General features: G+C 69.0%; 48 protein-coding genes (1 of these 48 only partly in view). 32 read left to right on the top strand and 16 right to left on the bottom strand.

Annotation, left to right across the window (positions count from 1 at the left end; genetic code table 11):
* From BM070_RS02295 to BM070_RS02225, 15 genes are all read left to right on the top strand, one after another.
* Positions 1-260, top strand: the 3' portion of a protein-coding gene (locus BM070_RS02295; protein ID WP_007849129.1) for a NuoB/complex I 20 kDa subunit family protein. It extends 220 nt beyond the left edge of the window; only the last 260 of its 480 coding nucleotides appear in the window; its start codon lies beyond the left edge, outside the window; it ends in the stop codon at positions 258-260.
* A 10-nt stretch (positions 261-270) separates the two neighbouring features.
* Positions 271-879, top strand: coding sequence for an NADH-quinone oxidoreductase subunit C (locus BM070_RS02290; protein ID WP_092937315.1), 609 nt, complete (start codon positions 271-273; stop codon positions 877-879).
* Between the two features lie 26 nt (positions 880-905).
* Positions 906-2,159: an NADH-quinone oxidoreductase subunit D gene (locus BM070_RS02285; protein ID WP_092937162.1), complete on the top strand. Its 1,254-nt coding sequence runs from the start codon at positions 906-908 to the stop codon at positions 2,157-2,159.
* Positions 2,156-2,671, top strand: coding sequence for an NADH-quinone oxidoreductase subunit NuoE (nuoE, locus tag BM070_RS02280; RefSeq protein ID WP_092937160.1), 516 nt, complete (start codon positions 2,156-2,158; stop codon positions 2,669-2,671). The genes BM070_RS02285 and nuoE overlap by 4 nt, the downstream gene beginning before the upstream one ends.
* Positions 2,668-4,023, top strand: coding sequence for an NADH-quinone oxidoreductase subunit NuoF (gene nuoF, locus BM070_RS02275; protein WP_092937158.1), 1,356 nt, complete (start codon positions 2,668-2,670; stop codon positions 4,021-4,023). The genes nuoE and nuoF overlap by 4 nt, the downstream gene beginning before the upstream one ends.
* 14 nt (positions 4,024-4,037) lie before the next feature.
* Positions 4,038-6,182 (top strand): NADH-quinone oxidoreductase subunit NuoG, encoded by a 2,145-nt coding sequence (gene nuoG, locus BM070_RS02270; RefSeq protein WP_092937156.1) that lies wholly within the window; start codon positions 4,038-4,040, stop codon positions 6,180-6,182.
* On the top strand, positions 6,179-7,255 hold the full coding sequence (nuoH, locus tag BM070_RS02265) for an NADH-quinone oxidoreductase subunit NuoH (protein ID WP_092937154.1): 1,077 nt from the start codon (positions 6,179-6,181) through the stop codon (positions 7,253-7,255). Before nuoG ends, nuoH begins: the two co-directional genes overlap by 4 nt.
* 12 nt (positions 7,256-7,267) lie before the next feature.
* Entirely contained in the window at positions 7,268-7,783 is a 516-nt protein-coding gene (gene nuoI, locus BM070_RS02260; protein ID WP_092937152.1) for an NADH-quinone oxidoreductase subunit NuoI, read from the top strand.
* Between the two features lie 43 nt (positions 7,784-7,826).
* Positions 7,827-8,495 (top strand): NADH-quinone oxidoreductase subunit J, encoded by a 669-nt coding sequence (locus tag BM070_RS02255; RefSeq protein ID WP_092937150.1) that lies wholly within the window; start codon positions 7,827-7,829, stop codon positions 8,493-8,495.
* A complete protein-coding gene (gene nuoK / locus BM070_RS02250) occupies positions 8,492-8,800 on the top strand; it encodes an NADH-quinone oxidoreductase subunit NuoK (RefSeq protein WP_092937148.1) in 309 nt (102 codons plus the stop codon). Before BM070_RS02255 ends, nuoK begins: the two co-directional genes overlap by 4 nt.
* Before the next feature lie 31 nt (positions 8,801-8,831).
* Positions 8,832-10,871 (top strand): NADH-quinone oxidoreductase subunit L, encoded by a 2,040-nt coding sequence (nuoL, locus tag BM070_RS02245; protein WP_175518392.1) that lies wholly within the window; start codon positions 8,832-8,834, stop codon positions 10,869-10,871.
* 13 nt (positions 10,872-10,884) lie between these two features.
* A complete protein-coding gene (locus BM070_RS02240) occupies positions 10,885-12,360 on the top strand; it encodes an NADH-quinone oxidoreductase subunit M (RefSeq protein WP_092937144.1) in 1,476 nt (491 codons plus the stop codon).
* A 32-nt stretch (positions 12,361-12,392) separates the two neighbouring features.
* Complete coding sequence (nuoN, locus tag BM070_RS02235; protein ID WP_092937142.1) at positions 12,393-13,886, top strand: NADH-quinone oxidoreductase subunit NuoN; 1,494 nt, start codon at positions 12,393-12,395, stop codon at positions 13,884-13,886.
* Positions 13,887-14,160: 274 nt separating this feature from the next.
* Positions 14,161-14,472 carry a DUF2818 family protein gene (locus BM070_RS02230; RefSeq protein WP_092937140.1) on the top strand — a complete coding sequence of 104 codons (312 nt, stop codon included), beginning with the start codon at positions 14,161-14,163 and terminating at the stop codon, positions 14,470-14,472.
* Positions 14,473-14,579: 107 nt separating this feature from the next.
* Complete coding sequence (locus BM070_RS02225) at positions 14,580-15,107, top strand: DUF1178 family protein (RefSeq protein WP_092937138.1); 528 nt, start codon at positions 14,580-14,582, stop codon at positions 15,105-15,107.
* Positions 15,108-15,111: 4 nt separating this feature from the next.
* Here the strand turns inward: BM070_RS02225 and BM070_RS02220 are convergent, their stop codons facing one another.
* A complete protein-coding gene (locus BM070_RS02220) occupies positions 15,112-16,995 on the bottom strand; it encodes an ABC transporter transmembrane domain-containing protein (protein ID WP_092937136.1) in 1,884 nt (627 codons plus the stop codon).
* 188 nt (positions 16,996-17,183) lie between these two features.
* On the bottom strand, positions 17,184-17,555 hold the full coding sequence (locus tag BM070_RS02215) for a hypothetical protein (RefSeq protein ID WP_092937134.1): 372 nt from the start codon (positions 17,553-17,555) through the stop codon (positions 17,184-17,186).
* Positions 17,556-17,801: 246 nt separating this feature from the next.
* On the opposite strand from BM070_RS02215, the gene BM070_RS02210 reads away from it, so the two are divergent.
* A complete protein-coding gene (locus BM070_RS02210) occupies positions 17,802-18,983 on the top strand; it encodes a glycerophosphodiester phosphodiesterase (protein ID WP_092937132.1) in 1,182 nt (393 codons plus the stop codon).
* Positions 18,984-19,046: 63 nt separating this feature from the next.
* Here the strand turns inward: BM070_RS02210 and mutL are convergent, their stop codons facing one another.
* Positions 19,047-21,080: a DNA mismatch repair endonuclease MutL gene (gene mutL / locus BM070_RS02205; protein ID WP_092937130.1), complete on the bottom strand. Its 2,034-nt coding sequence runs from the start codon at positions 21,078-21,080 to the stop codon at positions 19,047-19,049.
* Positions 21,081-21,127: 47 nt separating this feature from the next.
* Entirely contained in the window at positions 21,128-22,954 is a 1,827-nt protein-coding gene (locus BM070_RS02200; protein ID WP_245785068.1) for an EAL domain-containing protein, read from the bottom strand.
* A 213-nt stretch (positions 22,955-23,167) separates the two neighbouring features.
* Between BM070_RS02200 and BM070_RS02195 the strand changes: the two genes are divergently transcribed.
* Positions 23,168-24,544, top strand: coding sequence for a glycerate kinase type-2 family protein (locus BM070_RS02195; protein WP_092937126.1), 1,377 nt, complete (start codon positions 23,168-23,170; stop codon positions 24,542-24,544).
* A 115-nt stretch (positions 24,545-24,659) separates the two neighbouring features.
* Here BM070_RS02195 and BM070_RS02190 read toward each other — a convergent pair whose 3' ends face one another.
* Entirely contained in the window at positions 24,660-25,688 is a 1,029-nt protein-coding gene (locus BM070_RS02190) for a porin (RefSeq protein WP_092937124.1), read from the bottom strand.
* Between the two features lie 275 nt (positions 25,689-25,963).
* On the opposite strand from BM070_RS02190, the gene BM070_RS02185 reads away from it, so the two are divergent.
* Positions 25,964-26,587, top strand: a complete 624-nt coding sequence (locus BM070_RS02185; RefSeq protein WP_092937123.1) for a Crp/Fnr family transcriptional regulator — start codon at positions 25,964-25,966, stop codon at positions 26,585-26,587.
* Between the two features lie 220 nt (positions 26,588-26,807).
* Entirely contained in the window at positions 26,808-28,997 is a 2,190-nt protein-coding gene (locus BM070_RS02180; protein ID WP_092937121.1) for a sensor domain-containing diguanylate cyclase, read from the top strand.
* A 30-nt stretch (positions 28,998-29,027) separates the two neighbouring features.
* On the opposite strand, the gene xdhB is transcribed toward BM070_RS02180, so the two are convergent.
* Both xdhB and xdhA read right to left on the bottom strand, forming a co-directional pair.
* Entirely contained in the window at positions 29,028-31,433 is a 2,406-nt protein-coding gene (gene xdhB / locus BM070_RS02175) for a xanthine dehydrogenase molybdopterin binding subunit (RefSeq protein WP_092937119.1), read from the bottom strand.
* Positions 31,430-33,013, bottom strand: a complete 1,584-nt coding sequence (xdhA, locus tag BM070_RS02170) for a xanthine dehydrogenase small subunit (protein WP_092937117.1) — start codon at positions 33,011-33,013, stop codon at positions 31,430-31,432. The genes xdhB and xdhA overlap by 4 nt, the downstream gene beginning before the upstream one ends.
* Positions 33,014-33,289: 276 nt before the next feature.
* Here xdhA and BM070_RS02165 point away from each other — a divergent pair, with 276 nt between their 5' ends.
* The 7 genes from BM070_RS02165 to BM070_RS02135 all read left to right on the top strand — a co-directional run bounded on the left by BM070_RS02165 (position 33,290) and on the right by BM070_RS02135 (position 41,310).
* A complete protein-coding gene (locus tag BM070_RS02165; protein ID WP_092937115.1) occupies positions 33,290-34,222 on the top strand; it encodes a LysR family transcriptional regulator in 933 nt (310 codons plus the stop codon).
* An 82-nt stretch (positions 34,223-34,304) separates the two neighbouring features.
* Entirely contained in the window at positions 34,305-35,915 is a 1,611-nt protein-coding gene (locus BM070_RS02160; RefSeq protein ID WP_092937113.1) for an ABC transporter ATP-binding protein, read from the top strand.
* Positions 35,908-36,999: an ABC transporter permease gene (locus BM070_RS02155; RefSeq protein WP_092937111.1), complete on the top strand. Its 1,092-nt coding sequence runs from the start codon at positions 35,908-35,910 to the stop codon at positions 36,997-36,999. The genes BM070_RS02160 and BM070_RS02155 overlap by 8 nt, the downstream gene beginning before the upstream one ends.
* Positions 36,999-37,919 carry an ABC transporter permease gene (locus tag BM070_RS02150; protein ID WP_092937109.1) on the top strand — a complete coding sequence of 307 codons (921 nt, stop codon included), beginning with the start codon at positions 36,999-37,001 and terminating at the stop codon, positions 37,917-37,919. The genes BM070_RS02155 and BM070_RS02150 overlap by 1 nt, the downstream gene beginning before the upstream one ends.
* A gap of 64 nt (positions 37,920-37,983) precedes the next feature.
* Complete coding sequence (locus BM070_RS02145; RefSeq protein WP_092937107.1) at positions 37,984-39,150, top strand: BMP family ABC transporter substrate-binding protein; 1,167 nt, start codon at positions 37,984-37,986, stop codon at positions 39,148-39,150.
* Positions 39,151-39,262: 112 nt separating this feature from the next.
* Entirely contained in the window at positions 39,263-40,258 is a 996-nt protein-coding gene (locus BM070_RS02140; protein WP_092937105.1) for an aromatic ring-hydroxylating dioxygenase subunit alpha, read from the top strand.
* The gene (locus BM070_RS02135; protein WP_092937313.1) at positions 40,255-41,310 is read left to right on the top strand and encodes an adenosine deaminase; all 1,056 of its coding nucleotides are present in this window, start codon (positions 40,255-40,257) and stop codon (positions 41,308-41,310) included. The genes BM070_RS02140 and BM070_RS02135 overlap by 4 nt, the downstream gene beginning before the upstream one ends.
* An 83-nt stretch (positions 41,311-41,393) precedes the next feature.
* Here the strand turns inward: BM070_RS02135 and BM070_RS02130 are convergent, their stop codons facing one another.
* The 5 genes from BM070_RS02130 to BM070_RS02110 form a co-directional block, all read right to left on the bottom strand.
* Positions 41,394-42,551: a glyoxalase superfamily protein gene (locus BM070_RS02130; protein WP_092937104.1), complete on the bottom strand. Its 1,158-nt coding sequence runs from the start codon at positions 42,549-42,551 to the stop codon at positions 41,394-41,396.
* A gap of 354 nt (positions 42,552-42,905) precedes the next feature.
* Complete coding sequence (gene kynA, locus BM070_RS02125) at positions 42,906-43,820, bottom strand: tryptophan 2,3-dioxygenase (protein ID WP_092937102.1); 915 nt, start codon at positions 43,818-43,820, stop codon at positions 42,906-42,908.
* Positions 43,821-43,822: 2 nt separating this feature from the next.
* Positions 43,823-45,112 (bottom strand): kynureninase, encoded by a 1,290-nt coding sequence (gene kynU / locus BM070_RS02120; RefSeq protein ID WP_092937100.1) that lies wholly within the window; start codon positions 45,110-45,112, stop codon positions 43,823-43,825.
* Positions 45,113-45,211: 99 nt separating this feature from the next.
* Positions 45,212-45,868: an arylformamidase gene (kynB, locus tag BM070_RS02115; protein ID WP_092937098.1), complete on the bottom strand. Its 657-nt coding sequence runs from the start codon at positions 45,866-45,868 to the stop codon at positions 45,212-45,214.
* Positions 45,865-47,268 carry an amino acid permease gene (locus tag BM070_RS02110; RefSeq protein WP_092937096.1) on the bottom strand — a complete coding sequence of 468 codons (1,404 nt, stop codon included), beginning with the start codon at positions 47,266-47,268 and terminating at the stop codon, positions 45,865-45,867. Before BM070_RS02110 ends, kynB begins: the two co-directional genes overlap by 4 nt.
* Before the next feature lie 150 nt (positions 47,269-47,418).
* Here BM070_RS02110 and BM070_RS02105 point away from each other — a divergent pair, with 150 nt between their 5' ends.
* On the top strand, positions 47,419-47,901 hold the full coding sequence (locus BM070_RS02105; RefSeq protein ID WP_092937094.1) for an Lrp/AsnC family transcriptional regulator: 483 nt from the start codon (positions 47,419-47,421) through the stop codon (positions 47,899-47,901).
* A gap of 21 nt (positions 47,902-47,922) precedes the next feature.
* Here BM070_RS02105 and BM070_RS02100 read toward each other — a convergent pair whose 3' ends face one another.
* The gene (locus tag BM070_RS02100) at positions 47,923-48,249 is read right to left on the bottom strand and encodes a YkgJ family cysteine cluster protein (RefSeq protein ID WP_092937092.1); all 327 of its coding nucleotides are present in this window, start codon (positions 48,247-48,249) and stop codon (positions 47,923-47,925) included.
* Positions 48,250-48,388: 139 nt separating this feature from the next.
* Here BM070_RS02100 and BM070_RS02095 point away from each other — a divergent pair, with 139 nt between their 5' ends.
* The 3 genes from BM070_RS02095 to BM070_RS02085 are packed head-to-tail and all read left to right on the top strand — an operon-like array spanning position 48,389 to position 50,897.
* Positions 48,389-48,727 (top strand): FeoA family protein, encoded by a 339-nt coding sequence (locus BM070_RS02095; protein ID WP_092937090.1) that lies wholly within the window; start codon positions 48,389-48,391, stop codon positions 48,725-48,727.
* Positions 48,724-50,646: a ferrous iron transporter B gene (feoB, locus tag BM070_RS02090; RefSeq protein WP_092937088.1), complete on the top strand. Its 1,923-nt coding sequence runs from the start codon at positions 48,724-48,726 to the stop codon at positions 50,644-50,646. The genes BM070_RS02095 and feoB overlap by 4 nt, the downstream gene beginning before the upstream one ends.
* A gap of 5 nt (positions 50,647-50,651) precedes the next feature.
* Complete coding sequence (locus BM070_RS02085; protein ID WP_092937086.1) at positions 50,652-50,897, top strand: hypothetical protein; 246 nt, start codon at positions 50,652-50,654, stop codon at positions 50,895-50,897.
* A 62-nt stretch (positions 50,898-50,959) separates the two neighbouring features.
* On the opposite strand, the gene BM070_RS02080 is transcribed toward BM070_RS02085, so the two are convergent.
* Genes BM070_RS02080 through BM070_RS02070 form a run of 3 tightly spaced genes read right to left on the bottom strand, consistent with a single transcriptional unit; the run spans position 50,960 to position 53,785 of the window.
* Entirely contained in the window at positions 50,960-51,613 is a 654-nt protein-coding gene (locus tag BM070_RS02080) for a hypothetical protein (protein ID WP_245785067.1), read from the bottom strand.
* Between the two features lie 46 nt (positions 51,614-51,659).
* Positions 51,660-52,574: an ornithine carbamoyltransferase gene (argF, locus tag BM070_RS02075; RefSeq protein WP_092937311.1), complete on the bottom strand. Its 915-nt coding sequence runs from the start codon at positions 52,572-52,574 to the stop codon at positions 51,660-51,662.
* An 11-nt stretch (positions 52,575-52,585) separates the two neighbouring features.
* Complete coding sequence (locus tag BM070_RS02070) at positions 52,586-53,785, bottom strand: aspartate aminotransferase family protein (RefSeq protein ID WP_092937084.1); 1,200 nt, start codon at positions 53,783-53,785, stop codon at positions 52,586-52,588.
* A 250-nt stretch (positions 53,786-54,035) separates the two neighbouring features.
* Between BM070_RS02070 and BM070_RS02065 the strand changes: the two genes are divergently transcribed.
* A complete protein-coding gene (locus tag BM070_RS02065; protein ID WP_092937082.1) occupies positions 54,036-54,383 on the top strand; it encodes a DUF3579 domain-containing protein in 348 nt (115 codons plus the stop codon).
* Positions 54,384-54,648: 265 nt separating this feature from the next.
* Positions 54,649-55,659, top strand: coding sequence for a YcjF family protein (locus BM070_RS02060; protein WP_092937309.1), 1,011 nt, complete (start codon positions 54,649-54,651; stop codon positions 55,657-55,659).
* The last annotated feature ends 633 nt before the right edge of the window (positions 55,660-56,292 follow it).

The raw sequence follows: 56,292 nt of genomic DNA, 5'->3' as shown, positions 1-56,292 counted from the left end.
CGCTGTGCAACAAGATGGCTCCCGCGCTGCGCAAGGTCTATGACCAGATGTCCGAGCCCCGCTGGGTGCTCTCCATGGGCTCGTGCGCCAACGGCGGTGGCTACTACCACTACAGCTATTCGGTCGTGCGGGGTTGCGACCGTATCGTGCCCGTCGATGTCTATGTGCCGGGCTGCCCCCCGACGGCCGAAGCCCTGATCTACGGCATCATCCAGCTGCAGCAGAAGATCCGCCGCACCAATACCATCGCTCGCGTCTGAAGGGTTGATGATGACTGCTATTGCCATTCGCCCCGAAGCACTTCGGGATGTGATCGCTGCTGCCCTGGGCGACAAGGTCCGCTCGCTGACCATCGCGCTGGAAGAGGTGACGGTGCTGGTCTCGGCATCCGACTACCTCGCTGCCATGCAGATCCTGCGCGACGCCCCCGGTTGCCGCTTCGAGCAGCTGGTCGATCTGTGCGGCGTGGACTACTCGGCCTACCGTGAAGTCGGCGTCGAGGGCTCGCGCTACTGCGTGGTCTCGCACCTGCTGTCCGTGAGCCTGAACCAGCGCGTGCGCGTCAAGGTGTTCTGCCCGGACGACGACCTGCCGGTCGTGCCCTCGGTGGCCGAACTCTGGAACTCCGCCAACTGGTACGAGCGCGAGGCGTTCGACCTGTACGGCATCGTGTTCGACGGCCACAACGACCTGCGCCGCATCCTGACCGACTACGGCTTCATCGGCCACCCGTTCCGCAAGGACTTCCCGCTGTCGGGCCATGTCGAGATGCGCTACGACGCCGAGCAGCGGCGCGTGGTGTACGAGCCAGTGACGATCGAGCCGCGCGAGGTGACCCCGCGCATCATCCGCGAAGACAATTACGGAGGCCTGCATTGAGGCGCTGCGGCGCCCGGTGATCCATCATGGCTGAAATCAAGAACTATTCCCTGAACTTCGGGCCCCAGCATCCGGCCGCCCACGGCGTGCTGCGTCTGGTGCTGGAGCTCGACGGCGAAGTCGTCCAACGCGCCGACCCCCACATCGGCCTGCTGCACCGCGCGACGGAAAAGCTCGCCGAGCACAAGACCTTCATCCAGTCGCTGCCCTACATGGACCGGCTGGACTACGTCTCGATGATGTGCAACGAGCACGCCTACTGCCTGGCCATCGAGAAGCTGCTGGGCATCGACGTGCCCCTGCGTGCGCAGTACATCCGCGTGATGTTCTCCGAGATCACGCGCCTGCTGAACCACCTGATGTGGCTGGGCTCGCACGGCAACGACTGCGGCAGCTCCACCATCCTGATCTATACCTTCCGCGAGCGCGAAGACCTGTTCGACATGTACGAAGCCGTGTCCGGCGCGCGCATGCATGCGGCGTACTTCCGTCCGGGCGGCGTGTACCGCGACCTGCCGGACAGCATGCCGCAGTACAAGGTGAACAAGATCCGCAACGCCAAGGCCATCGAGGCGCTGAACCAGAACCGCAGCGGTTCCCTGCTGGACTTCATCGACGACTTCACGCAGCGCTTCCCCAAGTGCGTGGACGAGTACGAAACCCTGCTGACCGACAACCGCATCTGGAAGCAGCGCACGGTCGGCATCGGCGTGGTGACGCCCGAGCGTGCCCTGAACCTGGGCATGACGGGCCCGATGATCCGCGGCTCCGGCATCGCCTGGGACCTGCGCAAGAAGCAGCCCTACGACGCCTACGACCGTGTCGATTTCGACATCCCCGTCGGCAAGACCGGCGACTGCTACGACCGCTATCTGGTGCGTGTGCAGGAAATGCGCGAGTCCAACCGCATCATCAAGCAGTGCGTGGACTGGCTCAAGGCCAACCCGGGCCCGGTCATCACCGACAACCACAAGGTGGCGCCGCCCTCGCGCGAATCCATGAAGTCCAACATGGAAGAGCTGATCCACCACTTCAAGCTCTTCACCGAAGGTTTCCGCGTGCCCGAAGGCGAGGCCTATGCCGCCGTCGAGCACCCCAAGGGCGAGTTCGGCATCTACCTGGTGAGCGATGGCGCCAACAAGCCCTACCGCCTGAAGATCCGCGCTCCTGGCTTCGCCCATCTGGCGACGCTCGACGAGATGGCCCGCGGGCACATGATTGCCGACGCCGTGGCCATCATCGGCACCATGGATATCGTGTTCGGAGAGATTGACCGATGATTACCGATGCGACCAAGGCGCGCTTTGCGCGCGAAGTGGCGAAGTACCCCGCCGAGCAGAAGCAGTCCGCCGTGATGGCCTGTCTGTCCATCGTCCAGCAGGAGCAGGGCTGGGTCAGCGCCGACAGCGAAGCCGTCATCGCCGAATACCTCGGCATGCCGCAGATCGCCGTGCACGAAGTCACGACGTTCTACAACATGTACAACCAGCAGCCTACGGGCAAGTACAAGCTGAACGTCTGCACGAACCTGCCTTGCCAGCTGCGCGACGGCCAGAAGGCCCTGCACCACCTGGAAAAGAAGCTCGGCATCTCCATGGGCGAGACCACGGCCGACGGCTTGTTCACGCTGCAGCAGTGCGAATGCCTGGGCGCCTGCGCCGACGCGCCGGTGATGCTGGTCAACGACCGCACCATGTGCAGCTTCATGGACAACGAAAAGCTCGACCAGCTCGTGGACGGCCTGCGCCAGGCCGAAGGCCCCGCTCCTGGCCGTGTGGGGGAAAGCGCATGACGACGCCAGCACAGATCCTCTCGCAGTTCCAGGCCACGGGCGTCCAGACCTGCTTCCACGACCGCCACATCGAGCCGCAGATCTATGCGGGCCTCGACGGCACGAACTGGAGCATCAAGGACTACGAAGCGCGCGGCGGCTACCAGGCCCTGCGCAAGCTGCTGGGCACCGACGGCGGCGAGCCGATGACGCAGGACCAGGTCATCGCCACCGTCAAGGAATCCGGCCTGCGCGGCCGCGGCGGCGCGGGCTTCCCGACCGGCCTGAAGTGGAGCTTCATGCCCCGCTCGTTCCCGGGCCAGAAGTACCTCGTCTGCAATTCCGACGAAGGCGAGCCGGGCACCTGCAAGGACCGCGACATCCTGCAGTTCAACCCGCATATCGTCATCGAAGGCATGATCATCGCGGCCTACGCGATGGGCATCACGGTGGGCTACAACTACATCCACGGCGAGATCTTCCAGACCTACGAACGCTTCGAGGAAGCGCTGGAAGAGGCACGCGCCGCGGGCTATCTGGGCGACAACATCCTGGGCAGCAGCTTCAGCTTCCAGCTGCATGCGGCCCACGGCTTCGGCGCCTACATCTGCGGCGAAGAGACCGCGCTGCTGGAATCGCTCGAAGGCAAGAAGGGCCAGCCGCGCTTCAAGCCGCCGTTCCCGGCCAGCTTCGGCCTCTACGGCAAGCCCACCACGATCAACAACACCGAGACCTTCGCCGCGGTGCCCTGGATCATCCGCAACGGCGGCGCGGCCTACCTGGCCTGCGGCAAGCCGAACAACGGCGGCACCAAGATCTTCTCGGTGTCCGGCGACGTGGAAAAGCCCGGCAACTACGAAGTGCCCATGGGTACGCCCTTTGCCAAGCTCCTGGAGCTGGCCGGTGGCGTGCGCAAGGGCCGCCAGCTCAAGGCCGTGATCCCCGGCGGCTCGTCCGCCCCGGTGCTGCCCGCTTCCATCATCATGGAATGCACGATGGACTACGACTCCATCGCCAAGGCCGGCTCCATGCTGGGTTCCGGCGCCGTGATCGTCATGGACGATTCCCGCAGCATGGTCGAGAGCCTGCTGCGCCTGTCGTACTTCTACTCGCACGAGTCGTGCGGGCAGTGCACGCCCTGCCGCGAAGGCACGGGCTGGATGTGGCGGGTGATCGACCGCATCCAGCACAACGCCGGCCGCGAAGGCGATCTGGATCTGCTGAACTCGGTGGCCGACAACATCCAGGGCCGCACGATCTGCGCCCTGGGCGACGCAGCGGCCATGCCGGTGCGCGCCATGATCAAGCACTTCCGACCTGAATTCGAAGCGCTGATCCGCCAACAGACCCCCCAGGCGCCTGCCTCTGCCTGACCTCGAGAACGCATATGGTTGAAATCGAACTGGACGGGCGGAAGGTTGAAGTCGCCGAAGGCAGCATGGTCATGCATGCAGCCGAGAAGGCGGGCACCTACATTCCCCATTTTTGCTACCACAAGAAGCTTTCCATCGCCGCCAACTGCCGCATGTGCCTGGTGGACGTGGAAAAGGCACCCAAGCCCATGCCCGCCTGCGCCACGCCGGTCACGCAGGGCATGATCGTGCGCACCAAGAGCGACAAGGCCATCAAGGCCCAGCAGTCGGTCATGGAATTCCTGCTCATCAACCACCCGCTGGATTGCCCCATCTGCGACCAGGGCGGCGAGTGCCAGCTGCAGGATCTGGCCGTGGGCTACGGCGGTTCCTCCTCGCGCTATGCCGAGGAAAAGCGCGTCGTGTTCCACAAGGACGTCGGCCCGCTGATCTCCATGGAAGAGATGAGCCGCTGCATCCACTGCACCCGCTGCGTGCGCTTCGGCCAGGAAGTGGCCGGCGTGATGGAGCTGGGCATGATCCATCGCGGCGAGCATTCCGAGATCACCACCGTGGTGGGCGATACCGTGGACTCCGAGCTGTCGGGCAACATGATCGACATCTGCCCGGTCGGTGCGCTGACCAGCAAGCCCTTCCGCTACAGCGCCCGGACCTGGGAGCTGTCGCGCCGCAAGTCGGTGAGCCCGCACGATTCGACGGGTGCGAACCTGATCGTGCAGGTCAAGAACCACCGCGTGATGCGCGTGGTGCCGCTCGAGAACGAAGACGTCAACGAGTGCTGGATCGCCGACCGCGACCGCTTCTCCTACGAAGCCCTCAACGGCGACGACCGCCTGACCCGCCCCATGCTCAAGCAGGGCGGCCAGTGGCGTGAAGTCGATTGGCAGACGGCTCTCGAATACGTCGCCAACGGCCTGCAGGGCGTGAAGAACCAGCACGGCGCCAACGCCATCGGCGCCCTGGTCAGCCCGCACAGCACGCTGGAAGAGCTGTATCTGGCCGGCGCCCTGGTGCGTGGCCTGGGCAGCGACAACATCGACTACCGCCTGCGCAATGCGCAGTTCCCCGCTGCCGAAGGCGTTCGCTGGCTGGGCACCTCGATCGCATCGCTGTCTTCGCTGCAGTCGGTGCTGGTCGTGGGCTCCAACCTCCGCAAGGACCACCCGCTGTTCGCGCAGCGCATCCGCCAGGCCGCACGCCGCGGCTGCACGGTGACCGCGATCAACGCACGTGAATACGACTGGGCCATGCCCGTCGCGCAGACGCTGCTGGCTCCGGCCTCCGGCTGGCTGGCCGCACTGGCCGAAGTCGCCGCAGCCCTGGCCCAGGAAAAGGGCGTTGCCGCTCCCCAAGTCGTGGCGCAAGTGGGCGATGCCGCCCAGGCCGTGGCCCGTGCGCTGCTGTCCGGCGAACAGAAGGCCGTGCTGCTGGGCAACGGTGCCGCGCACCATGCCCAGGCCTCCAGCCTGCTGGCGCTGGCGCAGTGGATCGCCGAACAGACCGGCGCGACCGTCGGCTACCTGACCGAAGCCGCCAACACCGTGGGCGCGCAGTTCGTCGGCGCACAGCCGCAGTCGAACGGCCTGAACGCGGCGCAGATGCTGTCGGGCGGCGTCAAGGCGGCCCTGCTGCTGAACACCGAGCCGGAGCACGACTCCGCCCTGGGTGCCGACGCTGCCAAGGCCCTGGCCGGCATGGACATGGTGGTGACGCTGAGCCCGTTCAAGACCAACCTGGAATTCAGCGACGTGCTGCTGCCGATCGCTCCGTTCTCGGAAACCTCGGGCACCTTCGCCAATGCCGAAGGCCGGCTGCAGAGCTTCCATGCCGTGGTCAAGCCTCTGGGCGAGGCCCGTCCCGCCTGGAAGGTGCTGCGCGTGCTGGGCAACCTGCTCAGCGTGCCGGGCATCGGTTTCGAGACCTCGCAGGAGGTGCTGGCCCACGCCACGGGCGTGGCGCCGAGCGCTGCCGCGCTGGAGCAGATCCCTGCCGAGCGCTTGAGCAACCGCACGGCCGCTTCGGCCGCCGCGCCGGCGGGTGCCGCCGTGGGCGAGCCCGTGGTGGCGAGCATCTACCAACTGGACGGCCTGGTTCGCCGTGCCACGTCGCTGCAATTGACGGCCGACGCACGTCTGGCCGCTGAAGGAGCCGCAGCATGATCGACGCGATGTACAACGGCGGGCTGAACCTGTTCGCCGCCTCCTGGTGGACCGCCGCCGTGTGGCCCGTGCTCTGGAACCTCATCAAGATCGTCGCCATCGTGGCGCCGCTGATGGGTGCCGTCGCCTACCTCACGCTGTGGGAACGCAAGCTGCTGGGCTTCATGCAGGTCCGCCACGGCCCCAACCGCGTGGGCCCCTTCGGCCTGCTGCAGCCGCTGGCCGACGGCCTGAAGCTGCTGACCAAGGAAATCATCCAGCCCGCAGCCGCGAGCAAGGGTCTCTTCGTGCTGGGCCCGGTCATGGCGATCATGCCGGCGCTGGCCGCCTGGGTGGCGATTCCCTTCGGCCCCGAGACGGTTCTGGCCAACGTCAACGCCGGCCTGCTGCTGATCATGGCGATCACCTCGATCGAGGTGTACGGCGTGATCATCGCCGGCTGGGCATCGAACTCGAAGTACGCCTTCCTGGGCGCGCTGCGCGCCTCGGCCCAGATGGTGAGCTACGAAATCGCGATGGGCTTCTGCTTCCTGGTCGTCATCATGGTGTCCGGCAGCATGAACCTGACCGACGTCGTGACCAGCCAGGGGCAGGGCACGATGGCCGGCATGGGCCTGAGCTTCCTGTCCTGGAACTGGCTGCCGCTGCTGCCGATCTTCGTCGTCTATCTGATCTCCGGCGTGGCCGAAACCAACCGCCACCCCTTCGACGTGGTCGAAGGCGAAGCGGAAATCGTGGCCGGCCACATGGTCGAGTACTCGGGCATGGGCTTCGCGATCTTCTTCCTGGCCGAATACGCCAGCATGTGGCTGGTCTCGATCCTGGCCGTGCTGATGTTCCTGGGCGGCTGGCTGCCCCCGGTGGACGCGCTGGGCTTCATTCCGGGCTGGATCTGGCTGGGCATCAAGACGTTCCTGGTGGTCTCCATGTTCATCTGGATTCGCGCGACCTTCCCCCGCTTCCGCTATGACCAGATCATGCGTCTGGGCTGGAAGATCTTCATTCCGGTCACCCTGGTGTGGCTGCTCATCGTGGGCGCATGGCTGCATTCGCCCTGGAACATCTGGAAATAAGCGGGGACAACCATGACTGCTGTTGCTGCTGCTGCATCACCGTTTTCGGTGAAGGATTTTTTCAAGAGCTTCATGCTGGTGGAGCTCCTCAAGGGGATGGCTCTCACGGGCCGCTACGCCTTCCGCCGCAAGGTGACGGTGCAGTTCCCGGAAGAGAAGACGCCGCTGTCGCCGCGCTTTCGCGGCCTGCATGCGCTGCGCCGCTATGAGAACGGCGAAGAGCGCTGCATCGCCTGCAAGCTCTGCGAGGCCGTGTGCCCGGCGCTGGCGATCACCATCGAGTCCGATGTGCGTGCCGACGGCTCCCGCCGCACCACCCGCTACGACATCGACCTGACCAAGTGCATCTTCTGCGGCTTCTGCGAAGAAAGCTGCCCGGTCGATTCCATCGTGGAAACCCAGATCCTGGAATACCACGGCGAGAAGCGCGGCGACCTGTATTTCACCAAGGAAATGCTGCTTGCCGTGGGCGACCGCTACGAACCAGAGATTGCCGCAGCGAAGGCCGCGGACGCCAAGTACCGCTGACCCGCGGTACCGCCCCTGCCGACACTTACCAAAGATCTGATTCATGGACGCCAAGACTGGTTTCTTCTATCTGTTCTCGGTCGTGCTGCTCTATGCAGCCTTCCGAGTCATCACGGCCCGCAATCCGGTGCATGCCGTGCTGCACCTGATCCTCGCCTTCTCCCAAGCTGCGGCCATCTGGCTGTTGCTCAAGGCCGAGTTTCTCGCCATCGCGCTGGTGCTCGTCTATCTGGGCGCGGTGATGGTGCTGTTCCTCTTCGTGGTGATGATGCTGGACATCCACATCGACACGGTGCGAAGGGGCTTCTGGCGCAACTTCCCGCTGGCGGCCTTCGTCGGTGCGGTGATCGCCCTCGAAATGGCGGCCGTGCTGATGGGCGGCTTCCGCGGCGTGGATGAGCCCAAGGCGGTCGCCGCCGTGGTCGATGCCGCAGGCCAGGTCGTGCCTTACTCGAACACCAAGGCCCTGGGCAAGCTGCTCTACACCGAGTACCTGTATCCGGTGGAGATCGCGGCCGTGATCCTGCTGGTGGCGATGATCGCCGCCATCGCGCTCACGCTGCGCCAGCGCAAGGACAACAAGACCATCAACCCGTCGGAGCAGATCCGCGTGCGTGCCAGTGACCGTGTCGCCATGGTGAAGGTGCCCGCCACCCAGAAGGCTGCAGAGCCGGCCCCCGCCGCGCCCGCTGCCGAGGAGAAGAAAGCATGACGTTGACCCTGGGCCATTTCCTCTCGCTGGGCGCCATGCTGTTCGCGCTCTCCGTGATCGGCATCTTCCTGAACCGCAAGAACCTCATCGTCCTGCTCATGGCCATCGAGCTGATGCTGCTGGCCGTGAACATGAACTTCGTGGCCTTCTCGCACTACCTGGGCGACATGCACGGCCAGGTGTTCGTGTTCTTCATCCTGACCGTGGCGGCGGCCGAATCCGCCATCGGCCTGGCCATCCTGGTTCTGCTGTTCCGCAACAAGTCCAGCATCAACGCGGAAGACCTCAACACCCTCCAGGGTTGATGGGCGCCGGACACAAGCAAGGTTCTCAAGAATGAGTCAAACCCTCTCTGCATCCATGCTCCTGGCGGTGCCTTTGGCGCCGCTGGCGGGTTCCGCGCTCGCGGGTATCTGGGGCACGGCCTTCGGTGGTAACAAGATCGGCCGCGGTGGCAGCCATTCGCTGACCATCCTGGGCGTGCTGGTGGCCTTCGTCCTGTCGGCCATCACGCTCAACAGCGTGATCTCCGACGGTGCCCGTTTCGACCAGACCATCTACACCTGGATGGTGGTCGGTGGCCTGAAGATGGAAATCGGCTTCCTGATCGACAGCATCACCGCGATGATGATGTGCGTGGTGACCTTCGTGTCGCTGATGGTCCACATCTACACCATGGGCTACATGGAAGAGGACGACGGCTACAACCGTTTCTTCTCCTACATCTCGCTGTTCACGTTCTCCATGCTGATGCTCGTGATGAGCAACAACCTGCTGCAGCTGTTCTTCGGTTGGGAAGCGGTGGGCCTGGTGTCGTACCTGCTGATCGGCTTCTACTTCAAGAAGCCCACGGCCATCTTCGCCAACATGAAGGCCTTCCTGGTCAACCGCGTCGGCGACTTCGGCTTCATCCTGGGCATCGGCCTGATCGCTGCCTACACCGGCACGCTGAACTACGGCGAGATCTTCGCCAAGCTGCCCGAGATCCAGAGCACGCTGCTGCCCGGCACGGGCTGGATGCTGGTCACCGTGATCGCCATCTGCCTGTTCATCGGTGCCATGGGCAAGTCGGCCCAGTTCCCGCTGCACGCCTGGCTGCCCGATTCGATGGAAGGCCCGACCCCCATCTCCGCGCTGATCCACGCGGCTACCATGGTGACCGCCGGCATCTTCATGGTGTCGCGCATGTCCCCGCTGTATGAGCTGTCCGATACCGCGCTCAACTTCATCCTGGTGATCGGCTCCATCACGGCGCTGTTCATGGGCGTGCTGGGCATCATCCAGAACGACATCAAGCGCGTGATCGCGTATTCCACGCTGTCGCAGCTGGGCTACATGACCGTGGCGCTGGGCGCTTCGGCCTACTCGGTGGCCGTGTTCCACCTGATGACCCACGCCTTCTTCAAGGCCCTGCTGTTCCTCGGTGCGGGTTCCGTGATCATGGGCATGCACCACAACCAGGACATCCGCTGGATGGGCGGCGTGCGCAAGTACATGCCCATCACCTGGATCACGTTCCTGCTGGGCAACCTGGCGCTGATCGGCACGCCGTTCTTCTCGGGCTTCTATTCCAAGGACGCCATCATCGAAGCGGTGCACGCCACGAACCTGCCGGGCTCGGCCTTCGCCAACTTCTCGGTGCTGGCCGGCGTGTTCATCACGGCGTTCTATTCCTTCCGCCTGTACTTCATCGTCTTCCACGGCAAGGAGCGCTACGACCAGAACCCGGACGCGCACCACGACGACCACCATGCGCACGACGACCACCACGGCCATGGCCACGATGCCAAGCCGCACGAGTCTCCGCTGGTCGTGACCGGCCCCCTGGTGCTGCTGGCCATTCCCTCGGTCGTCATCGGTGCCATCGCGCTGATGCCGCTGCTGTTCGGCGACTTCTTCAAGGGCGTGATCCACGTCGATGCCGCCAAGCACGGCGCCATGGCCGAGCTGGCCGAATCCATCCACGGCTGGGTGCCGATGGCGCTGCACGGCTTCACGGGCATGCCTTTCTGGCTGGCGCTGGCCGGCGTGGTGTCGTCCTATGTGTTCTATCTGGTCAAGCCCGAATGGCCCGCCGCCATCAAGGCCGCGATGCAGAAGATCGGCGTCTATCAGCTGCTGGAAGCCAAGTACGGCGTGGACTGGGTCTATGAGAACGTGTTCGCGCGCGGCTCGCGCCTGCTCGGCACCGGTCTCTGGAAGGCTGGCGACCAGGCCGTGATTGACGGTCTGGTGGTCAATGGCTCGTGGAAGCTGGTCGGCCGCATCGCCTCGGTGGTGCGCTGGTTCCAGTCGGGCTACATCTACCACTATGCGCTGGTCATGATCCTGGGCGTGTTCGCGCTCATGACGTACTTCGTGTGGCTCAACAAGTAGGGGAAGAACAAAAATGGGTTGGTTGAGTCTTGCGATCTGGACACCGATCGCCTTCGGTGTCCTGCTGCTCGCCTTCGGGCGTGAAGAACATGCACGGGCCGTGCGCTGGCTGGCCCTGATCGGCTCGCTGGTCGCGCTGGCCGTGACGGTGCCTCTGTATGTCGGTTTCGACAACACCACCGCCGCCGCGCAGTTCGTCGAGAAGGCCATGTGGATCGAGCGCTTCAATGTGCACTACCACCTGGGCGTCGATGGCATCTCCTTCTGGTTCGTGCCGCTGACGGCCTTCATCACGGTGATCGTGGTGATCGCCTCTTGGGAGTCCATCACCGAGCGCGTGAACCAGTACATGGGCGCGTTCCTGATCCTCTCGGGCCTGATGATCGGCGTGTTCAGCGCGCTGGACGGCATGCTGTTCTACGTCTTCTTCGAGGCCACGCTGATCCCGATGTATCTCATCATCGGCATCTGGGGCGGCCCGAACAAGATCTACGCGGCGTTCAAGTTCTTCCTCTACACGCTGCTGGGCTCGCTGCTCATGCTGATCGCGCTGATCTACCTGTACAACCAGTCGGGTGGCAGCTTCGACATCGCCACCTGGCACCAGCTGCCGCTCACGGGCACCGCCCAGACGCTGCTGTTCTTCGCCTTCTTCGCGGCCTTCGCCGTGAAGGTGCCGATGTGGCCCGTGCACACCTGGCTGCCCGACGTCCACGTCGAGGCCCCCACCGGCGGCTCCGCCGTGCTGGCCGCGATCATGCTGAAGCTGGGCGCCTACGGTTTCCTGCGCTTCTCGCTGCCCATCGCTCCTGATGCCGCCCGCCAGTGGGCCTGGCTGATGATCGCCCTGTCGCTCATCGCCGTGATCTACGTGGGCCTGGTGGCCATGGTGCAGAAGGACATGAAGAAGCTGGTGGCCTATTCGTCCGTCGCCCACATGGGCTTCGTCACGCTGGGCTTCTTCATCTTCAACCCGCTGGGCGTGTCCGGCGGCCTGGTGCAGATGATCGCCCACGGCTTCGTGTCGGGCGCCATGTTCCTGTCCATCGGCGTGCTGTACGACCGCGTGCATTCGCGGGAGATCGCTGCCTACGGCGGCGTGGTCAACACCATGCCCAAGTTCGCCGCCTTCGCGCTGCTGTTCGCCATGGCCAACTGCGGCCTGCCGGGCACCGCTGGCTTCGTCGGCGAGTGGATGGTGATCCTGGGTGCCGTCAAGCACAACTTCTGGATCGGCCTGGGTGCCGCCACCGCGCTGATCTTCGGCGCGGCCTACACCCTCTGGATGTACAAGCGCGTGTATCTGGGCCCCGTGGCCAACGACCACGTGCGTGACCTGAAGGACATCGGCAGCCGCGAATTCCTGGTGATGGCCGTTCTGGCGATCGCCGTGCTGTACATGGGCATCTACCCCCGTCCGTTCACCGACGTGATGGATGTGTCGGTGGCCCAGCTGCTCCAGCACGTGGCGCTGTCCAAGCTCCACTGATTGATCCACCAGACTGAACCGAGAGAGACGAGATGATTGACAACATCAGCTGGCTGGCGATCTACCCCGAGATCGTGCTTCTGGTCATGGCCTGCGTGATCGCGCTGGTGGACCTGGGTGTTTCCAGCGCCCGCCGCACGGGCACCTACGTGCTCACCATGCTCACGCTCACCGTGGTGGCCGTGCTGCAAGGCATCTACGCCAGCGGCGGCAACACCTTCTACGGCTGGGGCAACATGGTCGTGAGCGACGCCATGGGCAACTGGCTCAAGTGCTTCGCCACCGTGGCCATGATGGTCACCCTGGTCTATGGCCGGCCCTACGCTGCCGACCGCGGCATGCTGCGCGGCGGCGAGCTGTTCACGCTGTCGATGTTCGCGCTGCTGGGCATCTTCATCATGATCTCGGGCAACAACTTCCTAGTGATCTACCTGGGCCTGGAACTGCTCACGCTCTCCAGCTACGCGCTGGTGGCCCTGCGCCGCGACCACACCACCGCCACCGAAGCCGCGATGAAGTACTTCGTGCTCGGCGCCATGGCCAGCGGCTTCCTGCTGTACGGCCTGTCGATGCTCTACGGCGCGACCGGCTCCCTGGACATCGGCCAGGTCTTCAAGGCCGTGAACTCCGGCCAGATCCGCCATCAGGTGCTGGTGTTCGGCCTGGTGTTCGTGGTGGCCGGCCTGGCCTTCAAGCTGGGTGTCGTGCCTTTCCACATGTGGATTCCCGACGTCTATCAAGGCGCGCCCACGGCCGTCACGCTGGTCATCGGCGGCGCGCCCAAGCTGGCGGCCTTCGCCATCACCGTCCGCCTGCTGGTGGACGGCCTGCTGCCGCTGGCCATCGACTGGCAGCAGATGCTGGCCGTGCTGGCGATCGGCTCGCTGCTGGTCGGCAACCTGGCGGCCATCATGCAGACCAACCTCAAGCGCATGCTGGCCTATTCCACGATCTCGCAGATGGGCTTCGTGTTGCTGGGCCTGATGTCCGGCGTGATCCAGGGCAACGTCGATGCGACCGCTGTCGAGAACGCCTACAGCTCCGCCATGTTCTACGTGGTGACCTATGTGCTGACCACGCTGGCGGCCTTCGGCGTCATCATGCTGCTGGCCCGCGAAGGCTTCGAGAGCGAGGAAGTGGCTGACCTGTCCGGCCTGAACCAGCGCAGCCCGCTGTATGCAGCCGTGATGTCGATCTGCCTCTTCTCGTTCGCCGGCTTGCCTCCGCTGGTGGGCTTCTACGCCAAGCTGTCCGTGCTGCAGGCTCTGGTGGCTTCGGGCCAGACGGCGCACCTGGTGCTGGCCGTGTTCGCGGTGATGATGTCGCTGATCGGCGCCTTCTACTACCTGCGCGTGGTCAAGGTCATGTACTTCGACGCGCCGCTGACCGCCACCCGCGTGTCCGCACCGCTGGACGTGCGCGTGGTGCTCACGGTGAACGGCGCCCTGGTGCTGGTGCTGGGCCTGCTGCCCGGCGGCCTGATGGCGCTGTGCGCCGACGCCGTGGTGCGCGCGCTGGCGACCTGAGCGGGCTTCATCGCTGCACAGGCATCTGCTCGGCAGGTGGCCTGGATCACATGAGCGGGAGTGCGGTACCTTGGGGGCCGGCTCCCGTTGTCGCTGGTGGGGGTATGCTGCCGGATCGGGCCGCCGGGCCTCGGGTTGCTCGGCTGTGCCGCATCCCGCTCGGTGTGATGCGCAGTCGGATGCTGCGGCCCCGCAGTGTCTTTCGTTTTTCCATTTCCTTGCCTGAACGGCGGCATCGCTCCCGCAGCGCCGTCCGGGCCCTACGGATCGAACCATGTCCCAAACAGGAGCCATCTGGCTGGTGATCGTGGCGGCCTTGCTGGCCGCCAATCTGCCGTTCATGAACCAGCGCTGGTTCGCGGTCGGCCCGGCCGCGCCGGCTGCCGTTGGCAAGCCGCTGATCGGGCGGGTGGTGGAGATGGTGGTGCTGTATTTCCTGGTGGGCGGCTTCGCGCTCATGCTCGAAAAGCGCGCCGGGCAGATCGCGCCGCAGGGCTGGGAGTTCTATGCGGTCACCGCCACCTTGTTCCTGACGCTGGCGTTTCCCGGCTTCGTCTATCGCTACCTGCTGAAGCGGCGTGGCTGAGGCCGCGTGCCGTTCGGCATCGCCGCTGATCGCCTGCTATCGATCCAGCCAGTTTCTTCGTCACACAGCAACACGCCATCCACCGACCTGAACGGCTTTGGCACTCCATGAAGGTTCTCGATCTTTTCTGTCCGAACGACCATGCTTTCGAAGGCTGGTTCGCATCCGAAGACGACTATCAGTCGCAGCTGCAGCGTGGCTTGCTGCAGTGCCCGCTCTGCGGCAGCGGCGACATCCGCAAGGGGCTGAGCGCGCCCCGGCTCAACCTCGGTGCCCGTGCGCCTGCCATCGAGCAGCCGGCCCCGCAGGCTTCGCTGCCTATGCCCGCACAGGGCACTCCAGGCTCTTCGGATGAACGGGCCCCGGCCCTGACGCCCGACCAGATGCGCCAGGCCCAGGCCGTGCACCAGCAACTGCAGGCGGCCTGGCTGCGCGTCTCGCGCGAGATCGTGGCCCGCACGGAAGACGTGGGGCCGCGCTTCGCCCAGGAGGCGCTGGACATGCATCGCGGCGAGATCGAGGAGCGCCCCATCCGTGGCCAGGCCACGCGCGAAGAAGCGGTGCAACTGATGGAAGAGGGCGTCGCCTTGATGCCGCTGGCCTTGCCTGCGGCGGCCAAGGAAACCTTGCAGTAAGCGGTCAGTCGCGCAGGGCGTCCGTGCTGGCGCCTGAACCCGTGGTCGCTGGCGTGCGCGGGCCTTGCCCCGTGAACTGCAGCGCCGCCAGCCGGGCATAGACGCCTCGCCGGCGCAGCAGATCCTCGTGCCGGCCTTCCTCGACGATGCGGCCCTGGTCCATTACGACGATGCGGTCCGCGTTCTGCACCGTGGCCAGCCGGTGGGCGATGACCAGGGTGGTGCGGCTGCCGCCCGGGCGGTGCATGGCGGATTCCAGCGCCGCCTGCACCATGCGCTCGCTCTCGGCGTCCAGCGCGCTGGTGGCCTCGTCCAGCAGCAGCACGGGCGCGTCCTTCAACAAAGCCCGCGCGATGGCCATGCGCTGGCGCTGCCCGCCCGAGAGGCGCACGCCGCGCTCGCCCAGGAAGGTGTCGTAGCCCTGGGGCAGGGCCTCGATGAAGCCATGGGCGAAGGCGGCGCGGGCTGCAGCGGTCACTTCGGCATCGGTGGCGCCGGGACGCCCGTAGCGGATGTTCTCGCGCGCCGAGGTCGAGAAGATCACCGCATCCTGCGGCACGATGGCGATGCCCTGGCGCAGCCGCTCCAGCGGCAGGCTGCGGATGTCCTGGCCGGCCAGCGTGATGCGGCCGGCATCGGCCGGGCTGCGGCCCAGGTCGTAGAAGCGCTGCAGCAGCTGGAACACGGTGCTCTTGCCGGCGCCGCTGGCGCCGACCAGGGCCACCGTTTCGCCGGGGCGCAGCGCCAGGTCGAAGGACTGCAGCGCGGGCACTTCCGGGCGGGAGGGGTAGGAGAAGTGCACGTTCTCGAAGGCCAGCGCCGCTGTTCCCTGATCCGGCGTGGCCGGCAGGGTGGATGCGTGGGCTGGTGCGTGCGCCGATACGGCGGGCACCGTGCTGTCCAGCAGCTCCATCAACCGCTCGGTGGCGCCGGCAGCGCGCAGCAGATCGCCATAGACCTCGCCCAGCACGGCCACCGCGCCGGCCAGGAACATCACGTAGATCACGGTCTGGCCGAGCTGCCCGGCCGACAGCGTGCCGGCGATGACGGCCTGCGTGCCCTGGTAGAGGCCCCAGAGCAGCAGCGCGGCGTTGGCGATGATGATGAAGGCCACCAGCACGGCGCGCGCACGGCTGCGGCGCGTGGCGGTGCGAAAGGCCGCCTCGGTGGCGGCGGCGAAGCGATCGGCCTCGCGCTCTTCGGCCGTGAAGCTCTGCACCACCGCGATGCCGTTGAGCACCTCGGCCGCGATGGCGCTGGCATCGGCCACGCGGTCCTGGCTGTCGCGCGAGAGGCGGCGCACCCGCCGCCCGAACCAGAGCGTGGGCAGCACCACCACGCCCACGGCGACGAAGACCAGCACCATGACGTAGGGGTGCGTCCACACCAGCATGGCCAGCGCACCCAGCGCCAGCACGGCATTGCGCAGGCCCATGGACAGCGACGAGCCGACGACGGTCTGCACCAGCGTGGTGTCCACCGTCAGGCGCGAGAGCACCTCGCCGGTCTGCGTGGTCTCGAAGAATTCGGGGTTCTGCCGCAGCACGTGGGCATAGACGGCATTGCGCAGGTCGGCCGTCACGCGCTCGCCCAGCCAGCTCACCATGTAAAACCGCGCCGACGAGAAAACGCCCAGCGCCATCGCCACGCCGAACAGCGCCGCGAAGTGCTCGCGCAGCGCCAGCACCTGCCCGCCCCGGTCGGGCGTGAGCAGGCCCTGGTCGATCAGCTGCCGCAGCGCCAGCGGAAACGCCAGCGTGGCGAGTGCCGCCAGCAGCAGGAACACCAGCGCCAGCGCGATGCGGCCCGCATACGGGCGCAGAAAGGGCAGCAGGCCGGCCAGGGCGCGGGGTGGGGCGGAGGGCGGCGAGGTGGTGGCGGACGGCATGGGGCCAGTGTAGGCGGGTGAGGGGAAGGGGGGCTTGCGCTGGCAGTGGATTCAGCCCCGTAATGGCTCTGAGCGCTTATGGATCAAGCGTCTTGCGCTATCGAAAGCATAGCTATCACGCAGACGTGATGGCGGGCTGCGGCCAGGGCGGCCCGCAGCGCTTGCGATGCCGGCAGCGCCGGCACATGTCAGGCCGGGCTGAAGCGCTGCCGGAAGGCCTCGGCGAAGGTTTCGGTGCCGCTCAGGGAGAAGGTGAGCGAGTGCCGCTCGCCAGCGGCGCCGCCCACGGCCGGCAGCAGGCGGCGCGATGCGGCGTCGTAGCGCAGTGGCTGCAGCGCGCTGCCGTCGCCGGGCTCGTGCTGCAGGTCGAAGTCCCAGGTGCCGCCGTCTTCCCATGGGCCTTGCTGGCCGGGGAATTCGGCATGGGCCCAGTCCAGCACGGCGACCACTTCGGCCTCCCAGGCTGGCACCTGGGCGCTGGCCACATGGGCGATGGCGTCCCAGGTGGCGATGCCGTCATCGTCTTCGCTGTAGTCGAATTCCAGGTAGTGCAGGGTCATGGTGTTCAGAGGCGGGTGCGGAGCCCGGTGATTGTGCTTCCCGCTGCGTGCGTGTCATCGCACCATGTTGGAGCTTTTTGTGGTTGGATTGCACTTCATTGGTGCAATTGACCGCACTGGATTGGCGTGAATCTGTCTTGTGTCCGTCATCGAATCGCCGCAGAGTGCGTGAGCGCCCGTGACGGCGACCTGGCCTGTGCCAGCCAGAGCGGCCTCCCCTCGAAAGTATCCAGAAAGGTGATCTCCATGCGACTCACTGCGACGATAAGTTCTTCCAACGCCCTGGTGGCCCTGGCGGCCTTGGCGGCGGCCGCGCTGCTGGCCGGCTGCGGCGGCAACGATGGGGCGCCCACCCTGGATGGCCGCAAGGCCCTGGTGATCGGCCACCGGGGCGCGGCCGGCTACCTGCCCGACCACACGCTGGAGGGCTACCGCCGCGGCATCGAGATGGGGGCCGACTTCATCGAGCCCGACCTGGTCGCCACCCGGGACGGCGTGCTCATCGCCCGCCACGAGCCCAACATCACCGGCACGACCGACGTGTCCACCCGCCCCGAATTCGCCAGCCGCAAGACCAGGAAGGTGGTCGATGGCGTGACGGAGGAGGGCTGGTTCGCCTCCGACTTCACGCTCGCCGAGATCAAGACCCTGCGCGCCGTGCAGCCGCTGGCCGAGCGCGACCAGTCGTTCAACGGCCGCTTCCAGATCCCCACGTTCAACGAGGTGCTGGACCTGGCCCGCAGCGAAGGCCAGCGCCGGGGCCGCACGGTGGGCGTCTATGCCGAGACCAAGCACCCCACCTACCACGCCCGCCTGGGCCTGCCGCTCGAAGACCGCCTGCTGGCCACGCTCGCGCAGTACGGCTACACGGCCAAGGATTCGCCCGTGATCCTGCAGTCGTTCGAGGTGTCCAACCTCAAGTACCTGCGCGGCAAGACGCAGCTGCGGCTGGTGCAGCTGGTGGATGCCAACGACGTCAACCCCGACGGCAGCATCGACCTGACCGCGCCCTACGACAAGCCCTACGACTTCGCCGTCGCGGGCGACAGCCGCACCTTCGCCAGCCTGCTCACGCCCGCGGGCCTGAAGGAAGTGAAGACCTATGCCGACGGCATCGGGCCTTGGAAGCCCTACCTGATTCCCACGCGCCTGCTGGACGACAACCGCGACGGCAGGCCCGACGACCTCAACGGCGACGGCCGCATCGATGAAAGCGACCGCGTGCTGATGGCGCCCACGCAGGTGGTGGCGAACGCGCACGATGCGGGCCTCTTCGTGCACCCCTACACCTTCCGCAGCGAAGCCAGGCGGCTGGCTTCGGACTACCGGGGCGACCCCAAGGCCGAATACCGCCGCTTCTTCGCGCTGGGCGTGGACGGCGTGTTCTCGGACTTCCCCGATCAGGCCAGGGCCGCCCGCGACGATTGAGGAGCGCCGGGCCCGCCCTGGCGGGCCGGCAGGCCGGCTGAGGCTGGCCGGCCTATCCGCCCCTCAACGGCCGCGCAGGAAGAGCGCGTCCAGCTCCTTCATGCTGAGCTGCCGCCAGGTGGGCCGGCCGTGGTTGCACTGGTCGGAGCGGTCGGTGGTTTCCATCTGCCGCAGCAGCGCGTTCATCTCGTCGATGGTGAGCCGCCGGTTGGCGCGCACTGCGCCGTGGCAGGCCATGGTGCCCAGGATCTCGTTGCGCGCGCGCTGCACCACGGTGCTGGCGTCGTGCGCGGCCAGCTCGGCCAGCACGCTGCGCGCCAGCTCCACCGGGTTGCCCTGCGCCAGGGTCGTGGGCACGGCGCGCACGGCCAGGGTGCGCGGCGAGAAGGGAGAAATCTCCAGGCCCAGCATCTCCAGCGTCTCGGCCTGGGCCTCGGCCGTGGCGACTTCCTCGGGCGTGGCGGCGAAGGTGGCCGGGATCAGCAGCGGCTGGCTGGCGATGCGCGCCGCGCCGTCCACCTGGGCCTTCAGGCGCTCATAGACGATGCGTTCGTGCGCGGCATGCATGTCCACCACGATCAGGCCCTGGGCGTTCTCGGCCAGGATATAGACGCCGTGGATCTGCGCGACGGCGCGGCCCAACGGCCAGGTGGCGGCCTCGGCGGCGGGTGTCTGTTCCCGCTCGGCAGGGGCCGGTGCGGCGGCCGTGCCCCAGGCCTGCGCGGGCGGCATGGCGAGCGGCTCGGCGCCGGATGGGGCTGCGGGATCGGTCAGGGTCGCGGAGGCTGCAGGCATGAAGCTCGGCTGCGGCGCGGGGCCGGCACCGAAGGCCGAGGGCGCCGGCGAAGGCGTGCCCCAGAGCGCCTGCAGGTCGGACACCTTGTGGCCCGGGCGCTCATCGAATTTGATAGCGCTCTGCGCTTGCGGATAGGGCGCTGCGGGGCGATTCGGCACTGAAAACGTCGGCACGCCGACGCCCAGGCCCGAGGCCGGCGCTGCGTCGCCGGAAGAGGAGGCGCCAGCCGCCGCCTGCGCCAGCGCCTGGGCGCGCGGTGCGGCCAGGGCGTTCTCTACCGCGTGGCGCACGGCCTGGTGCACCTCGCGGCTGTCGCGGAAGCGGACCTCGATCTTGGTCGGGTGCACGTTCACATCGACGCGCAGCGGGTCGATCTCGACATAGAGCGCATACACCGGCTGCTTCTGGCCGTGCAGCACGTCTTCGTAGGCGCTGCGGGCCGCGTGCGTGAGCACCTTGTCGCGCACGAAGCGGCCGTTGACATAGCAGAACTGCTGGTCGGCCCGCGAGCGCGCCGCATCGGGCAGGCCCGCGCGGCCGGTGACGGTGACGGCGCCCATGCGGTGGCGCACCGGCACCGATTCGGTGAGGAAGTCTTCGCCCAGCACGTCGGCCAGGCGGCGGGCCAGGGCCTGCTGCAGCGCGTCGTCGGCGTCGTCCGCATCTGCGGTGGCGGCCAGCGTGGCGCGCCACTGCTCCACCAGCTTGCCTTCGTGCCAGATGGCGAAGCCTACGTCGGGGCGGGCCAGCGCGTGGCGGCGCACGGCTTCGATGCAGTGGGCCAGCTCCGTGGCGTCGGTCTTGAGGAACTTGCGCCGCGCGGGCGTGGAGAAGAAGAGTTCCTTGACCTCGACCGTGGTGCCCACGCTGCGGGCGGCAGGGCGCAGCTCGCCGCTGCGCGCATCGAGCAGGAAGGCGCTGGCCTGCTGCGCGGTGCGCGAGAGCAGGGCCATTTCCGACACCGAGGCGATGGCGGCCAGCGCCTCGCCCCGGAAGCCCATGGTGGCGACCGATTCCAGGTCGTGCAGGTTGGTGATCTTGCTGGTGGCGTGGCGGCGCAGGGCGACGGGCAGCTCTTCCTGCGGAATGCCGCCGCCGTCGTCCTCCACGGCGATCAGGCGCACGCCGCCGGCCAGCAGGCGCACGGTGATCTGGCGGGCGCCGGCATCGAGCGCGTTGTCCACCAGCTCGCGCACGGCGGAGGCGGGGCGCTCGACCACTTCGCCCGCGGCGATCTGGCTGATCAGCTCGTCGGGCAGGTCACGGATGGGGCGGCGGGGCAGGGGCAATGGGGCGTTCACCAGGTGATTTTAGGTGGCGCCCGTACGCAGGGACTCCTGCGTGTCCCTCAGGCCGCCAGGCCCTTGACGATGCTGTGGGGCAGGGCGGCGGGAGCCGCCGCAGCCGCGGGCGGTGCCTCGGTCCAGAGCGGCCGGCCGGCCTGCATGGCGGAGGCGGGCAGGCAGACGATGCCGCTGGGCGAGAGCTTGGCTTCGTGCTTGGCCAGCGCGGCGAGGTTGGCGACCTCTTCGGCATGCTGGACGTGGCCCGGCGCGATGCGCACCGCGCCGATGGACAGCGTGGTGCAGTCGAAGAAGCGTTTGACGCCGTGGCGGTCCTCCGCCCAGATGCCGCCGGCGGCGCGGGCCTCGGCATCGAAGAGTTCGAGCGACTGGCGGTTGAAGTCGGCCAGCAGGTCGCGGCAGCGCTGCAGCCAGTTGACGCTCTGGAAGAGCAGCATGAAGTCGTCGCCGCCCACATGGCCGACGAAGTCGCGCTGCGCATCGCAGTGCGACATGGCCAGCCGCGCCAGCAGGCGGATCATCTGGTCGCCGCGCCAGTAGCCGTAGTGGTCGTTGAACGGCTTGAAGTGGTTCAGGTCGGCATAGCAGGCGACGAACTCGGCGCCGCCGTCCAGCAGGCGCTGCATGTGCAGGCTGGTGGGGATGTTGCCGGGCAGGAAGGTGAGCGGGTTGGCGTGGCGCGCGGCCTCGATGCGCGCCTCGGTCACGCTGCGCACCAGCTGGTCGCCGGTGCCCAGGCCCACGTAGCGGCCGTTGTCGGTGACGATGAAGCCATCGTTCAGGTAGCGCTGGTCCTGCGAGGTGAGGATGCCCACCAGCTGGTCCACGTCGCAGTCCAGCTCGACCACGCGGGGCGCGTGGTTGGCGATGGTGCCGCAGGGCTTGCGGCCGTGCACCTCGCGGAAGTAGAGCGTGGCGTAGTGGTTCATGAACTGCTGGCGGTTGATGAGCGCCACCGGGCGGGTGCCCTCCAGCACCGCCAGCGCGTGCAGTTCGGTATGGGTGCTGAAGAGGCGCGCCACCTCGTCGTTGTGCGTGTCGGGCGTGACGGTGGGCGCATGCACCACCAGCAGGTTGCGCAGGATGCCCGGCCGCGCGGCGTGCGTCTGGTGCGGCAGCACGGCCACGCGGCGGTCCAGCAGCGTCCGGTGCGCGGCTTCTTCGATGAGCAGCCGCGGCGCCGGGGCCGGGCGGCCCAGCAGGTAGCCCTGGCCGTAGGGGATGTCCAGGTCGCGCAGCGCGCGCAGGTCTTCGTCGGTTTCGATGCCCTCGGCCACCAGCGTGGTGCCGAACACCTCGGCGATGCCCTTGATGGCCTGCAGCATCTGCAGCTTCTCGGGGTGGACCGCGATGTCGCGCACGAAGTACTTGTCGATCTTCACGAAGTCGGGCTTTACCTCGGCCCAGAGGCGCAGGCTCGAATGGCCGTCGCCGAAATCGTCCAGCGCCAGCCGGGCGCCGCAGGCATGCACGGCGCGCAGCGCGCGCAGCAGCCGGGGCATGTCGGAGACGCGTTCGTGCTCGGTGATCTCGACCACCAGCATGCGCGCCGCCACGCCCAGGCTGCGCACCTTGCTGCCCAGCAGGCCTTCGCCGCAGAAGGCCACGGCGCGCACCAGGGTGTCGGCGCTGATGTTCAAAAAGAGCCGGCCCGCGCTGCCCTGGCGGCCCCATTGCTGCAGCGCGATGACCACGCAGAGCATCTCGAAGTCCTGCAGCAGCCCTTCTTCGCGGGCGCTGGCCAGCAGGGCGTCGGGCAGGTGCAGGGAGCCGCCGTGGGGGCCGCGGATCAGGGCCTCGTGTGCGTAGATCGAGCCTTCGCGCAGGTCGGCCAGGGGCTGGAAGACGCAATGCAGCAAGCTGCTGCGCATCAGCTGTGCGAGGGGGCCGCAGCCTTGCCGCGCTGCGGGGGATAGAAAATCCAGGGCGGCGCCATGCCGCTCCCGCGCGAAGAGGTCCATGATGCTGCCGGTGCAAAGGGGAGTGCCGACCATAAGACGAAACGATGACGGGTGCGTGACATTGCGTGCTGCGTCTCGGATGGTCCACCGGCATTCCGCAGCGCGGCACTGCACAATCGGCCCATGCCTGCCCTGCACCCCGCCAACGCCTGTCCGCCGCCCGCCGCGGCTCCCGCCCCCGATTCCACCCGCGCCGCCCCGGCGCCGCAGCGCGAGCTGCTGCGCTCGCTCTACGAGGCCGCCGTGCGCAGCGCGCAGCCGCTGCACACGCTGGGCGCGCACCTGCCCGCGCCGCCGCCCGGCGGGCGCACGGTGGTGATCGGCGCGGGCAAGGCCGGCGGCGCCATGGCCCAGGCCGTGGAGGCGCTCTGGCCGGCGGATGCGCCCCTCTCGGGCTTGGTGGTGACGCGCTACGGCCATGTGCCGCCGCGCCCGGCCGGACTGCCGGAGCGCATCGAACTCGTGGAAGCCGCCCACCCGGTGCCCGACGCGGCCGGGCTGCAGGCGGCCGAGCGCATGCTCGCACTGGTGCAGGGCCTGACGCCGCAGGACCTGGTGCTGTGCCTGATCTCGGGCGGCGGCTCGTCGCTGCTGACGCTGCCGGCCGAGGGCCTGAGCCTGGCGGACAAGCAGCGCATCCACCAGGCGCTGCTGGAAAGCGGCGCCGGCATCGCCGAAATGAACTGCGTGCGCAAGCATCTCTCGCGCATCAAGGGCGGGCGGCTGGCGGCGGCCTGCGCGCCGGCGCGGGTCGTGACCCTGGCCATCAGCGACGTGCCGGGCGACGACGTCTCGGTGATCGCCAGCGGCCCCACGGTGGCCGATGCCGGCACCTGCGCCGACGCGCTGGACATCCTGCGCCGCTACCGCATCGAGGTGCCCGAGGCCGTGCGCGAGCGGCTGGCAAGCGGCGCGCTCGAAACCCCGAAGCCCGGCGATGCCCTCTTCGCCGGCCATGCCGTGCAGCTGATCGCCACGCCCCGGCAGTCGCTGCAGGCCGCGGCCCAGGCGGCGCGCGAGGCCGGCTGGACGGCGCACATCCTGAGCGACGAGATGGAGGGCGAATCGCGCGAGGTGGGCCGCGTGCATGCCGCGCTGGCCCGGGCCGTGGCGCTGCATGGCGAGCCCTTCGCGCGGCCCTGCATCATCCTGAGCGGTGGCGAGACCACTGTCACCGTGCGCCCGCGCCGCGAGGGCGCCGAGCGCGGCCGCGGCGGGCGTGCCGGCGAGTTCTGCCTGGGCCTGGCGCAGGCGCTGCAGGGCCAGCCGGGCGTGTGGGCGCTGGCGGCCGATACCGACGGCATCGACGGTGTGGAAGACAACGCCGGCGCCTTCGTCACGCCCGACACGCTGGCGCGCGCCGCCGCGGCCGAGCGCCGCGTGGCCGACCACCTGGACCGCAACGACGCCTACGGCTACTTCGCCGCGCTGGGCGACCTGCTGGTCACCGGGCCCACGCACACCAACGTGAACGACTTCCGCGCGCTATTGATTGAATAGCGCACTGCGCAGCCTGCATGCGCGCTGCGCCGCAAAAGCCCATGAAAAAAGGCACGCCGGATCGCTCCGGCGTGCCTTTTTGCAGAGAGGGGCAGCCCAGAGGCCGCCCGCGCCATCAGAAGCGGTGGCGGATGCCCAGGCCCAGGCTGGTGCCACTGGTCTGGTTGGTGATCTTGTCGTTCATCACCACGGCGTAGAGGTCGGTGCGCTTGGACAGGAAGTGGTCGTAGCCGATGGTGAAGGTCTTGCGGTTCACGTCGGGCGTGGACCACTCGGTCTTGACCCATTCGGCCAGCAGCTTGCCGGTGCTGCCGACGGGCGCGGAGGCGCCCACCTGCAGCGTCTTGCCCTTGGTGCTGAAGGCGTCGGCGATCTTCTTCTCGCCGTAGCTCAGGTAGGGCTTGACCATGCCGAAGTCGTAGGCGCCCAGCAGCATCCAGTACTTCTGGTTGTTGGGCAGCAGCGTGGTGGCGGCGGGGTTGGTCACGTCGGCGTTCTCGTAGAAGCCGGTCAGGGTCAGCGGGCCGCCGAAGTAGAAGAAGTTGGCGCCGACGTTCCGCTTGCTGTTCTGCGTGGCCTGCTCGCCGAACTGGTACTGGATGTTGGCCGACAGGCCGTTGTAGGTCGGCGTGGTGTAGGCGATCTGGTTGGACCAGCCGGTGTCGGCCGGGGTCATGGCGCGCCAGCCGGAGCCGTTGAACAGGGGCACGTCCTTGTGCAGGATCAGGGGCGAGAAGGTGAACGAATCACCGAAGGGGTTGCCGATCACGGAGGGCAGGAAGTTGGGCGCCATCCAGCGGCCCAGCAGCACGGAGCCGAAGCCGCCCGACAGGCTGACGTTGGCATCGCGCGAGAAGAAGGTGTCGCCCTGGAAGCGGCCTTGCGTGCCGGTGTCGTTCTGCAGGAACGAGGTCAGCTGGAAGTTCGCCTTCAGGCCGCCGCCCAGGTCTTCGGTGCCCTTGAAGCCGAACCACGAGGTGGTCATGCCGCCGCTGTTCACCACGGAGCGGCGGTTCGCGTCGCCAGCCATCTTCATCGAGCCGACGTAGAGGTCGCTCAGGCCGGTCAGCGTGACGGAGCTTTGCGCATGGGCGGCTGCGCCGCACACCAGGGCGGCGCCGACGGCGATCAGGGTTTTTTTCATGGGTTCTTCCTGCAGGTGGTGGGGGGGCCGAGGCGGTCGGCCCGGAGGTCGTGGATTTCGCGCCGCTCGGCCATGGGCTGGCGGCGGCTCCCGGATTGGATGCGAAGACGTATCCAATTGCAATGGTCGCAAGCAAGCTCCGTGCCGTATGTGTCTGTTTTACGACTCCCGGGAGCCAGAACGGGCCCATCGCACGGCCTGCCTGCGCGGCACCGGCTGCAGCGGCTTTGACTTCGCTCAACACGGCCTGCGGGGTGCGCCTGCACAGTCGGGCCATGTCTCCCGATCATTTCTTTGGACCCTTCGACGGCGTCGAGGTGGTGGCTGCCGGCCAGCTGCTGCGCCAGCGCCACCAGCGGCCCGCCTGCGTCTTGCACCTGGACAGCGGCCGCGTGCTGCTGGGCCTGCGCGAGGACGGCCTGCTGCGCCACCAGCTCGGCGTGGTGGAAGGGCCGGCCTGGCTGGACGCCGCCAGCGCGCTGGTGGACCAGCCCTGCGTGGTGGACATGGTCGCGGACACGCGCGTGCAGCTGCGCAGCGTGCCGATCGAGGCCTTCCAGCGCAGCGTGCAGGCCTTGCCCTCGGACGCGCAGAACCTGGTGCGCAGCCTGGCCGCAGGTTACTTCCGGCAGACCGAGCTGGCCGTGAGCCGGCTGGCGCAGGACGCCGAAGCGCGTTGCGCGCAGTGGCTGCTGCAGCATGCGCAGCCCTGCGACGACGGCGCCCTGCGCGTCACCCTGCACCTGCGCAAGCGCCTCATCGCCGCGCAGCTGGGCATCGCGCCCGAAACCCTCTCGCGCGTGCTGCGCCATCTGCGCGAGCACGGCCTCATCGCAGGCACCGGCAATGTGCTGAACCTGCCCCAGCCAGGTGCGCTGCAGCAGGTGGCCGGCTGCTGATGAGAGGCTGGCCGCGCAGGCCGGAGGAGGGCCTGCAGGTCAGGGTTTTCCTGGCGGATTCCTGAGGGTTGCCCCGCACCCGGGCGGTCGATGGCGCTGCGTATATTGCAATGGAACCGGCGGAACTCCCTCCGCCATCCACCTGCCCAGCCGCCCCCGCCCCCATGTCCTGCGCCCCGCCGCCCGCGCCTGCCGATGCCAGCTCTTCCCGGGGGCAGGCATGACACCGCCAGCGGCCGCGGCGGCGCCCGCCACCCGCCCCGCGGGCGTGGCCGGCTTCTTCCATGAAGACCCCTTCGACACCGTGCCGGACGACGGCCCCGGCGGGCTGCTGCCCGGCGCGTTGATCGCCAAGCTGGTCGCGCTGGCGGTGATCGCCGTGCTGCTGGCCGGCGGCGGCGCGGCCTGGCTGGTGTCGCAGGCCGCCAGCCAGGCGGCGCTGCAGCGGCTGGTGCACCAGCAGAACGACGAGGTCGAGACCGTGGCCCGCCTGTTGGCCAGCAAGATCGAGCAGAGCCAGCGCGTGCTGGCCACGGTGGCCGAAGGCATCGCGCCGGGCCTGCTCGATGCCCCCGCGTCGCTGGAAGGTCTGGTGCGCCAGGGCCTGCCGGCGGCGCGTTTCTTCGACGCCATGCAGATCGCGCGCAAGGACGGGCAGCTCAGCGTCAACCTGCAGTCCGGCCGGCTGCAGCAGGCCTCGGCGCTGGACCCGGCCGAGCGCGACTACCTGGTGCGCACCCTGGTGGACGGCCGGCCGCTCGTGTCCGACCTGATCGGCACCACGCCGGGCGATGCGCGCGTGATGTTCACCATGCCGCTGCGCCAGGGCGAAGGCGCCGTCACGGGCGCGCTGGCCGGGGTGCTGCGGCTGCAGTCCCAGGGCCTGCTGCCGCAGTCCATGGCCATGCCGGCCCGCGACGATTCGCGGCTCATCGTCTTCACGCGCGACGGCGTGATCCTGTCGCACCCGCAGCGCGAACGCGTGCTGGGCCATGTGCGAGACGAGCCCGGCCTGGCCCTGGCCTATGCGCGCTGGCAGCGCATGGAGCAGCCGCTGACCGGACGCGCCTTCACCGACCGCGAGGCGGGCCACGTCGTCAGCATGGCCGGCGTGCCGCTGCCCCAGTGGATGGTGGCGCGGGTGAGCGACGCGGGCATGCTGGCCGCGTCCGACGAGGGCGCGCAGCGCGGCGCGTGGTGGATGGCGGGCGGCGGCGTGCTGGCGATCGCGCTCCTGTCCGGCGCGGCCATGCTGTGGATGGCGCGGCCCCTGTCGCAGCTGAGCCACTGCGCCCAGCGCATGCTGAACGCGCATGTGGCGAACCACGACGCAGCCGGCGGCGCCGGCCGGGGCGCGGCGGCCCGGATCTGGCCGCGCTCGCGCGGGGAGGTCGATGCCCTGGTGCGCGTCTGCACCCAGATGGAGGCCCAGCGCTGGCAGGACCGTCGCGATGCGGCCGTGACCGCCGCGCGCCTGGAGGCGGTGCTGGCGCATGCGCCGGTGGGCATCGTCATTGCGCGCGGCGACGTGCTGGACGTGGCCGGCGTGCATGCCGCGCGCATGCTGGGCTATGCGCCGGCCGAGCTGCACGGCCTGCCGGCCCAGGCCCTGCACGCCAGCCCCGCCGAATACGCCCAGTGGCTGCAGCGGGTGCGGGCGGCCTTCATCGCGCACGGCTGCTTCGACGGCGACGTGCGCTTCCTGCGCAAGGACGGCAGCCCCGTCTGGGCGCGGGTGCTGGCGCACCGGCCTGCGGGATCGGCGGCGCAGGCCCAGGCGGTCGGCACCGTCTGGCTGCTGGAGGACATCACGGCCGAGCGCGGCTCGCGCCAGCTGCGCGGCTGGGTGGCGGGGCACGATCCGCTCACCGGGCTGCTCAACCGCGAGGCCTTCGTCGAACGGCTGGGCGAGCTGATGGGCGCGCAGCAGCTGCTGCAGCCCGGCACGGCCACGGCGGTGCGCGCGGCCGGCCAGGGCGGGGCGGAGCTGGGCACGCTGGTCGTGCTCTTCCTGGACCTGGACCATTTCACGGTGGTGAACGACCAGGCCGGGCACGATGCGGGCGACGAGGTGCTGCGGCATGTGGCGCGGCTCATCGAGGAGCAGGTGCGCCATGTGGGCTGGCCGGCGCGCCTGGGCGGCGACGAGTTCGCCGTGGTGCTGCCGGCGTGTTCGCGGGCGCGGGGCCACGAGATCGCGGAGCTGATCCGCACCGCCATCGCGGCCTGGGAGCCTTCGTATGCGGGGCGCAGCTTCTTCGTCAGCGCCAGCCTGGGCCTGGTGGCGCGGGAGGCCGGCACGGCCGGCGAAGACCAGGTGACCCAGCTGCTGCGCGCCGCCGACATGGCCTGCTACGAGGCCAAGCGGCGCGGGCGCAACCAGGTCTGGGGCCAGCCGGCCCGGGACTGAGTCTGTGCCTGAGCCGCCGGGCCAGCCCTGCTAGCCCAGCCGGCCCAGCGACCGCAGCACCTGCTCTGCCGTGGCCGGCGCCTGCAGGCGCACGGGCGCGGCCTGCCCGCCCGGCGGGCGCGCCGCGGCCACGGCATTGCGCAACGCCTCATAGACGCTGATGGCCAGCATGAAGGGCGGTTCGCCCACGGCCTTGCTGCCGCCCACGTTGTCTTCGCGGTTGGCTTCGGGCCAAAGCTGGACCTTGAAGTGCGCCGGCACGTCGCCCGTGGCCGGAATCTTGTAGGTGCTGGGCGCGTGGGTGGCGAGCCTGCCTTCGGCGTTCCAGACCAGCTCTTCGGTGGTGAGCCAGCCCATGCCCTGCACGAAGCCGCCCTCGATCTGGCCGATGTCGATGGCCGGGTTGATGCTGCGGCCCACGTCGTGGAGGATGTCCACCGCCAGCACGCGCGACTCGCCCGTGAGCGTGTCGATGGCGACTTCGGTGCAGGCCGCGCCGTAGGCGAAGTAGTAGAAGGGCCGGCCGGTGAGCGTGGCCTTGTCGTAGTGGATCTTGGGCGTGCGGTAGAAGCCGTCGCTCCAGAGCTGGATGCGGTTGGCGTAGGCGGCCTGCACCACGTCGTTCCAGGCGCGTTCGGTGGTGGGCGAGATCACGCGCCCGCCCTCGAAGCGGATCGAGCCCGCGCCGCAGCCGTCGAGCCCGCAGACGAAGGCCGCGAGGTTGTCACGCACGTGGCGCGCGGCGAACTGCGCGGCGCGGCCGTTCAGGTCGGTGCCGCTGGAAGCGGCCGTGGCGCTGGCGTTGGGCACCTTGGCCGTGTCGCTGGCGGTGACCAGCACGCGCTCCATGGGCACGCCCAGCTCGTCGGCCACGATCTGTGCCACCTTGGTGTGCAGGCCCTGGCCCATTTCGGTGCCGCCGTGGTTCACCTGCACGCTGCCGTCGGTATAGACGTGGACCAGCGCGCCGGCCTGGTTGAAAAGCGTGGCGGTGAAGCTGATGCCGAACTTGACCGGCGTGATGGCCAGGCCGCGCTTGAGCACCGGGCTGCCCGCGTTCCAGGCCGAAATCGCCGCCTGCCTTTGCCGGTATTGGGCTATCTGCTCCAGTTTTGGTAGCAGATCGGGCAGGATGTTGTCTTCCACCGGCATCTGGTAGTGGGTGACGTTGCGATCGGTGGTGCCGTAGAGGTTGGCCATGCGCACGTCCAGCGCGTCGCGGCCCAGGGCGCGGGCGATGTCGCCCAGGATGGCCTCGATGGCGATCACGCCCTGCGGCCCGCCGAAGCCGCGGAAGGCCGTGTGGCTCTGCGTGTTCGTCTTGCAGCGGTAGGACGCGATCTCCACGTCTTCGAGGAAGTAGGCGTTGTCGCTGTGGAACACGGCGCGGTCGGCCACGGGCCCGGAGAGGTCGGCCGAGAAGCCGCAGTTGGCGGCCATCTGCAGCTTCAGGCCCTGGATGCGGCCGTCGTCGCCATAGCCCACCTCGTATTCGTAGGCGAAGGGGTGGCGCTTGCCGGTGACCATGAAGTCGTCGTCGCGGTCCAGCCGCAGCTTGACCGGGCGGCCCAGCTTGTGCGCGGCCACGGCGGCCCACACGGCCAGGTGGCCGGCCTGCGTCTCCTTGCCGCCGAAGCCGCCGCCCATGCGCCGGCATTCCACGCGCACGGCGTGGTTGTCCAGGCCCAGGGCGTGGGCCACCCAGTGCTGCACCTCGCCCGGGTGCTGGGTGCTGGAGTGGATGGCCCACTGGCGCTGCTCCAGCGGCACGGCGTAGGCGATCTGGCCTTCCAGATAGAAGTGTTCCTGCCCGCCGACCTCGAAGCTGCCCTGCAGGCGGTGCGGGGCGCGCGCCAGCGCGGCCCCGGCATCGCCGCGGCGCACGAAGACGGGCGGCAGCACATAGCTCTGCGCGGCCATGGCGGCCTGCACGGTGAGCACGGCGGGCAGGGGCGTGATGTCCAGCGTCACCAGCCGCGCCGCGCGGCGCGCCAGCATCACCGATTCGGCCACCACCAGGCCGACCACCTGGCCCACGTGCTGCACCGTGTCGAAGGCGAACACGGGTTCGTCGTGCGCGAAGGCGGCCAGCAGCTTGTCGCCCGGCACGTCGGCCGCCAGCACCACGCCGCGCACGCCGGGCAGGGACAGCGCCGCGTCGGTACGCACCGCGTTCAGCCGGCCGTGGGCCACGGGCGAGAGGATGGGGGCGGCGTAGAGCGTGCCCTTGAGCTCGGGCAGATCGTCGATGTAGTGCGCCAGGCCAGCGACCTGGGCGCGGGCGCTTTCGTGCGGGTGCGAGCGGCCCATGGCGTTCTCGCGGGCCGGCGCGCTGCGGGCCGGGGTGTGGGCGCCGGCAGCGCCGTGCGCGTCGGCGCGGGCGGCTTCGGTGGCGCCGTCTGCGTCGCGGCTGATGGGGGTGGCGTGCGTGTTCATGCCGTCACCTCCGCCTGCGTGGAGGCCGGGCCGCAGAGCGGGCCCCGCAGCTGGTCCAGCGAGATGGGCTGCGCTTTGTCTTCGCCTCCACCTTCCGCCCGGGCCTCGGGGCTTTCCAGCCAGCAGCGCTCCATGAGCGCGCCCAGCACGGCGCGGCGGTAGTCGCCGCTGGCGCGCATGTCGGAGATCGGGCTGAACTCGGCCTGCAGCACGCTGGCCGCATGCCGCAGCGTGGCGGCCGACCAGGGCTGGCCGGCGAGGGCGGCCTCGGTCTTGCGCGCCCGGGCCGGCGTGGCGGCCACGCCGCCTGCGCCGATACGGGCCGACTGGATCTGCCCGCCCTCGATGTGCAGGTGCAGGGCCAGGCACACGGCGGAGATGTCGTCGTCGAAGCGCTTGGAGACCTTGTAGGCCGCGAGCCGGCCGGTGGGCGCGGGCAGGGGCACGTCGATGCGTACCAGCAGCTCGTCGGCCGCCATCACGTTCTGGCGGTAGCCGGTGTAGAGCTCTTCGAGCGGCAGCGAGCGCTCGCCGCCCACGCGGGCCAGCACCACCTGGGCGCCCAGCGCGATCAAGAGCGGCATGGAGTCGCCGATGGGCGAGCCGTTGGCGACGTTGCCGCCCAGGGTGCCCGAATTGCGCACCGGCAGCCCGGCGAAGCGCGCGGCGAAGCGGTGCAGCTGCGGCCAGCGGGCGCGCAGCGCATCGAAGGCGTCGGTGAGGGACGCAGCGGCGCCGATGCGCAGCATGCCGCCGGCCTCGTCGATGCGGCGCAGCGGCGCGGCGCGGGTCACGTCCAGGAACTGGGCGAAGCGGCGGTGCTGCTTGGTGATCCAGAGGCCCACGTCGGTGGCGCCGGCCACCACCTGGGCGCCGGGGTGGGCGGCGCGGGCGGCGAGCAGGTCTTCGAGCGTGGCCGGGGCGATATAGGCCGCATCGGCCTGCAGCCCTTTGCCTTCGAAGGCGATGTGCTCCAGTTCCTGCAGCAGCACGGTTTCGTCCACCTGCATGGGCGGCAGCTGCTGCATGCGCTCGGCCGCATCGAGGATGGGCCGGTAGCCGGTGCAGCGGCAGAGGTTGCCCGAGAGCGCCTCGGCCGCGAGCGCCCGGTCGATGCCGCTGCCGTGGCAGACGTGGTTCTGGTACATGCCGAAGAGGCTCATCACGAAGCCGGGCGTGCAGAAGCCGCATTGCGAGCCGTGGCACTCCACCATGGCCTCCTGCGCGGGGTGCAGCATGGGCTGGTCGCCGGACTGGGCGCTTCCGGCGTCGGTGGCGGCCGGCTGGATCAGCGGGTCGTGCGCCAGGTCCTCGACCGTCCAGAGCGCCATGCCGTCGATGGAGTGCGCCAGGCGGATGCAGCTGTTGACGGCCTGGTAGTGCACCTGGCCGCCGCGCGCCTCGCCCAGCACCACGGTGCAGGCGCCGCAGTCGCCTTCGCCGCAGCCTTCCTTGGTGCCGGTGGCGCCCAGGTCTTCGCGCAGCACCTCCAGCAGGGTGCGGTCGGGCGGCACGCCGTGCAGCACCTGGGGCTGGCCGCGGCGGATGAAGCGAAGAGGGCGGGTGGGTGTCTTGGTCATGCGTGGTGAGGGTGCCGCAGGCGCGCCGGGATGGCGCGGGCTGGATTCTTCTTCGGTAATGAGGTCTTGCATCAAAGCATAGGGCGTGCCGAGCGGCGGCGCCACCGTGGAAAGCGCAATCGGAAGCGGCGCGCCTGCGGTGTACAGTTGCCGCCACCCCCCGAAAAAGCCATGGTGGCGGCAGCCTGCCGCCCGGCGCGCCTGCCTACGCCATGCTGCGGCAGCCGGCGCGCAGCGGCATACGCGCCGCCGTATGACAGGAATGCAGCACCCGGTATGCGAGACCAAGCCCTCTTCGACAAGATTGACCTCCATCTCATCAGGGTGTTGCATACCGTGCTAACCGAACGCAGTGTTTCCAAGGCCGCCGTCAGGCTGGGCATGCACCAGCCGGCGGTGTCGGCTGCGCTGCGCCGGCTACGCGGGCTGGCGGGCGATCCGCTGCTGGTGCGCTCGGGCGCCGGCATGCAGCCCACCGACGCGGCGCTGCGCATGGTGGGGCCGGCCGGCGTCATCCTGCGCTCGGCCGAGGCGCTCTTCTCCGACGCCCGCGGCTTCGATCCGCGCACCGACACGCGCACCTTCCGCATCGCGGCCAGCGACTATCTCGACCCGCTCTTCCTGCCGCGCCTCATGGCCCGCATCAAGGCCGAGGCGCCGCTCTGTGCGGTGGAGGTGCTGCCGCTGTCGGGCGACGCGCACTACCACGCGCACCTGGAGCAGGGCGAGGTGGACGTGGTCATCGGCAACTGGCCGCAGCCGCCCGAAGACCTGCACATGGCCCGGCTCTTCGGCGACGAGGTGGTCTGCCTGGTGGCGGCCGGCCACCCGGCGGCGCGGCGCGGCTGGACGGCCGAGGAATGGCTGGCCGCCGAGCACATCGCGCCCACGCCCACCCACCCAGGCGCGCGCGGCGTGATCGACGCGCATCTCGATTCGCTGGGCCTGGCCCGCCGCATCGCGGCCCGCTGTGCGCATTTCAGCCTGATTCCGGACATGGTGGCATCCAGCTTGCTTGTGCTGACCACCGGCCGGCAATTCTGCGAGCGCTTCACCGAGCGGCTGCCGCTGGCCGTGCTGCCATGCCCCGTGCCCTTTCCCCGCCTCATGTATTACCAGCTCTGGCATGCCCGGTCGCACCATTCGGCCGCGGCGCTCTGGCTGCGCGAGAGCGTCAAGACGGTGGCTGCCTCGCTACGAAATAAATAGCTGGCCGCGCCCGCTCCGCCAGCGCGGAGTGCGGGTTTCGGCTGCCTGGATTCACGCAGAACTTAATAGACAATCGCCCCCCATGAATCCTTCTGTTTCCCCTTCCGCCGCAGACCCCGGCGGCGCCGGCGCCGCGCCGCCGCGCCTGCAGCTGTCGGGCATCACCAAGCGCTATCCGGCCGTGGTGGCCAACGACGGCGTCTCGCTCACCGTGCGGCCGGGCGAGGTGCATGCGGTGCTGGGCGAGAACGGCGCCGGCAAGTCCACGCTGATGAAGATCATCTATGGCGCCGTCAAGCCCGACGAGGGCGCCATCCACTTCAACGGCCAGCCGGTCCACATCCGCAACCCGCAGGAGGCGCGGGCGCTGGGCATCGCCATGGTGTTCCAGCACTTCAGCCTGTTCGACACGCTGACCGTGGCCGAGAACGTCTGGCTGGGGCTGGACAAGAGCCTCACGCTGGCCGAGGTGACCGCGCGCATCACCGCCACGGCGGCCGAATACGGCCTGGACATCGACCCCCAGCGTCCCGTGCACACGCTGAGCGTGGGCGAGATGCAGCGCGTGGAGATCATCCGCGCGCTGCTCACCCAGCCGCAGCTGCTCATCCTCGACGAGCCCACCTCGGTGCTCACGCCCCAGGCGGTCGAAAAGCTCTTCGTGGTGCTGCGCAAGCTGGCCAGCGAAGGCTGCAGCATCCTCTACATCAGCCACAAGCTGCACGAGATCCGCGCGCTCTGCACCGCCTGCACGGTGCTGCGCGGCGGCAAGGTGACGGGCGTGTGCAACCCGGCCGAGGAATCCAACGCCTCGCTCTCGCGCCTGATGATCGGCGCCGAGCCGCCGGCCCTGTCGCACCGGCCCGCGCGCCTGGGCGGCACCGTGCTGCGCGTGCAGGCCCTGAGCCTGCCGCGCACCGACCCGTTCGGCGTGGATCTCACCGACCTGGACTTCGAGGTGCGCGCCGGCGAGGTGGTGGGCATTGCCGGCGTCTCCGGCAACGGCCAGAAGGAGCTGCTCTACGCGCTCTCCGGCGAAGACCAGCGCGCCCACCCGGCCATGGTGCAGGTGGGCGGCCAGCCGGCCGGCCGGCTGAACCCGCGCCAGCGCCGCGCCCTGGGCCTGCACTTCGTGCCCGAAGAGCGGCTGGGCCGCGGCGCCGTGCCCACCATGGGCCTGGCGCACAACCTGCTGCTCACGCGCAGCAACTGCGTGGGCGCGGGCGGCTGGATCCGCACCGGCGCGCTGGCCGACCATGCGCGCTCCATCATCGAGCGCTTCCGCGTCAAGGCCGGCGGCCCAAACGCGGCGGCGCGCTCGCTCTCGGGCGGCAACCTGCAGAAGTTCATCGTGGGCCGCGAGATCGACGCCAACCCCAAGCTGCTGATCGTCTCCCAGCCCACCTGGGGCGTGGACGTGGGCGCCGCCGCCCAGATCCGGGGCGAGATCCTGGCCCTGCGCGACGCGGGCTGCGCCGTGCTGGTGCTCAGCGAAGAGCTCGACGAGCTGTTCGAGATCAGCGACCGCCTGCACGTGGTGGCCAAGGGGCACCTGTCGCCCTCCATCGACCGGCAGGACGCCACGGTGGAGCGCATCGGCGAATGGATGAGCGGCCTCTGGCATGCCGACGTGCAGTCGCACCTGGGCCAGATCCAGAGCCAGGCCCAGGCAGGGGAGGTGGCCCATGCTTAAGCTCGAACTGCGTCCCCAGGCCTCGCGCTGGTGGACCTACGGCTCGCCGCTGCTGGCGCTGGCCATCACGGTGCTGATCGGCGTGGCGCTCTTCGCCGCGCTGGGCAAGGACCCGGTGCGCGGCCTGCAGCTCTTCTTCTGGGAGCCGGTCAAGTCGGTCTATGCCTTCGGCGAACTCATGGTCAAGGCCACGCCGCTGCTGCTCATCGCGCTGGGGCTGGCCGTGTGCTTCCGCTCCAACGTCTGGAACATCGGCGCCGAAGGGCAGTTCGTCATCGGCGCGGTGGCCGCGGGCGGCATCGCCCTCATGGCCGACAAGACCACCGGCCCCTGGATCGTGCCGGCCATTTTGATGGCCGGCGTGCTGGGCGGCATGTTCTGGGCGGGCATCACCGCGCTCTTGCGCGACCGCTTCAACGCCAACGAGATCCTGGTCAGCCTGATGCTGGTCTATGTGGCCACGCTGCTGCTGGGCTATCTGGTCTATGGCCCCTGGAAGGACCCCATGGGCTACAACTTCCCGCAGACCAAGACCTTCGAGCGCGTGACGCAGATCCCGCGCCTGATGCAGGGCTCGCGCCTGACCATCGGCCTGCCCATCGCGCTGGCCGCGGCGGGTGCGCTCTGGGTGTTCCTGTTCCGCACCCGCGCCGGCTTCGCCCAGCAGGTGGGTGGGCTGGCGCCTGCGGCGGCGCGCTACGCGGGCTTTTCCTCGCGCCGCGCGCTCTGGACGGCGCTGCTCATCTCCGGCGGCGCCGCGGGCCTGGCGGGCGCGCTGGAAGTGGCCGGCCCCATCGGCCAGCTCACGCCGTTCGTGCCGGCCGGCTACGGCTTCGCGGCCATCATCGTCGCCTTCGTCGGGCGGCTGCATCCGGTGGGCATGGTGTTCTCGGCCATCCTGATGAGCATGTTCTACATCGGTGGCGAGCTCGCGCAGTCGCGCCTGGGCCTGCCCAAGTCCCTCACCGGCGTGTTCCAGGGCCTGCTGCTGTTCACGCTGCTGGCCTGCGACACGCTGATCGCCTACCGCGTGCGCTGGGTCGGCGCGCGCGCTTCCGCCTCTTCTTCTGCAGGAGCCCGCTGATGGAGTCCTACGCATTGCTGCTGGGCGCCACGCTCAGCGCCGGCACCGTGCTGGCCATCGCCGCGCTCGGCCTGCTCATCAACGAGAAGGCCGGCATCGTCAACCTGGGGGCCGAGGGCATGATGCTCTGCGCCGCCATCGCCGGCTACGCCACCGTGGTCCACACCGGCAACACCTGGCTGGGCTTTGCCGCCGGCATGGTGGTGGGAGCCCTGATGGCCGGCGTCTTCGGCGTGCTGGTGATCTGGCTGAACACCAACCAGTACGCCACCGGGCTGGCGCTCAGCCTCTTCGGCGTGGGCTTCTCGGCCTTCGCGGGCATCAGCTACGTGCAGGCCAAGGTGCCCGATCTGCCGCAGTACGCCATTCCCGTGCTGGGCGATCTGCCGCTGGTGGGCCCGGCGCTCTTCCGGCAACACCCGCTGGTCTATCTGACCATGGCGTTCACGGGCGCGCTGATCTGGTTCCTCTACCGCTCGCGCGCCGGCCTGGTGCTGCGCTCGGTGGGCGAATCGCCCGAATCGGCCCATGCGCTGGGCTACCCGGTGCGGCGCATCCGCCTGATGGCGGTGATGGCCGGCGGCGCGCTCTGCGGGCTGGCCGGGGCCTACATCTCCACCGTCTATACGCCGCTCTGGGTCGAGGGCATGGTGGCCGGCCGCGGCTGGATCGCGCTGGCGCTCACCACCTTCGCCACCTGGCGGCCGGCACGGGTATTGCTGGGTGCCTACCTGTTCGGCGGCGTGACCATGCTGCAGTTCCACCTGCAGGCCTCGGGCGTGCAGGTGGCCAGCCAGCTGCTCAGCATGCTGCCGTACGTGGCGACCATCGTGGTGCTGGCGCTGATCTCGCGCAACCCGGCCTGGATCCGCGCCAACATGCCGGCTTCGCTGGGCAAGCCTTTCCACGCCGGCTCATAATCCGCCGCCCGATTCCGTGCGCCCGTTCGTTTTTTCCTTCCGACCTTCCTAGAAAAGAGAAGCCATGACCCAACTGACCAAACGATCCTTCCTCCAGGCAGCCACCCTGTCCGCCGTGGCCGCTGCCGCCCTGGTGGGCTGCGGCAAGAAGGAAGAGCCGGCTGCAGCGCCCGCCGCCGCTCCGGCGCCGGCCGCTTCGGCTGCTGCCGCCGCCAATGCGCCGCTGAAGGTCGCGTTCGCCTACGTCGGCCCGGTGGGCGACGGCGGCTGGTCGTTCGCGCACGACAACGGCCGCAAGGCGGTCGAGAAGGAGTTCGGCGACAAGGTCGTCACCAGCTTCGTCGAAAGCGTGCCCGAATCGGCCGACGCCGAACGCGTGCTGCGCGACATGGCCACCCAGGGCAACAAGCTGATCTTCGGCACCACCTTCGGCTACATGGAGTCGATCCAGAAGATCGCCCCCGACTTCCCCGACGTGAAGTTCGAGCACGCCACCGGCTACAAGACCGCGCCCAACGTGCGCACCTACGACAGCCGCACCTACGAAGGCGCCTACATGGCCGGCATCATCGCTGGCGCCATGACCAAGACCAACACGCTGGGCGTGGTGGGCTCGGTGCCGATCCCCGAGGTGATCCGCAACATCGACAGCTTCACGCTGGGCGCGCAGTCGGTCAATCCGAAGATCAAGACCAAGGTGGTGTGGGTCAACGAATGGTTCAGCCCGCCGAAGGAAACCGAAGCCGCCACCTCGCTGATCAACGGCGGCGCCGACGTGCTGTTCCAGAACACCGATTCGCCCGCCGTGCTCAAGACCGCGCAGGAAAAGGGCAAGCGCGCCTTCGGCTGGGACAGCGACATGACCGCCTACGGCCCCAAGGCCCACCTGGCTTCGTCCATCATCAACTGGGGCCCGTACTACATCAAGGCCGTGCGTGACGTGATGGACGGCAAGTGGACCACCGGCCAGAGCTGGTGGGGCGTGAAGGAAGGCGCGATCGACCTGGTCTCCATTGCCGACGACGTGCCCGCCGACGTCAAGGCCAAGGTCGAGGAAGTCAAGAAGGGCCTGAAGGACGGCAGCTTCGTGATCTGGAAGGGCCCGATCGTGGGCCAGGACGGCAAGGAAATCCTCGCCAAGGACGCCGTGGCCGACGACAAGTTCCTGGGCGGCGTGAACTTCTACGTCAAGGGCGTGGAAGGCAACGTGCCCGGCGGCGACAAGAAGTGACGCCCAGGGCGGCCCGCTGACCTGCGGGTCGCACCGCACGAAGGCTGCCCCGTCCGGGCAGCCTTTTTTCTTGGCAGATTCCCTTTGAGCTCTCTTTTCGAGGCTTTCCACGATGATCGAACAACAACACTGGCACCCCGTGGCGGGCGTGGACGACGTGCCCGCCGCCGCACCGCTGGCGGCGCAGCTGCTGGAGCAGCCGCTGGTGCTCTGGCGCGATGCCGACGGCGCCATCCACGCCTTCGCCGACCGCTGCCCGCACCGGGGCGCGCGCCTCTCGCTGGGCCGCGTCGAAGGCGGCCGGCTCGAATGTCCCTATCACGGCTGGCAGTTCGAGGGCGGCGGCCGCTGCATGCACGTGCCCGCGCTGCCGCAGTTCCAGCCGCCGGCCGGCCACCGGGCGGGCGCCTTCGAGGTGCGGCAGGCCCATGGCCTGGTCTGGGTGCGGCTGGCCGCGCCTGCGGCGGACGCGGCGGAGCTGCCACAGCCCGCCTTCGCCGCCGAGGACGACGCGCGCCTGCGCAAGCTCAACTGCGGCCCCTACGACGTGGCCGCCAGCGCGCCGCGCATCATCGAGAACTTCCTCGACATGTCGCACTTCGGCTTCGTGCACGAAGGCTGGCTGGGCGCGCGCAGCGCGGCGGCCATCGACGCCTACGAGGTCGAGCCCACGCCCACCGGCCTGCGCGCCACCGGCTGCAAGGCCTGGCAGCCGCAGTCCAACCTGCATTCCACCGCCGCCGCGCAGGTCGAATACACCTACGAGGTGACCGGCCCCTACACCGCCGTGCTGACCAAGCTGCCCGAGGCCGGCACCACCGCCGTGGAAGGCTGGCGCGAGTCCATCGCGCTCTACATCTGCCCGCTCACGCCCGAAACCAGCCGCGTGTGGTTCCGCCTCGCGGTGGCGGATTTCGACTCGCCCGACGAGAAGCTGCGCGCCTTCCAGCACACCATCTTCACGCAGGACCAGCCGGTGCTGGAGTCGCAGATGCCCAAGCGCCTGCCGCTGGACCTGCGCGCCGAATTGCATACCGCCGCCGACAAGGCATCATCCGCTTACCGCCGCCATCTCAAGACCAGCGGCATCACCTTTGGAGTCTGCTGATGAAGGTCCCCGTCATTCCCACGAAGCGCCTGCCCGAGCTGCTGCGCGCCATGCCCAAGGCCGAGCTGCACATCCACATCGAAGGCTCGCTGGAGCCCGAGCTGATCTTCGCGCTGGCCGAGCGCAACGGCGTCCAGCTGCCCTACGCGGACGTCGAGGCGCTGCGCAGCGCCTACGCCTTCACCGACCTGCAGAGCTTCCTGGACATCTACTACGCCGGCGCCAGCGTGCTGCTGAAGGAAGAAGACTTCTACGACATGGCCCGCGCCTATCTGAAGCGCGCCGCCGCCGACAACGTGCTGCATGCCGAGATATTCTTCGACCCACAGACCCACACCGCGCGCGGCGTGCCGATCGAGGTGGTGGTGGCCGGGCTGCACCGCGCCTGCGTGGATGCCGAGGTCGAGCTGGGCATCTCCAGCGCGCTGATCCTGTGCTTCCTGCGCCACCTGAGCGAGGACGACGCGCTGCAGACGCTGGAAGCCGCGCTGCCGCTGCGCGATAAGTTCATCGGCGTGGGCCTGGACAGCAGCGAAGTGGGCCACCCGCCCGAGAAGTTCGCCCGCGTGTTCGCCCGCTGCCGCGAGCTGGGCCTGCACCTGGTGGCCCATGCGGGCGAGGAGGGCCCGCCCGCCTACATCTGGAGCGCGCTCGACGTGCTGAAGGTCGAGCGCATCGACCACGGCGTGCAGGCCGCGCAGGATGCGGCGCTGATGCAGCGGCTGGCCGACGAGCGCATCGCGCTCACCGTGTGCCCGCTCTCCAACCAGAAGCTGCGCGTGTTCCCCGACCTGGCCGACCACAACCTCAAGCAGCTGCTGGATGCGGGCCTTGCGGTGACGGTGAATTCGGACGATCCGGCCTACTTCGGCGGCTACATCAACGACAACTTCGTGCAGCTCTTCGAGGCCGTGCCCGCCCTCACGGCCAAGGACGCCTACCACCTGGCCTTCAACAGCTTCGAGGCCAGCTTCGCGCCTCAGCCCGCCAAGCACGCCTGGGAGCATGCGCTCAAGGCCTGCTTCGAGCGCTTCGCCGATCACCAGGGCTGACGCCTTGAGGTGAAAACAGGCGGCAGCGCTTGTCCATCAAGCGCTGTTTGCTATGAAAAAAGAAGCGGCTGGCCGAGGCGGCCTCAGTCCTGCACGAAGCGCAGCCGGTTGCCGAACGGGTCGGTCACCGTCATCAGGTCGCCGCCGCCGGGCGCCTGCTCCACGCCCGGCCGCATCACGGCGTGGCCCCGCGCGATGAGTTCCGCGTGGAAGGCGACCAGCCCGTCGCAGTAGAAGAACACGGTGGCGCAGCCGGCCGGGTCCTCATCGGCCGGCTCCCAGAGCTGCAGCACGCAGCCGGCGCGCGAGACCCGGGCATGGCGGGGCGCATCGTCCCGCGCTTCGGGCCCGGCCGGGCGGTGCGCGCCATCGACCGCGAAGCCCAGCACCTCGCCGTAGAAACGCAAGGCCTTGTCCAGGTCGTGGACCGGCAGCACCGGCACCGTCCGGTGCACCTGCAGCGCGCTTGCCGGGGGCTTCACGGCGGCCGGCGGCGGCGGGGGCAGCGGCTCGGCCGCGGGCGCAGTCCGGGGTTCCTGCCGGGGTTCGCGCGGCTTGCGGGCCGTGGCCTCCCGCGAGGGAAGTGGGGCCCGAGCCGCGGGTGGCTCGACCGCTTCCTTCAAAGGCTGCAAGGGCTCCGCAGCCTGCAGCGCCAGGTACACCCGCAGCGCGCCGTAGGCATCGTTGGCGGCGTAGCGCTGCTGCGATTCCGAGAGGCGTGGCTGCGCCCAGTTGGAGGTGCCGATCTTCTTGGACTTGGCGAAGCGCTGGCCGAAGAGCAGGGCGATGGCCGTCTTCACGCCCACCGATTTGGGATAGCCCTGGCGCCGCAGCACGCCGTCCACATCGAGCAGCGAATGGACCGGCCCGCCCAGCGAGCGCGCCAGCTGGCTGCGGTCGTTGTCCAGGCCGAAGCCGGCCTTGACCAGGCTGCGCGAGGCCAGCAGGGCCTGCACGGCGCGGCGGCAGCCGGGGGTGTTGAGCTGGAACAGCCAGCCGCCTTCCAGCGTGGCGAACTGCACCAGGTGCGGGCCGTCCGGAATGTCGCCGCGCGCGAAGGTCGGCTTGGATTCGGTGTCGAAGCCGACCACGGGCAGGTCGATCAAGGCGCGCAGGGCGGCCTCGGCATCGGCGTCGTTGTCGATCAGCCGGATGCGGCCGAGGTCCAGGCCCTCGAAGGGCGGCAGCAGCGCGATCTGGTCTTTGGTGGGAAGGGGGGCGCGCGGGGAGTGGGAAGGCATGGCGACGAAGAATACCTGCGCCGCAGGTGCCCCCACGGCGCGGCGCGCCCGGAGACCGTCCGGGAACGGCCTCAGAACGTGTTTACGATCTCGCAGGGGATCGCGTTGGAGCGCAATCGGGATGAGTGGATGTCTCGGATGCGCCGCATGGGCTCTGAGCCCATGCAAGCAGCCGGGGCGTCAAAACTCGTTGCCCTGGCCCGATTTCGCTCCCACCCGAAGGGCAGCGGTGTGGGCGGGCGGTCTGCGGCGTTGCGGCGCTTGTGGATAGCCGTGCTATCCACTGCGCACCGCGCCTTGCATCCCATCCCGCCGACATAGCTGCGCGACCCCTGGGAGATCGTAAACACGTTCTCAGAGCGAGGTGCGCAGCCGCCAGATCTCGGGGAACAGCACCACGTCCAGCATCTTGCGCAGATAGCTCACGCCGCCCGTGCCGCCCGTGCCGCGCTTGAAGCCGATCACGCGCTCCACCGTCGTCACGTGGCGGAAGCGCCAGAGGCGGAAGGCGTCTTCCAGGTCGGTGAGCTTTTCGCCGAGCTGGTAGAGGTCCCAGTGCTCGCGCGGGCTGCGATAGACGGTGAGCCAGGCGGCTTCCACCGCATCGCTTTCGGCATAGGGCTGGCGCCAGTCGCGCTGGGTGTGGCTCTCGGGCACGGGGATGCCGCGCCGCGCCAGCAGGCGCAGCGCCTCGTCGTACAGCGAGGGCGCCTCGTAGGCCGCCTGCACCAGGGCCAGCAGGTCGGCGCGGTGCTCGTGCGGTTTGAGCATGGCGCGGTTCTTGTTGCCCAGCGCGAATTCGATGCAGCGGTACTGGTAGCTCTGGAAGCCGCTGGACTGGCCCAGGTAGGGCCGCATGGCGCTGTATTCGGGCGGCGTCATGGTGGCCAGCACGTCCCAGGCATGGACCAGCTGCTCCATGATCTTGGAGGCCCGCGCCAGCATCTTGAAGGCGGGCGGCAGGTCGTCGCGGGCGATGTGGGCGATGGCGGCCTGCAGCTCGTGCAGCATGAGCTTCATCCAGAGTTCGCTGGTCTGGTGCTGGACGATGAAGAGCAGCTCGTCGTGCGCGGGCGACAGGGGCTTCTGCGCGGTGAGCACGGCGTCGAGCTGCAGGTAGTCGCCATAGCTCATGCTGCGGCTGAAGTCGAGCTGGGCGCGCTCTTCCTGCACGATGGCTTCGGGCAGGGCGGCGCCCGGCGCGGCCCCGGAGGATGCGGAGGCCGGCGCGGAGGAAGGCGCGGGCGGGTTGCCGTGGAAGGGGCACATGCTCAGGTCACCGCATGCTGCTGGTTGAATTCGGGGCGCTGCCATTCGGCCGTGTCCAGCACCTGGCGCAGGTGCTCCACCGCGTTCCAGACATCGGCGAAGCCCACGTAAAGCGGCGTGAAGCCGAAGCGCAGGATGTCCTTGTGCCGGCCGGCGCCGCCGTCGCCCTTGCGGAAGTCGCCGATCACGTTGCGCGCGATCAGCGCCTGCACGATGGCGTAGGCGCCGATGTCGCGGGTCAGGCAGACCTGCGAGCCGCGCTGGGCGTGCTCGCGCGGCGTGGCCAGGCCCAGGCCGTGGCCGGCGCAGCGCGCCTCCACCAGCTCGATGAAGAGATCGGTCAGCGCCAGCGACTTCTGCCGCAGCGCCTGCATGCCGCCCAGCGCCTGGGCGGCGGTGAACACGTCCAGCCCGCACTGCAGGGCCGACAGGCTGATGATGGGCTGGGTGCCGCACAGGTAGCGCGTGATGCCGGGGGCCGGCTGGTAGTCGGGCGTGAACTGGAACGGCGCGGCATGGCCCCACCAGCCCGACAGCGGCTGCCAGAAGCGGTCGGCATGGCGCGGATGCACCCACACGAAGGCCGGCGCGCCCGGGCCGCCGTTGAGGTACTTGTAGCCGCAGCCGATGGAGAAATCGGCGCCCGCGCCGTTCAGGTCTACCGGCACCGCGCCCGCGCTGTGCGCCAGGTCCCACACGGTGAGGATGCCCGCCGCATGCGCCGCGGCCGTGACGGCGGCCATGTCGTGCATGGCGCCGGTGCGGTAGTTGACGTGGGTGAGCATGAGCACGGCCACGTCGGCGGTCAGCGCGGCGGGGATCTCCTCGGGCTCGATCAGCACCAGCTCCAGCCCGCGTTCGCGGCACAGGCCTTCGGCGATGTAGAGGTCGGTGGGGAAGTTGCTGCGCTCGCTCACGATGCGGCGGCGCGCGGGGCTGTCCTCGCGGGCCATGTTGAGCGCGGCGCTCAGCACCTTGTAGAGGTTGATCGAGGTGCTGTCGGTGCACACCACCTCGCCCGGGCCCGCGCCGATCAGCGGCGCGAGCTGGTCGCCCAGGCGCTGGGGCAGGTCGAACCAGCTGGCGCTGTTCCAGGAGCGGATCAGGTCGTTGCCCCATTCCTGCTTCACCACCTGGGCCACGCGCTCGGCCGCGGCCCGGGGCGCCACGCCCAGCGAATTGCCGTCCAGGTAGATGGTGTCCGCCGGCAGCGCGAAATGCGCGCGCAGCGGTGCGAGCGGGTCGGCGGCGTCGCGCGCCTGGCAGTCCTGCAGGGTGATGGAGGTGGTCATGGCTTCTCTCGGTTTTCTCTGATGACTATGGTTTTGATAGCTAGGTGCCCAGGCGCTGCTTGCGCTCAAGGCACTTTTCCTTGTTGATCGTTGCCGCGCTCAGCGCAGCGCACGCAGCACGGCGCGCACGGGCGATGCGTCGGCCGTGGTGAGCTTCAGGGGCAGGGCGACGAGTTCGTAGTCGCCCTCGGGCACGTCGTCGAGCACCAGGTTCTCCAGCACGCGCAGGCCACGGCGGCGGATGACCTGGTGGCTGTCCAGCGTCTTGCTGTCGGCCGGGTCGATGCTGGCGGTGTCGATGCCCACCAGCACCACGCCCTGGTCGGCCAGGCGTTCGATGGTCTCGGGCGCGAAGGCGGCGAGCTGGCTGTCCCAGCGGTCCACCGGCATGCGTTCGTAGGTGCGCACCAGCACGCGGGCGGGCAGGGCGCCGTCGCCCGCCTGCACTGCATGGGCGATGTGCTCCCAGGTGACGAGCGGGCCCCGGCCGATGGCGTGGATCACGCGGCAGGGGCCGATGAAGGCGTCGAGCGCCACGTCGCCGATGCTGGCGCCGGCCGGGTCGTAGTGCAGCGGCGCGTCGGCATGCGTGCCCACGTGGGGCGAGAGGGTGATGGCGCTCACGTTCACGGGGCAGCCCGGGCCGATGGTGGCGCACCAGCTCTGCGCGTAGGCGGTGTCGCCGGGGAAGACCGGGGCGGCGGCGTGGACGGGAGCGGAGATGTCCCAAAGGCGTTGTGGTGATGGCAGCGTCATGCGGCAGGCTTGTGCAGGGGCGCGAGGCTGGTCGAGGCTGGCCGGTGGCGGTATTTCAGCGCATAGACCAGGGACAGCACGGCCAGGAAGGGAAGGCCCGTCAGCAGCGTGAGCCGGAAGGCGGGGGTGAACAGGGTGGTCGCCATGGCCGCCAGCATCAGGCCCGCGCCCAGCAGCGTCAGCGCCGGATAGCCCCACATGCGGAAGGCCAGCCGCGGGCCGCCCTCGCGGCTCCAGCGGCGGCGGAAGAAGAGATGCGTCACGAAGATCATGAACCAAGTGAACATGGCGCCGAACATCGACACGGCGATCATCCAGATGAAGGACTCCTCGGGCTTCCAGAGATTCAGGCCGGTCGCCAGGGCGATGCCCGCGCACGACAGCGCCAGCGCCGGCAGCGGCACGCCGCGCGCGTTCAGGCGGCCCAGCGCGGCGGGCGCGTGGCCGGCGCGGGAGAGGCTGAACATCATGCGCGTGGTGATGTAGAGCTGGCTGTTCATGGCCGAGAGCGCCGCCACCAGCACCACGAAGTTGATGACCCCGGCCGCGCCCGGAATGCCGATGATCTCCATCACCGCGACGAACGGGCTCTTGTCGGTGCCCGCCTGCTGCCAGGGCACGATGGCCAGCATCAGCGTCATGGTGAGCAGGTAGAACACCACCAGCCGCACCATGGTCGAGCGGAAGGCGCTGGTGATGGCGCGCTGCGGGTCGCGCGCCTCGCCGGCCGCGACGGCGATCATCTCGATGCTCAGGTAGCTGAAGATGGCGATGATGACCGCCGTCCAGGTGCCCCAGAGGCCCTTGGGGAAGAAGCCGCCGTGGGCCACGTAGTTGTGGAATCCGATGCCCGGCCGGGGCGCACCGAACACCACGAAGGCGCCGATCAGGATGAAGGCCACGATGGCCGCCACCTTGATCGCCGAGAAGCCGTATTCGGCGGCGCCGAAGGTCTTCACGCTCGTCGCGTTCACGCCCACCAGCGCGGCGGAGAAGACCAGCACCCAGATCCAGCGCGGCACGTCGGGGAACCAGTAGCCCATGTACACGCCCACGGCCGTCACCTCGGTGCCCACGGCCAGCACGATGGCGGCCCAATAGGCATAGCGCACCAGAAAGCCCGCCCAGGGCGCGATGTAGTGCTCGGCGTAGGCGCCGAACGAACCCGAGGTGGGATGGGCCACCGTCATCTCGGCCAGGCAGCCGATGAGCAGCAGCGAGATGAGCGCGCCGATCGCGTAGCTCACGAGCACGCTCGGCCCCGCGAAGCTGATGGCGAAGCCGCTGCCCAGAAACAGCCCGGTGCCGATGGCGCCGCCGATGGCGATCATGCCCATCTGCGCGGCGGTCAAATGCCGGCGCAGGCCTTGCTCACGTTGAACGATGTCATCGAATGCCATGGTGGGGTGATCTATGAAGGAGTGAGGGGATGGGGTGATGGATTTCGGGCGCCATCCTATGCAAGAGCATGCCTTGCAAGCCACTCGTTATCCCTTGAATCCAGCTAAATTGAATAATCCATTCCATCAAGGCAAAAAAAGGGAAAGAACATGCAGGCTGAACTCGACAGGACGGACCGGCAGCTGGTCCAGGCGCTGCAGGACAACGCCCGGCTCACGTCGGGCGAGCTGGCGCAGATGGCGCATCTCTCGCAGTCGCCCTGCTGGCGGCGCGTGCGGCGGCTGGAAACGGAGGGCGTCATCAGCGGCTACCACGCGGCGCTGGATCGCCGGGCGCTGGGCTGGGGCGTGCTGGCGTTCGTGATGGTGGGCATAGACCACCAGACCGAGAGCCTGTCGGTGGCCTTCGAGGAAGCCGTGTGCGCCATTCCCGAGGTGGTGATGTTCCACGGCATCTCCGGCCCCGAAGACTTCATGCTCGTCGTGGTGGCCAAGGATCTGGACGACTATTCCGCGCTGCTGCAGCGCCGGCTGCACCGCCTGCCCGGCGTGCGCCACGTCCATACCTACTTCTCGCTGCAGGAATTCAAGGGCCAGGTGGGCGGGTTGCCGGTGCCGCCGGCGGCCGGCTAGAACGAGAGCGAGAACGCGGTCTCAGAGCAGCGCCGAGGCGTCCAGCGGCGGCAGCTGGAAGCGCCGGCGCGCCCGCTCGCAGGCATCGCTGCCGGCCTCGAACTCCCGGCAGGGCGAGGGCCGCCATTCATAGATGCCGCACGCCGCCCGCGTGCCCACCTGGCCGGTCAGCGCCGCGCAGCGCGGCTGCGCATGGTCGGTGCCGCGCATGCGCGCCGTGTGGCCGGTGACTTCCACCGCCAGCCCGTCGGGCACGTCGCCGCCGCCGGCCTGCGTCTCGCAGGCGGAGAAATCGACGCGGAAGCTGGCGCAGCAGGCGCCGCAGGTCAGGCAGGGATGTTCAGGCATGGCGCGGGGGCAGGGGGGAGGCGGGCGCAGAGGGCGCGTGGGATGGGTGCCGGATTGTCCGCCATGGCCGAGTGGCCGGACGGCCTTCTCTTTGCGGGCGTAAAATGAGAATTACTAGCATTTCAAAATTGCTCCCGACATGAAAATTTTCCAGGATGGCGCTACCGCCTCCCTGGCGCCAGCCGCTGCAAGCGCGCCGGGCGCCCGGCTCGACACATTGGCACGCGACGTTCCTGCCACGGTCACGGCACTGCTGCCGGCGCAGAGCGCCGCCGAGCGGGATCTGGTGCTCCGGTTGATGGAAATCGGCTTCCTGCCCGGCGAACCCGTGCGCGTGGTGGCCCGCAGCCTGCCGGGCGGCGACCCGATCGCCGTGCGCGTGGGCCAGGCCACCTTCGCGCTGCGCCGGCACGAGGCCGCGCTGGTGCAGGTGCAGGTCCAGGCGCATGTGCAGCAGCCGGAGGGCGTCGCCGCATGAACACCACCGCGACCGCCTCCTCCAGCGCCATGCAGCCCGCAGGCCAGCCGCTGCGCATCGCGCTGCTGGGCAACCCCAACTGCGGCAAGACCGCGCTCTTCAACCTGCTGACCGGCGCCCGCCAGAAGGTGGCCAACTACGCCGGCGTGACCGTCGAGCGCAAGGAAGGCTCGCTCACCACCGCCAGCGGCCGCCGCGTGCGCGTGCTGGACCTGCCCGGCGCCTACAGCCTGCACGCCCAGAGCGCGGACGAGGCCGTCACCCGCGACATCGTCACCGGCCGCCGGGCGGGCGAGCCCGTGCCCGAGCTGCTGGTCTGCGTGACCGACGCCACCCATCTGCGGCTCAATCTGCGGCTGGTGCTGGAAGCGCGCGCGCTGGGCCTGCCCATGGTGCTGGTGCTGAACATGAGCGACATGGCCGAGCGCCAGGGCATCGTGATCGACCGCGAGGCGCTCTCGCGCGAGCTGGGCATGCCGGTGATCGCCACCGTGGGCGTGAAGAGCGGCGGCGCGCAGGATCTGGTGCGCTGGCTCGACGCCGTGCAGCCCGCGGCGCTCGCCGCCAGCGTTCCCGCCGAATCCGCTGCGGCGGCCCCCGCCGACCCGCAGCAGCATGTGATGCAGCTGCACCAGGAAGTGCGCCGCGTGATGGATCTCGCCGTGCGCGGCCCGCAGGTCAGCCTGCACCGCGACGACCGCATCGACGCCGTGGTGCTGCACCCCGTCTGGGGCCTGATGCTGCTGGCCGTCACGCTGTTCCTGATGTTCCAGGCCGTGTTCAGCTGGGCCGAGACGCCCATGGGCTGGATCGAGGGCCTCACCGCGTCGGCGGGCGAGTGGGTCAACGCCCACATGGCCGAAGGCGTGCTGCGCAGCCTGCTGACCGACGGCATCATCGCCGGCGCGGGCGGCGTGGTGGTCTTCCTGCCGCAGATCCTGATTTTGTTCTTCTTCATCCTGGTGCTGGAGGATTCCGGCTACCTGCCGCGCGCGGCCTTCCTGCTGGACCGCATCATGGGCACGGTGGGGCTCTCGGGGCGCTCGTTCATTCCGCTCCTGTCGAGCTTCGCCTGCGCCATCCCCGGCATCATGGCCACGCGCTCCATCCCGCACTGGCGCGACCGGCTGGTGACCATCATGATCGCGCCGCTCATGACCTGCTCGGCGCGCCTGCCGGTGTATGCGCTGCTGATCGCGGCCTTCATTCCGGCGCGCACCGTGGGCGGCCTCTTCAACCTGCAGGGGCTGGTGCTGTTCGCGCTCTACCTGGGCGGTATCCTGAGCGCCATGGCGGTGGCGGGCGCGGCCAAGCTGCTGCGCGGCCGTGCCGCCGCGGCGCCCCTGATGATGGAGCTGCCGGCCTACCGCTGGCCCAGCCTGCGTGGCCTGGGCATCGGCCTCTGGGAACGCGCGCTGATCTTCCTGCGCCGCGTGGGCGGCATCATCCTGGCCGTGACCGTGCTGCTGTGGTTCCTCTCGTCGTTCCCCGCTCCGCCCGACGGCGCCACCGGCCCGGCCATCGAATACAGCTTCGCCGGCCGCATCGGCAGCCTGCTCGAAGTGGTCTTCGCGCCCATCGGCTTCAACTGGCAGATCTCCATCGCCCTGGTGCCCGGCATGGCCGCGCGCGAGGTGGCCGTGGGCGCGCTGGGCACGGTGTATGCGCTGTCCGCCACCGGCGACGAGACCGCCGCGCAGCTGGGTCCGCTGATCGCGCAGAGCTGGTCGCTGGCCACCGCGCTGTCGCTGCTGGTGTGGTTCATCTTCGCGCCGCAGTGCATCTCCACCATCGCGGCCGTGCGCCGCGAGACCAACAGCTGGCGCTGGCCGCTGGCGATGGCGTCCTATCTCTTCGGCCTGGCCTACATCGCCAGCTTCATCACCTACCACGTCGCCCTGGCGATGGGCGGAGGCTAGCCGCCATGGCGCAGAACCTCATCGTGGCGTTGATCGTGGGCTGCGCGGCGCTCTACGTCGTGTGGCGCTACATGCCCCAGCGCTGGCGCAGCCGCCTGGGGCGGGTGCATGGCCGGCTGGCGCAGGCACCGGGCTGCGGCGGGGGCAGCGATGGAGCCTGCGGCAGCTGCGGCTCCTGCGCCTCGTCTTCCGTCGCACCGCAGGGCGAGGCCGCCGAGAAGCCGGTGGCCATGCCCGCTTCGCGGCGCTGAGCCTCCCGTGACCGTGGAGGTTGCTCTCTTTTCCGTAGCGGACTGTCGAGGGCTTCCGAGCGCTACAGGCTTGCCGGCATGTGAGGCTGGCAACCGCTCCTAGGCCTTCGCGGCTGCGCCGGCCGCTGCTTCCAGGCGCCGCAGGATGCGCCGCCCGCTGCTTCCAGGCGCCGCAGGATGCGCCGCCGTATCAGCCCGCTGACCGGGCGAATCAGCAGCCAATAAGGCGTGAAGCGCCGCTGCGTGGCCGCATCGGGGCAATGCACGCGGGTTTCGGTGGACAGCAGGGTGCTGCCGTCCTGCAGTGGTCGTGCCGTGAAGTTCAACACCAGCCGCGCGGCGCCATCGAACTGGGGTGAGCTGGCGTGTTCGAAAGCCTGCGGGTCATCGAAGCGCACGAGCCCGTAGTCGGCCTGCCAGAACCGGCCTGCCAGGCCGAAGGCGATCTCGCCTTCGCTGCGGCCCAGGCCGGTGAAGTCCACCAGGCCGAACGGTCGCTGCGGCAGCCGGGCCTGCATGCCGCAACGTGCCAGAAGGCGGGCGGGTGCTTCGCGCAGCGCGATGCAGCGGGCGATGAAAGGGTCTTCATGTACCGCCGGGTCCGCAGCCCGGTCCAGCAGCGCGGCAGGCGTGGCCTGCACGCGCAGGGCGTGGCGTTCCACGAACTGGTAGTGCGGCAGATACCGGTCGATGAGTGACGTGGCCGGGCCTTTCACGCGCGCTTCGATGCTGCTCTCCGGCTGAAGGCGGGGACTTCTTGCTTCAATCCACCCGGCCCAGCAGCAGGTATTCCATCAGCGCCTTCTGCACGTGCATGCGGTTCTCGGCCTCGTCCCAGACGACCGACTGCGGGCCGTCGATCACCTCGGCCTCGACCTCTTCGCCGCGATGGGCGGGCAGGCAGTGCATGAAGAGGGCATCGGGCTGGGCCACGGCCATCATGTCGCGGTCCACGCACCAGTCGGCGAAGGCCTTCTTGCGGGCCTCGTTCTCGGCCTCGTAGCCCATGCTGGTCCAGACGTCGGTGGTCACCAGGTCGGCGCCGGCGCAGGCCTGCATCGGGTCCTTGAACACCTTGCAGCTGCTGCTGCCGTGCTGCACGCCGGCCACGGCATGGTCGATCTCGTAGCCGCTGGGCGTGGAGACGTGCACCGTGAAGTCCAGCAGCTCGGCCGCCTGCAGCCAGGTGTTGGCCATGTTGTTGCCGTCGCCCACCCAGGCCACCACCTTGCCGCGGATGGAGCCGCGGTGCTCGATGTAGGTGAAGAGGTCCGCCAGGATCTGGCAGGGGTGGAATTCGTTCGTGAGGCCGTTGATGACCGGCACGCGCGAATGGGCGGCGAAGCGCTCGATCTTGGACTGCTCGTAGGTGCGGATCATCACCAGGTCGGTCATGCGGCTGATGACGCGGGCGCTGTCCTCGATGGGCTCGGCGCGGCCCAGCTGGCTGTCGCCCGTGGTCAGGTGGACCACGCTGCCGCCCAGCTGGTACATGCCGGCCTCGAAGCTCACGCGCGTGCGGGTGCTGGCCTTCTCGAAGATCATGGCCAGCGTGCGGTCCGCCAGCGGGTGGTACTTCTCGTAGCTCTTGAACTTGCCCTTGATGAGGGCGGCGCGGCTGAACAGGTAGTTGTATTCGTCGGCCGAGAGATCGTTGAATTGCAGGTAATGCTTCATGGGGGGCACGTTCATTCGGCGAGCAGCGCTTTGACCAGGGGAGCCAGCAGGGCGACGATCTCGTCGGCCTCTGCCCGGGTGAGGGTGAGCGAGGGCACCATGCGGATCACGCTGTCGGCCGTCACCGACAGCAGCAGACCGGCTTCGGCCGCGCGGCCCACCAGCACGCCGCAGGGGCGGTCCAGCTCGACGCCGATCATCAGGCCCTGGCCGCGGATCTCCTTGACGCCCGGCAGCCCGCCCAGCTCGCGTTCCAGCGCGGCCTTCAGGTGCGCGCCCACGTCGGCCGCGTTCTGCAGCAGGCCTTCTTCTTCCATGATGCGGATGGTTTCCACGCCGGCCCGCATGGCCAGCGGGTTGCCGCCGAAGGTGGTGCCGTGGTTGCCGACGCCGAAGATGCCGGCCGCCTTGGGGCCCGCCACCACCGCGCCGATCGGCACGCCCGAGCCCAGGCCCTTGGCCAGCGGCATCACGTCGGGCTTGATGCCCGCCCACTGGTGGGCGAACCACTTGCCTGTGCGGCCCATGCCGCACTGCACCTCGTCGATCATCATCAGCCAGTCGCGCTCGTTGCACAGCTCGCGCAGCTGCTGCAGGTATTCGATGCGCATGGGGTTCACGCCGCCTTCGCCCTGGATGGTCTCGAAGAACACCGCCACCACGTTCGGGTTGCCCTCGGTGGCCTTCTTGATGGCCTCGATGTCGTTCATCGGCACGCGGATGAAGCCTTCGACCAGCGGGCCGAAGCCGGCCTGCACCTTGGGGTTGCCGGTGGCCGACAGCGTGGCGATGGAGCGGCCGTGGAAGGCCTTCTCATAGACCACCACCACGGGCTTGTCTATGCCCTTGTCGTGGCCGTACTTGCGGGCCAGCTTCAGGGCGGCCTCGTTGGCCTCCAGGCCCGAATTGCAGAAGAACACGTTGGTCAGGCCCGAGCGCTCGACCAGCATCTTCGCCAGCTCTTCCTGCAGCGGCACGTGGTAGTAGTTGGAGCTGTGGATCAGCTTGGCGACCTGGTCCTGCAGCGCCGGCACCAGCTTGGGATGGTTGTGGCCCACCGTGTTGACCGCGATGCCGCCCAGCGCGTCGAGGTACTGCTTGCCGTTCACGTCCCACACGCGCACCCCTTCGCCGCGTTCGAGGGCGATGGGCAGGCGCCCGTAGGTGGTCATCACGTGGGGCGAAGCGGCGGCCGGGGCGGAAGCGGTCATTGCGGGAATCTCCAGACGTTGCACAAGGATGGCTGCCGGTGCGGTGACCGGCGAAATCGAGGCACGATTCTAGGCGCTGCCCCATGGCAGCATGTTGACGATTGCGCATCACAGCCATGCGTGCGCGCCCGTGCGTGCAACCGCAAGGGCGCGGGGCTTTGGGGGAACTTATAGGGTTAGCTCTTATATAAGAGTTAGAATCGCCGCCTGCCGGCAGACCCCGCCGCCCAGCCCCAACGAATCCCCACCGATGGTTTCTCCCTCCTCCAAAGAAGTCTTCATCCAAGGCATCACCCACGATGGGAAAACCTTCCGCCCCAGCGACTGGGCGGAGCGGCTGGCCGGGGTCATGAGCCAGTTCCGCCCCGGCGGCGCACGCCCCGGCAGCCACCTGAGCTATTCGCCCTGGTGCGTGCCCACCACCATCGACGGCGTCAAGTGCGTGGTCGTCCACCGCGACCTGCAGGGCCACGAACCCATGGCCTGGGACTTCGTCCTCAACTTCGCCCGCGACAACAACCTGCAGGTCGCCGAAGCCTGCCTGCTGCCCGAAGAAAAGGCCGACGCGGTCAGCGCGCCAGCCCCCCGCAAGGGCTGAGGGTTGCCTTCGCGGCCGGCGCTGCTGCCGCCGCCGCTTCGCTTTCGGTTGAAAACCCCCATCCTGGCCCCAGATAGCCAGCCTGATCCGTGTTCCGCCAGGTGCGTGCCGCCTGCGCGAACCCCGCGATCCGCCCTGCACCACAACAACGCCCAGACCGCAGGGGCCCGATGACGACGGCCGCCGCCCGCGTCGTCCTCCATCCGTCCGTCCATCCGTCTCTTTTTTCCTTCTGCCACCTGACGAGGAAAGCGTTGCCATGAACCTGCAGCCCCAACACACCCGCGCCGTGATGGCCATCGGCCTCCTGGCCGCCTTCGCCGACGAACACAAGGACGAGCGCGAGCGCGACCATCTGCGCGAACTCGCCCAGTCGCTGAGCGCCGGCAGCGGCATCGATCTGATGAAGCTCTACCAGGACGTGCTGCTGCAGCGCGTGCGCCTGGAAGACGCCGCCGCCGACCTGGACACGCCCGCCCTGCGCCAACTGGCCTACGAAATGGCCGTGGGCGTGTGCGATGCCGACGGCGAATGCAATGCGAAGGAAAAGGCCTTCCTGCAGCGCCTTTCCACCGCCCTGCAACTGGCGCCCGAGCAGGCCCGGGACGTCGTGGCCCAGGCCGACGCCCTGGCCGCCGCGCCGCTGGTGGCCGCCCCCATCGCCGCGGAGCAGTGGGGCCGCGGTGCGGGCGTCGCCGCCGACGCCGTTGCGATGGTCGCCCCTGCGGCAGCGCCGCCCGCTGGAGCAGCCCAGCCAGCGGTCCCGCAGGCCGAGGTCGATTCGATGATCCTCAACGCCGCCATCCTCAACGGCGCGCTGGAACTGCTGCCCCAGTCGCTCGCTTCCATGGCCATCATCCCGCTGCAGACCCGGCTGGTCTATCGCATCGGCAAGCTGCACGGCTACGAGCTGGACAAGGGCCACATCGCCGACTTCCTGGCCACCGTGGGCGTCGGCCTCACCTCGCAATACGTCGAACAGTTCGGCCGCAAGCTCGTGGGCGGCCTCCTGGGCAAGGTCATGGGCGGCCTCGGCCGCGCCGTGGGCAGCGCCGCCACCGGCTCGGCGTTCTCCTTCGCCACTACCTACGCGCTGGGCAAGGTCGCCTACCGCTACTACGCCGGCGGCCGCATGCTGGACACCGACACGCTCAAGTCCGCGTTCTCGCGCACCGTGGAAGAGGCCCGCGGCCTGCAGCAGCGCTACGCCCCGCAGATCCAGGAAAAGGCGCGGGGGCTGGATGTGAATCAATTGCTCAAGCAACTGAGGGCTTGAGGCCGAAGGTTTGAGCCAAGCCAGGCCATGGAGTGGTGGATCGATCTCGCAGCGCGGCAACAAGCTCGACTCTTAGAACGTGTTCACGATCTCCCAGGGGTCGCGCAGCGGTGTGGGCGGGATGGGATGCAAGGCGCGGTGCGCAGTGGATAGCACTGCTATCCACAAGCGCCGCAACGCCGCAGACCGCCCGCCCACACCGCTGCCCTTCGGGTTGGAGCGAAATCGGGCGATTGGAGGCCCCGGCTGCTTGCATGGACATGAGTCCATGCGGTGCATCCGAAGCATCCACTCATCCCGATTGCGCTCCAACGCGATCCCCTGCGAGATCGTGAACACGTTCTTAAAGCCGCGCACTTGCACGAGGTGCTGTGCCCAACGGCTGCCGCTTGCTTGATCACACATCAGGTTTTGACTCACACGCCCGCGTGGGGCGTGAAAGCCCCTTTGGGCATAGCGCAGCGACCTGGAGACGTTTCGATCCACACGCCCACGCGGGGCGTGACAAAACAACCAACGTGTCACCCCGGCGCAATTTCGTTTCAACCCACACGCCCGCACGGGGCGTGACCGGCTTCGCAGCTTGCGCAGGGCAACATCTGGGGGGTTCAACCTACACGCCCACACGGGGCG

The organism is Paracidovorax wautersii, from assembly GCF_900113035.1.
GTDB lineage: Bacteria > Pseudomonadota > Gammaproteobacteria > Burkholderiales > Burkholderiaceae_C > Paracidovorax > Paracidovorax wautersii.
Note: the sequence above shows the minus strand (reverse complement) of the source record. Positions and strands in the feature narration are given on the sequence as shown.

Bases quoted from the DNA above. Each gene is read 5' to 3' on its own strand.
- BM070_RS02290 (WP_092937315.1), top strand. From the start codon at position 271: ATGACTGCTATTGCCATTCGCCCCGAAGCACTTCGGGATGTGATCGCT.
- BM070_RS02285 (WP_092937162.1), top strand. From the start codon at position 906: ATGGCTGAAATCAAGAACTATTCCCTGAACTTCGGGCCCCAGCATCCG.
- nuoE (WP_092937160.1), top strand. From the start codon at position 2,156: ATGATTACCGATGCGACCAAGGCGCGCTTTGCGCGCGAAGTGGCGAAG.
- nuoF (WP_092937158.1), top strand. From the start codon at position 2,668: ATGACGACGCCAGCACAGATCCTCTCGCAGTTCCAGGCCACGGGCGTC.
- nuoG (WP_092937156.1), top strand. From the start codon at position 4,038: ATGGTTGAAATCGAACTGGACGGGCGGAAGGTTGAAGTCGCCGAAGGC.
- nuoH (WP_092937154.1), top strand. From the start codon at position 6,179: ATGATCGACGCGATGTACAACGGCGGGCTGAACCTGTTCGCCGCCTCC.
- nuoI (WP_092937152.1), top strand. From the start codon at position 7,268: ATGACTGCTGTTGCTGCTGCTGCATCACCGTTTTCGGTGAAGGATTTT.
- BM070_RS02255 (WP_092937150.1), top strand. From the start codon at position 7,827: ATGGACGCCAAGACTGGTTTCTTCTATCTGTTCTCGGTCGTGCTGCTC.
- nuoK (WP_092937148.1), top strand. From the start codon at position 8,492: ATGACGTTGACCCTGGGCCATTTCCTCTCGCTGGGCGCCATGCTGTTC.
- nuoL (WP_175518392.1), top strand. From the start codon at position 8,832: ATGAGTCAAACCCTCTCTGCATCCATGCTCCTGGCGGTGCCTTTGGCG.
- BM070_RS02240 (WP_092937144.1), top strand. From the start codon at position 10,885: ATGGGTTGGTTGAGTCTTGCGATCTGGACACCGATCGCCTTCGGTGTC.
- nuoN (WP_092937142.1), top strand. From the start codon at position 12,393: ATGATTGACAACATCAGCTGGCTGGCGATCTACCCCGAGATCGTGCTT.
- BM070_RS02230 (WP_092937140.1), top strand. From the start codon at position 14,161: ATGTCCCAAACAGGAGCCATCTGGCTGGTGATCGTGGCGGCCTTGCTG.
- BM070_RS02225 (WP_092937138.1), top strand. From the start codon at position 14,580: ATGAAGGTTCTCGATCTTTTCTGTCCGAACGACCATGCTTTCGAAGGC.
- BM070_RS02220 (WP_092937136.1), bottom strand. From the start codon at position 16,995: ATGCCGTCCGCCACCACCTCGCCGCCCTCCGCCCCACCCCGCGCCCTG.
- BM070_RS02215 (WP_092937134.1), bottom strand. From the start codon at position 17,555: ATGACCCTGCACTACCTGGAATTCGACTACAGCGAAGACGATGACGGC.
- BM070_RS02210 (WP_092937132.1), top strand. From the start codon at position 17,802: ATGCGACTCACTGCGACGATAAGTTCTTCCAACGCCCTGGTGGCCCTG.
- BM070_RS02200 (WP_245785068.1), bottom strand. From the start codon at position 22,954: ATGCGCAGCAGCTTGCTGCATTGCGTCTTCCAGCCCCTGGCCGACCTG.
- BM070_RS02195 (WP_092937126.1), top strand. From the start codon at position 23,168: ATGCCTGCCCTGCACCCCGCCAACGCCTGTCCGCCGCCCGCCGCGGCT.
- BM070_RS02190 (WP_092937124.1), bottom strand. From the start codon at position 25,688: ATGAAAAAAACCCTGATCGCCGTCGGCGCCGCCCTGGTGTGCGGCGCA.
- BM070_RS02185 (WP_092937123.1), top strand. From the start codon at position 25,964: ATGTCTCCCGATCATTTCTTTGGACCCTTCGACGGCGTCGAGGTGGTG.
- BM070_RS02180 (WP_092937121.1), top strand. From the start codon at position 26,808: ATGACACCGCCAGCGGCCGCGGCGGCGCCCGCCACCCGCCCCGCGGGC.
- xdhB (WP_092937119.1), bottom strand. From the start codon at position 31,433: ATGAACACGCACGCCACCCCCATCAGCCGCGACGCAGACGGCGCCACC.
- xdhA (WP_092937117.1), bottom strand. From the start codon at position 33,013: ATGACCAAGACACCCACCCGCCCTCTTCGCTTCATCCGCCGCGGCCAG.
- BM070_RS02165 (WP_092937115.1), top strand. From the start codon at position 33,290: ATGCGAGACCAAGCCCTCTTCGACAAGATTGACCTCCATCTCATCAGG.
- BM070_RS02160 (WP_092937113.1), top strand. From the start codon at position 34,305: ATGAATCCTTCTGTTTCCCCTTCCGCCGCAGACCCCGGCGGCGCCGGC.
- BM070_RS02155 (WP_092937111.1), top strand. From the start codon at position 35,908: ATGCTTAAGCTCGAACTGCGTCCCCAGGCCTCGCGCTGGTGGACCTAC.
- BM070_RS02150 (WP_092937109.1), top strand. From the start codon at position 36,999: ATGGAGTCCTACGCATTGCTGCTGGGCGCCACGCTCAGCGCCGGCACC.
- BM070_RS02145 (WP_092937107.1), top strand. From the start codon at position 37,984: ATGACCCAACTGACCAAACGATCCTTCCTCCAGGCAGCCACCCTGTCC.
- BM070_RS02140 (WP_092937105.1), top strand. From the start codon at position 39,263: ATGATCGAACAACAACACTGGCACCCCGTGGCGGGCGTGGACGACGTG.
- BM070_RS02130 (WP_092937104.1), bottom strand. From the start codon at position 42,551: ATGCCTTCCCACTCCCCGCGCGCCCCCCTTCCCACCAAAGACCAGATC.
- kynA (WP_092937102.1), bottom strand. From the start codon at position 43,820: ATGTGCCCCTTCCACGGCAACCCGCCCGCGCCTTCCTCCGCGCCGGCC.
- kynU (WP_092937100.1), bottom strand. From the start codon at position 45,112: ATGACCACCTCCATCACCCTGCAGGACTGCCAGGCGCGCGACGCCGCC.
- kynB (WP_092937098.1), bottom strand. From the start codon at position 45,868: ATGACGCTGCCATCACCACAACGCCTTTGGGACATCTCCGCTCCCGTC.
- BM070_RS02110 (WP_092937096.1), bottom strand. From the start codon at position 47,268: ATGGCATTCGATGACATCGTTCAACGTGAGCAAGGCCTGCGCCGGCAT.
- BM070_RS02105 (WP_092937094.1), top strand. From the start codon at position 47,419: ATGCAGGCTGAACTCGACAGGACGGACCGGCAGCTGGTCCAGGCGCTG.
- BM070_RS02100 (WP_092937092.1), bottom strand. From the start codon at position 48,249: ATGCCTGAACATCCCTGCCTGACCTGCGGCGCCTGCTGCGCCAGCTTC.
- BM070_RS02095 (WP_092937090.1), top strand. From the start codon at position 48,389: ATGAAAATTTTCCAGGATGGCGCTACCGCCTCCCTGGCGCCAGCCGCT.
- feoB (WP_092937088.1), top strand. From the start codon at position 48,724: ATGAACACCACCGCGACCGCCTCCTCCAGCGCCATGCAGCCCGCAGGC.
- BM070_RS02085 (WP_092937086.1), top strand. From the start codon at position 50,652: ATGGCGCAGAACCTCATCGTGGCGTTGATCGTGGGCTGCGCGGCGCTC.
- argF (WP_092937311.1), bottom strand. From the start codon at position 52,574: ATGAAGCATTACCTGCAATTCAACGATCTCTCGGCCGACGAATACAAC.
- BM070_RS02070 (WP_092937084.1), bottom strand. From the start codon at position 53,785: ATGACCGCTTCCGCCCCGGCCGCCGCTTCGCCCCACGTGATGACCACC.
- BM070_RS02065 (WP_092937082.1), top strand. From the start codon at position 54,036: ATGGTTTCTCCCTCCTCCAAAGAAGTCTTCATCCAAGGCATCACCCAC.